The following is a 57,671-nucleotide window of genomic DNA, read 5'->3' as shown; positions in this document are numbered from 1 at the left end:
AATAGGCTGGTACGGTAATCACTGCTTGGGTAACTGCTTCGCCTAAAAAACTTTCCGCATCCTGTTTGAGTTTTTGCAGGATCATGGCGGATATTTCTTGGGGTGTAAAGTTTTTACCGCGAATCTGCACATCAACGGTATCGTCGCGACCTTTGACACAGTTATAGGGAACACGGCTACGTTCTATTTCAGTATCTTCCCATCTACGACCAATAAAGCGTTTAATACTGTAAACTGTGTTTTCTGCATTAGTAACCGCTTGTCGTTTGGCTAGTTGACCAACTAGGCGCTCACCGCTTTTGCCAAATCCGACAATACTGGGAGTGGTACGTCCTCCTTCAGAATTGGCAATCACTATTGGTTGACCAGCTTCTAAAACTGCGACACAACTGTTAGTGGTGCCTAAGTCGATCCCGATAACTTTTCCCATAACTTCAATGTCTTAAATATTGAGTGCTTTTACCGTGATGTTTCGCAGAATATCTTTTCTTTATGTTCGTCTAGAAGCGGAATATAAGTATTGTATCAATCATAGCGTTTCATAGCAGTGAAAATATACTGTCTTTAGCATAATTGTTACCTTAAATTTGTAAATTTATGATGTTATGCTTTTGGCTTCTACTACCGAAGGGGGGCTGCTAAACTTTAGCAAACCGTCAACAGCCCTATCCTTGAGATATGCGTGCGATTTTCCCTGGAACTAGAGTAGGACTCAGCCTATGCTGTTCAAAAGTCGATCACAGTTTAACTGTTGTCCTGACTCAACTCTTGGTCTGAGGTGGGAGGTGTGTCTTCTTTGGGTGCTGCTACCTTGACCATGGCATGACGCAGTACGCGATCGCCTAAATAATAGCCACGGACTAATTCTTCTAGCACCGTTCCCTCTGGATGTTCGTCTGTGGGTTCCCGTAAAACAGCTTCATGGAGGTTGGGGTCAAATTCCTGACCTTCAGGACGCATGGGGGAAACACCTAATCTTTTTAAACTATCTACTAATTGTTTATAAACCCCTTGATAGCTTTTGTGAATTGTCATCTCACTATCGGTTTGGGGCTTGAGATGGGCGCGCGCACGCTCGAAATTATCTACTACAGGTAATAACTCATTGATTGTGTTGCGTTTTACCTGTTGTTCAGTTTCTTCTTTTTCTTTTTGTGTGCGTTTACGGTAGTTCTCGAAATCTGCGGCAATTCGCATATACAGAGAGTTACGCTCATCTAGTTGTGCTCTGAGCGACTCAACCTGTTGAGTTAATTCTGCTATAGCCGCCGTATCTACTTCGTTTGTTTCGACCGCAGCGACTTCGCTTTCTGGTGTGAGTGTAGTTTCTCCCACTACATTGGTTGGATCTGACACTGGCTCAGTCACCTCGCTGCCAAATTCGTTAGAGTTTATTTCGGCTGGGGAGTCGCTATTCATTGCTTGCTGTACCTCTATTGGTTCACCCAATTGTTGGCTTGTATTGTTTACCTGTTTATTTTCATCCATGATTATCTACTCATTCCAGGTGCTGTTGATGGCAGAGTGTCACCACATCTGGCAACCGTTACTGGTTACGTTTTGTAGAGGCAACTCGAAGGAATGCCGATATTTTCCTGGAAGTAATATCACCGTTTTCCTATTTTGACAAATGGTGAACATATTAGCGCCAAATATCTCAGGGCGGTAAACCGAACGATAATCAACATTTCCAGGAACTTGCGCTCATGGACAAATGGCTGAAGGATTAATCAAGCGATCGGGTATCTAACGCCTACCGTATATTCCCCATCCGCTTTTCCAACTGGGACAAAAATTATTTTGTCAGCAGTTGGAGAGCCATCGTCCTAAATGATAAGTCAGTTTTTTAACTAATGACTACTGAAAGTTACCAATTTTAGCCTTTGTATCGGTAAGGAGTCACAAGGCACAGGGTCTGGGGAAATTTACTGGCCACTTTTACGGTATGAAGGAGTAGAAAGTCTAATCTGGGGACTTTTTTGTTCCTGGAGATAAAAATTTTTACATCAGATACTTTTTAACTTTAATTTTATACAGTATCAATGAGTAATATATACCCCAGTTTGGGAATACTGTAACAAGAGGTTTCCCTACCCATTGCTTATGACTTACTCGTCACAACCAAGGCGCAGCACCGCTCTAACCACACGAACAGAGTTTTCTCCCTTCGGTAATAAGCTAGTTCAATCTGGCTATGTCAATAACGAACAGATGCGGCAAGCACTGATAGAAAGCCGTAAATCTGGTAGGCCGTTGACAGATGTATTAGAGTCTATTACTGGCAGACAACTCTCACCAGAGTTTCTGAGGGAATACAAAAAACAGCATTTATTTGAACTCAAAATCCTCTACGGGGTTGAGTCCCTTGACCCAGAAGTCAATCAAGTCGGCACGGCAATGGTGATGACTTTGATTGAAACCCTCATTCCTGTGGATATCTGTCGTCGTCATCGCTTGGTGCCATTATCCAAGCATGAAGACCAAAACCCACCTTCTGTGTTGGTGGCGATGGTTGATCCAGATAACTTGGAAGCCTCTGATGATTTGAATCGGATTTTGCGTCCTCAAGGCCTAGCTTTGCAAAGGATGGTCATCACCCAGGAGGATTACCAAAAACTAATTAATCAATATCTAGATGAGTTAGCAGTCCGCCAAAAACAACTAGAGCAGGAAAAGTTCACAGACATTCAACAAGATTTAGAGAATCTGGAAAGTCTGGACATGGACGATAGTGGGGAGGATATGGATGTTGATCTGACCGCAGCGATGAAGGATGCAGAAGATGCACCCATCATCAGTCTGGTCAATCGCATCTTAGCTAAAGCCCTGCAAGATAAGGTGTCAGATATTCATATCGAACCACAAGAAGAAAACTTACGTATTCGCTTTCGCAAAGATGGGGTATTGCGTGAAGCTTTTCCCCCTGTACCCAAAAAGGTTATTCCCGCAGTTACAGCCCGATTTAAAATTATTTCTAACCTAGACATTGCAGAACGACGTTTACCTCAGGATGGACGTATTCGCCGTCTGTATGAAGGCAGAAAGGTAGACTTTCGGGTCAATACCTTACCCAGTCGCTACGGGGAAAAGGTATGTTTGCGGATTTTGGATAATTCCTCTACTCAATTAGGGTTGAATAAGTTAATTACTGATCCAGAAACTTTGCAAATAGTCAAAGATATGGTTAGTAAACCATTCGGGTTGATTCTCGTCACAGGCCCTACTGGTTCTGGTAAAACCACTTCTTTGTATTCTGCATTGGCAGAAAAGAACGACCCAGGCATTAACATCAGTACGGTAGAAGACCCAATTGAGTATAGTTTGCCGGGGATTACTCAAGTACAAGTAATTCGGGAAAAAGGGTTGGATTTTGCAACAGCATTAAGGGCATTCTTACGACAAGATCCAGATGTGCTACTGGTGGGTGAAACACGGGATAAGGAAACCGCCAAAACTGCGATTGAAGCTGCGCTTACAGGACACTTAGTATTAACAACTTTACACACTAATGATGCTCCAGGCGCGATCGCTCGCTTGGGAGAAATGGGAATTGAGCCTTTCATGGTTTCCAGTTCTCTGATTGGTGTATTAGCACAACGTCTGGTGCGTCGTGTATGTTCTGATTGTCGTATCCCCTATACTCCCACTACAGAAGAACTAGCTCGCTACGGTCTCACTGCTGCCCAAGAAACAAGTGTTACTTTTTACAAAGCTAATGTTGTGCCACCAGAGTCCTTAGCAGAAGCTAAATCCAGAAATCAAGTTTGTCAAACTTGCGGAGGAGTTGGTTATAAGGGACGTTGCGGTGTGTATGAAGTAATGCGGATCACCGAAAACCTCCAAACCTTGATTAACCAAGAAGCACCCACAGAACGCATCAAGGAAGTAGCCGTTGAAGAAGGGATGAAAACCTTGTTGGCTTACAGTCTGGATTTAGTTCGTCAAGGTTCTACCACCTTAGAAGAAGTAGAACGGGTAACATTCACTGATACCGGTTTGGAAGCTGAATTAAAAGCCAGACGTAAAAGCGGCTTGACATGTCGGACTTGTAGTGCCGAATTAAAACCAGAGTGGTTAGATTGTCCCTACTGTCTGACACCTCGATTTACAGACTAATCATCCTATTTCGGATAGTAGATTTTAAATTCTCAATTCACTTAACCAGGAGCCACACTATGGAATTGATGATTGAAGATTTGATGGAGCAGTTGATTGAAATGGGTGGTTCTGACTTACATCTATCCGCAGGATTGCCCCCCTATTTTCGGATTAGTGGTAAATTAACTCCCATTGGTGATCAACCCCTCACTGCTGATCAATGCCAAAGACTGATTTTTAGTATGCTCAACAACACCCAGCGTAAAACCTTAGAACAAACCTGGGAATTAGATTGTTCCTATGGTGTGAAAGGATTAGCTCGCTTTCGGGTGAACGTCTATAAAGAACGTGGCACATATGCAGCTTGTTTACGAGCATTAAGTTCTAAAATTCCTAACTTTGAAAAACTAGGTCTACCGGATGTAGTACGGGAAATGTCGGAAAAGCCTAGAGGCTTAATTCTCGTCACTGGCCCCACAGGCTCAGGAAAAACCACTACCTTGGCGGCCATGATTGATTTAATTAACCGCACAAGAGCCGAACATATTCTCACGGTAGAAGACCCAATTGAATTTGTTTACGAACCCATTAAAAGCCTAGTTCACCAACGTCAACTGGGTGAAGATACTAAGAGTTTTGCTAATGCTTTAAAAGCGGCTTTACGGGAAGACCCAGATATTATTCTGGTAGGGGAAATGCGGGATTTAGAAACAATTTCCTTGGCTATTTCTGCGGCAGAAACAGGTCACTTAGTATTTGGTACATTACACACTAGTTCGGCAGCCCAAACTGTTGACCGGATTATTGACGTTTTCCCCCATGAAAAACAAACCCAAGTTAGGGTGCAGTTGTCTAACTCCCTTGTGGCAGTATTCAGCCAAACCCTAGTACCGAAGAAAAACCCCAAACCAGGGGAATATGGTCGAGTCATGGCTCAAGAAATCATGGTAATCACTCCTGCTATTTCTAACCTGATTCGTGAAGGTAAAACATCACAAATTTACTCAGCTATCCAAACTGGAGCTAAATTAGGGATGCAAACTTTGGAGAAAGTGTTAGCAGATTTGTATAAAAATGGCTCTATATCTTTTGAAGCAGCAATGTCTAAGACTTCTAAACCTGATGAAGTCCAACGCTTAATTGGTTCTGCGGCTCCTCCGGCAGCAGCAAAATCTGGTGCAGCATCCAGAGCACATTAAATTTTTAAATTTAGGTGAATAGGGATTGGGATTTGGCAAAAATTTTGCCAATTGCCCATTACCAATCACCCATTAAATAATTGTGAAATTGTGAATTTTGAATTTATTAATCTATGCCAACCTACGTTGCTCGTGTCCGGGACTCACAAGGAAAATCTCGCAGAGAAACATTGACAGCTGATTCCCTTGTCCAAGCTCGTACTAATCTCAGAGATCAAGGTCTTGTTGTCCAAGAACTGAAAGAAGCCCAGAGTTTTGCCTCGAAGTTTGATTTTCAAAAATTTCAAACTTCTTTAGTTAAGGTTTCTGTTAAAGACAAAGCGGTTTTTTCTCGTCAATTTGCTGCCTTGGTCAATGCAGGTGTAGCGATTGTGAGAAGTTTAGGTGTACTGGGTGAACAATGCAGTAATCCTAAACTGAAGCAAGCTTTAATTGAAATCGGTGTTGATGTTCAGAATGGGATTAACCTATCGGATGCTATGCGGAAGCATCCCGACTGTTTTGATGGCTTGTATGTAAGTATGGTACAAGCTGGAGAAATCGGTGGGGTTTTAGATGAAGTTTTGAATCGTCTAGCGAAGTTGTTGGAAGACGTTGCCAGGTTACAGAACCAAATTAAATCGGCTTTGTCTTATCCCATGGTTGTAGGTTTTTTAGCAACTGCAATTTTTGTGGGGATGACAGTTTTTCTTATTCCCATTTTTGCGAAAATATTCACAGAATTGGGAACAGAATTACCAGCACTAACACAATTTTTGATGACCTGTAGTCAAATATTACGCAGTTGGTGGTCTTTAGTAATTATTGCTGGCATTATGGTATTTATTTTTGCTTACAAACAATATTACAAAACTCCAGTTGGTAAGCAAACAATTGACCGTCTATCTCTGAAAATGCCTTTGTTTGGTGACTTGATTCAAAAATCTGCGGTTGCTCGGTTTAGTCGGACTTTTGGTGCACTTTCCCGTTCTGGAGTACCAATTTTAACTTCGTTAGAAATTGTCCGAGATACATCTGGTAACCAAGTGGTTGCTAATGCCATTGATGCGGCGAAAATGGAAGTGCAGCAAGGTGGCGTAATAAGTTTGGCATTGCAGAAAGAGCAAGTTTTTCCACCGATGGCAATTCAGATGATTAGCATCGGTGAGGAAACTGGAGAGTTAGATGCGATGTTGATGAAAGTAGCTGATTTCTATGAAGATGAAGTAGAACAGGCGGTGAAATCTCTCACTAGTGTGTTAGAACCACTGATGATTGTGGTGCTAGGGGGTATGGTAGGAACCATTCTACTAGCGATGTACTTGCCCATGTTTAAAGTATTTGAAAAGTTGGGCTAAAAATAAAGTTATTAGTTATCAGCGACTGATTGATAACTAATAACTTAGATATGAATCATATTTTGAAAAATCAAGAATTATGCCTGTACAAAAATCCTTTTATGAAGCGTGCTTGGCTGAGTATAGCAATAATATGGCAGCGATCGCACTCCTCAAGCAACACCGCCCCTACCTAGAGATGATTCCTAGTCTCCGTCGTCCCTATGAAAGCGTCATTACTATCCCTCTACCCATTATCCGCTTACGGGATTTGGAAACCAAAACCATCCACAGTCACCGCTTACCCTGTGATATCGCCATTTTAATGTGTGACCCTGAATGGAAAATCAAAACAGGGGTGGAAATTCTCCTGTTTATTCACCGTCCCCATGAAGACTTTTCCGATTTGTTAGGGCGTTGGCGAGAAACCCAAGTGTGTTTAGATAAAGATTATGAATGGCTCATGCACCCCCGTCACAGTCATATTTTTAGCGAAGGTGCAGAAACTATTTACCCCCTATTTATCATTTTCCCAGAAACCTCCGAACGAATTCAAAGAGGTTTGAGTGGTGCAGATTTGCCTTTTGTGATGCAAACACCTATGGTTTTGTCAGAGGATAGTTCTATCGATTCCTACTCTTCAGAAACTCCTCCAGCTTAGGCAGCATAACAACAGCAGGGGAGCAGGAGAACAGAGAAGCTAAAAGATATATCCATCCTGTCACCTGTCACCTGTCATCTGTCACCTAGCGGACAAATTTCGGCATAATTTCCGCCGCAGTGAATAAGCCACGAATACCCCGTTGATGCAATTCTTGACCAGCTTTGAGATAACCAAAGGCAGGACCGCAGACATTAGCTGCCATACTGGTTTCATCTCCTAAAGTAAAGGTGTGGGTAGAAATTTTGCCTTCAAAAGTGCGTCCAGTCACCTTCACATTGGTACTCAAGGGCTTTTTGGGGTTGCGGGTATCAACTACACCACCAACAGTCACTCTGTCCCGTCCAACAATTCCTGCTATTTCTAGCATCACATCATCAGCGTGTTCCATATTTTCCAGGGTCAGCACACCATTAGTTTTATCTAGTAATGCTTCTACCTCTGCATCGGTCATAGCTCTAGCAGCTTCTACAGTATAGCCAGGCATATGTCCAATATCTTCCCGCACAGTAGCCCGGTAAGCTTCCCAGTTAGCAATACCCACACCAAAGGTAATTTCCACTTTGTGAATTTCGGCATAGCTTTGGGCAGCTAAAGCCGCAGCCGCAGTTAACAGTCCAGGAGTAGCACCACAGCCTGTCATATATGTAATTCCCGCTGCTTGCAGTTCATCTTTCATGGCTAAAAGTTGTTCCACTGCACTGGTGCGTTTAATGGCATCCACCAGCACACCCTTCCAACCAGCTTGGATGAATTGTTTAGCGACATTGGGGATAAAGTCGTTGGGGAGGTTGGGTAAAGCCAGGAAATAGCCATCTACAGCGTCACCAGTGGCTTGAATTAAGTCTTGAATGCTGTTGTTGCTTAATGTGCCGACTGGTTCTAGATAGCCAAGGGAACCTTGTTTTTGGTAAGTGGTGATGCAAGCATCTGTATTTAAACCTTCTGTGGAGTATGCGTAGCCTTTTTGGTCTGCGGCTGCAACTAATATCATTTCTCTTTTACTGGAGAGAAGTTTAGCAGCTGCTTGGCCGAGTCCACCAAAACCCAATACTCCGACGCGGATAGGTTGGTTCTTGGTTTGTGTGTTCATAGTGTATTTACTGTGTTGGCTGATGGTTATAAAGGTTAATTATGCTTTATTTTTCTGGGTGATGAGATGAAAGGATGAGGTTTTTATCCACGCAGTCTTGGTTAATAATTTATGAATCAGTATTAATACAGTTGCAACGCTCTTATAAATATAACTACTGTATACATATATTACTTAAAATTAATTTGATTACACACTTTTGAATATAACAATAAGGCACTAAATTATACCGTAATAGGGCATCAATGTTGAAAATTATCGCGTTGATTAATTATTGAGGATAACTTATGGCATCAAAAGACCAACTACAAACTACACTAAAGGAAAAGTATGGCATTAATAAGAATATCAGTCAGGCACTAGATCAAAATGAATGCGAAAGATTGCTGAATCTGCTGGAAATAGAGCCTATAGCAGTCAAATTAGTTGAATCATTCGCTCAAAAGAATTCTCATCTTGGTCAAAATAATGCTTCTTTGGGCAGGTTGCGTAGTCAAGCAGAAAAGAAGCTGTTAAAACTAAAATCTGAATATTTAGACTTAGAAGCAGCCATTAAAAATTTGGAGTTATCCAAAGTTTCAATGGAATCTAGAAAGAAGCAATTAGAAGAAGAAAGGAATACACTTGAGCTAGAAATTAAAAACTTCGCATCAGAAGTAGAAACTTTAAAAACCAAAGTATCTACATTGAATTCTAATAATAAACAATTAAATGATGCTAATCAACAATTGCAAAAAGAGAATAAACTTTTGAAAAATATAGTTGATGAAGTTAGGCTCAAGTTAGCAATTGAGATGAAAGGATTATTGAAATTAGAAGATAGTGAAATTCGTAAGGGTATTATTAAGCTATTTAAAGCAACATTAGGCTAAGTGACTAATTTTATGCATCACCAAAAACAAAAGAAAACATTTCAAGGAATGAGTTATCGACAAATTCAATGTAATAACTCAGAAAAAAAAAATAAATTAAATACCCACGATAAAATCTGGTTAAAAAATAATGGTTATAAAAATATTGGATGGGATAATGTTATAAATCTGTACCAAAAAATCCAAGATTTTTTAGATAAGGGTGAGTTAAAAGAACTTACGCTTGAAGAATTATTTTTAGAAGCTGATCGTATTGGTAATAAATATTTTAGTAATCAAGAGATACAAGATTTTCATAGTAAATTAGCGAAAGAAGTCAATGAAATTGCCGAGGAAATAGATAAACATTTTCCTGATACGGAAATTGAAATAATTGATTTTTCGAGTAATAACCAGCTTAAACGTAAACATAAAACAAAAAATCAAAAAATATATAAAACTAGCAAAATATAAATTGTATGGATTTAGGAAATAAACAACTAGGCGAATTATTTAAACTTATTGATAAAGTAGGAAAAACTCGATATCACAAACTCACCGACAATGATTTTGATAATTATAAAAAATTCGATATCTGGCGATACGTAAATGGTGATGCAGAATGCGGAACAACTGAGGAGAGTAAAGAATGGGTGAGAAAGAATTCAGATTGGTATTGTCCAATTTGTGGATATAAATACTCTGAGAGGGGTGGTAAGACTATTGATCATAAATTACCTCGCTCACAATACCCTTGGCTATCAATGGAATTCAATAACTTGTGGGTAATTTGTCGAGACTGTAACCAGGAAAAGGGTGAAATGCACTGGTACGAATATGAACGTTATATTTTTGTAAATTATCCTCATTTGTATGAATTTATAAAAACTGTTCGTCCTACTACTTTACTTCGGTCTTTGAAGAGTTAGATGAATTCTTATTTGACTGGGCAAAGTAATTATCAAGCAGTTTTTAATGAATAATCTCGTTAAAAATTTAATTGAAGATAGTGTGATTTTTTGATTTAGTTTTGATGCTGAACAGGAGGTAATTGTAAAATGGATTCCTTAACTATTCAATATCGTCAAATTATTAAAAATGTTCTTGTAGAATATGCGGATTTTTTTGGTAATGATGCACAGGTGAAGCTAGAAGTGGTGTTAGATGAAAAAAATGATCATTATTTATTAGTAGAAACTGGTTGGGAAAATGGTTATCGGATTTATGGATGTTTATTACATTTTGATTTAATTGATGGTAAGGTTTGGATTCAACATGATGGAACTGAGGAAGGGGTTGCTAATGATTTGGTTGCTGCGGGAATATCAAAATCACATATTATTTTAGGGTTTAAAGCGCCTGAAGTTAGGAAATATACGGAGTTTGCTGTGAGTTAGATATCTATTCAAATAATATAATAACTGTAAATACGTTATTATTTCACTTATCAAATACGCTGTAATTTACAAAGGTAGAATTATGACTACAGAAAACAAGGGATCTTTCTATTATGCTTTAGATGAAGAAGGTAATAAAATACCACCTACTCCAAAGGTAAAAGCTACCTGTCCTTGCTGTGGAACTGAAGTATATGCTGCTTGTGGCAAGATAATACAACATCATTGGAGGCACAAAAATACCTCTGATTCACATTGTGATGAGTGGTATGAAATGACTCCTTGGCATTTAAAATGGCAAGAGTTATTCCCTCTTGAATGTAGGGAAGTAGTTATGCAAAAAAATAAAGAAATACATCGTGCAGATGTAAAAATTGGAAACTTAATTATTGAATTTCAGCATTCCAATTTAAGCAACGAGAACGTCAGAGAAAGAGAATTGTTTTATAGTAGTGATGCTAATAAAATTATTTGGATTATTGATGCTACCAATAATCGAGTATTTGAACAATGGAAAAAATATTTATGTCCAGAAAATATAAGGACTATTTTTATAGTAGATAAGGAGAGTAATATTTATTTTGAGTTAGAAGGTTATGTTTATATTCCTTTAATTCGTAATATTGGTAAAAAGGGATTACCTATAGGTCTTGTCATTAACCCTGAATATCCTACTTTTATTGATTTAGGTGAATATATTGCTTGTCCTTTGGAAAAAATTACATACGAAATGACTAGAACAATGTACTCTCACAAGTGGGGACATCGCAAGCAACTGTCAAAGAAAGAATTATTAGAATATGAATATTTAGAAGATGACTATAAGCGAGGTTTTATTTATGCTCAAGATTTTATTCTTGTAAAAAAGAATGATTTTGTTAAGATAATCTATGATATTCCGACAGACTTGGATTATTTTACAAGTATCAAAATATGTGATCAAGAGGTGTTGAACAGAAGGAAATATTTCAAGGAAGAAAGAAAAAAATTTCTTACCGAAATGATGAAAAAACACGAAGAGTATGCTAGTCATACAATGGATGAAATGGAAGAAATGTATATGGAACAAATTGTAGTTGTAGAACAACGAGGAAAGAAAAAAATGGAGGAACATTTAAGAAGATTTTTTTTGTATGTTTTGGATGAAGGGTAGATACCTCTTGTAAGATAAAAGAGATACTTTCTTTCCGAGATACTACATATTATCTAATGTAGAGTAAATAGCGATCGCATTTTATAGATATAGAGTAAACAGCAATCGCATTATTGATGTAGAGTTGAGAGCGATCGCCTTATCATTCAAGACTAATAACGACAGCTTGACCTTTCACTACTGTAGATAAAATATCCAAAATCTTTGGAACTAAAGGTTTAAGATCCATTAATCTATTAGACTTTGCTTGCAAAACAACTACAGCGATATTGAACTGAGATAAATTTTGCTGAAAAGATAAATTCCTATCAACAGTAATAAAAATATCAAATTCTTTTTCTATTAAAGCCAGTAATTTACCATTTTTAGTTCCCTCCCATCCCATCTGGGGAACAGTTTTGATTTCATAACCTATAAATTCTTTAGTTAACCTGCGATCAATACATTCATCTAAAATCAATTTCATTTTATGCTACCTTACTAATCATTGCTTTTTCAACTTCCTCCAAAAATGTAATGATTTGATCTTTAGTAACCGTAGGAAAACCATCTAAAAAATCATCTATTGAATCTCCTGCTTTTAAATAATCTAAAAGTGTTTGGATAGGAACTCTTGTTCCGGTAAAAACTGGAGTACCACTCATAACTTCAGGAGAAACGCTAATAATTGAAGTATTGCTAGACATGGTTTTTTATATGTTCAAGTGATATTTTTTATTTTAACATTGATTTAGAATGACAGCGATATCTACGGCTGGATTCATATACGCATCTACAAATATATGGAAGGCTCTAATTCAACAAATATAATCCCAAATGCAGAGAAGGGAGTTATTGACATTCGTAAACTACGTGACTACTCCCTTAATCGAGATCATCCCACAGGAAAGGATAAAGCTCGTCTGTTTTCATCAATTTTAGGCATGACTGCTGAAAATGCTGAAGAATTACGCCAAATTATTTTGGAACAAGTTAAAATTCAAGAAGCTTGCCTGAATAAAAGTGATCAACATGGACAACGTTACTATGTAGATTTTACTTTGAATAGGCAAAATAGAAGTGCAACCATTCGTAGTTGTTGGATTATCGAGCCTGGTGCTGATTTTCCAAAATTAACAAGTTGCTATATTAAATGGTAATATTTGAAGGTTGTAAAAAATGAGTAAAATTGAACCAAAGTTACTAGATGTAGTAGCACTTACAGTTGATTTACCTGAATATAACTTATTACGTGGTCAAGTTGGTACAATAGTTGAATTACTAGCCGATGGTACTGTATTTGAAGTAGAATTTAGTGATAGTAATGGACAAGTATACGAATTTGTTGCTTTAACTTTAGAGCAAATTATGGTTTTGCATTTTGAGCCAACATCTCGTGATTTAGCAAAATCAACAGTAACAGTTTAAATAGTAAATTGAAATGGTTATTGTAGAGTGCATAGCCTGTGTTTAATTTAGCATGAGAGCAATACCTACAGTGCGCCACACTAACGCATTTTTGATAAAATTTTTGACCTACATTATAATAATTTTGATATACAACCAACGTAACCAAAATAATTATGAGTATCGGTCTCACACCTAAGCAAGAACACTTTATTCAAACAAAACTGCAAACTGGGAAATACAACTCTGTAGAAGAAGTTCTAGAAATCGCCCTCCAATTGCTGGATGAGTATGATCGCGCTGAGTCAGAATGGGCTAAGGAAGTGGGCGAAAAAATTGATGCTGCGATCGCAATTTCGGAGCATACAGCACCTATTGATGGTGAAACATTTGTAAATCAAATTTTAGATCGTTTTGAGCAACAGCGACAGGCAGAAAGATGAATCGTTACGTTATTAATATTCTCGCTAGTCGTGACTTAAATGAAATTGCTGAATACTTCTCCCACAACAACCTAGAAGCAGGTGAAAAATTTTTTCAGGAATTTAATCGTAAATGTCAACAATTGGTTTCTTTTCCAAATAGTGGTAAAAGCTATTCAGGAATACGTGCTGATTTGCGAGGTTTACCCCTAGAAGGCTATATAATTTTTTATAGAGTGCTGGATGATGGAATTGAAATTTTACGAGTAGTGAGTGGTCGTCGTAATCTTCCATCTGTTTTTGATGATTATGAATTGTAAATTTATAGAGGGATACCTACTGTGATAAAGTTTAAAAATCTTCATCATCTACAAAAAACTCAGCCTCATCATCAAATCTAGATTTTGACTCACCCAAACCCCAAAGAGGCTGTAAAATCGCTACAGTAAGTACACCCACAGCCACACAAAAAGCTAATATCAAGCCAAAGGGAATTTGAATAGATTGAAAACCCAAAAATCTTAATGATATGGGTGTGGCATTTTGGACGGAGATAATAGCGATCGCTATTACCCATACAGCTATAACTAGAGATATCAATAAATTTGCAAAACTTTTCATAACTTTAAATATAACTTCCTCACCAAGGTAGAGACGTTACCGGAAACGCCTCTACATCATCAAGTGAGAGATTAACCTAACTTAGCAATTTCCGCTTCCATGGTTGCGGCGATCTGACTGAGTTTTTCTGGTGAGTTAGTTTCCATGTACACCCTCACCAATGGTTCTGTCCCAGAAGGACGCAGCAACACCCAGCTACCCTCTTCTAGATACAATTTAATCCCATCCTTCCTGCCGACTTCTTTGACCGCAATTCCAGCCACTGTTGAAGGCGGATTTTGGGTATAAGCATCAATCACTGCATTCTTGTGAGATTCGGTCAGGTGTAAATCTAGGCGGTTGTTATACAAGGGGCCATCTGCTTCGGCGATCGCTTCCTGTACTAACTGACTTAAGGGCTTCCCTTCATAGGCAATGGCTTCAGCTACCAGCATATCAGCCAATACGCCATCTTTTTCTGGAATATGCCCAATCACACTTAAACCACCAGATTCTTCTCCACCAATTAAAACCGCAGTTTCCCGCATTTTTTCACCAATGTATTTAAACCCAACTGGTGTTTCATAAATTGGCAAGCCGTATTTAGCAGCGAAGTTATCCAGTAGGTGAGTGGTCGCTACTGTGCGGACAATTGCCCCGTTTTTACCCTTATTTTTGATTAAATGTCTTGCTAAAACTAACAGCACAGTATTGGGGGTGAGAACATTACCCTGTTCATCCACAATACCAAAGCGATCGCTATCCCCATCCGTCGCTAAACCCAAATCTGCTTTATCGGCTTTTACCGCTTCTACCAACTCAACTAACTGTTCTCCCTTGGGTTCAGGCATTCCACCGCCAAAAAGTACATCCCTCCAAGTGTGGAAACTTTCTAACTGTGTACCGCATTGTTGCAAAACTTCATCCAGATAGCCGCGAGAGGTAGAATAGAGGGCATCGTACTTAACTTTTAAATTCGCGCTTTTAATTTTATCGACATCCAGCAAGGTGTAGATAAAATGCAAATAATCTGGTTTTGGATCAAAGGTAGAAATTGAACCTGATGCTTTGCCACTTGGCAATTCATCAGATGCACTTTCTATATTTGCCACAATAGTATCAGTAATTTCTGGAGTGGCAGGCCCCGCATAGTCGGGGATATATTTAATTCCACAATAAGGTGCAGGATTATGGCTAGCAGTAAACATCAACGCCCCAGCCGAATTCAGGTGACGGGCGTTATAAGCAATTACTGGAGTTGGGCAATCCCGGTCTGTAATTTTCACATTCCACCCTAAATCTGCCAAAACCTCGGCAGATGCACGGGCAAACTGATCAGCTAAAAATCGAGTATCGTAAGCAATAAGAACTGGTCTGTCTTTACTGTAGGCTGTTTCCAAATAACGAGCGATCGCCCTAGTTACTTTCCGCACGTTAGGAAAAGTAAAGTCATCGGCAATGATCCCTCGCCAACCGTCTGTACCAAATTTTATCTTGCTGGAACTGCTACTAGCGCCCATATTTGCCACTTTCTCCCGTGCATCATCATTAACTATTAGGAAGCTTCCCGCAAAGCGTGCGTAGCCGCAAGTATCTTCAAGTATTTTCTCTCACTCCTTCTGAGCGATGTCAACCCCTGATCGACCCTTTGTCAGTTACCACCTTTGGTCTTTAGTTGCCCCCGCTAAAGGACAAGAACATTGGCATTGCCAGATGAGAAGGGGATTTATCAAAGCCAGGCAACATGAACCCCAAGTCAAAGCCTTATTAGCCAAAGTTACCCCACCTCAGCGCATTGGTATCCTAGCTCAAAAAGGTGTATATGAATTTCATCATCACCTGCATTGGTTAACACAATCTGATGGTGTAGAAAAAGTTGCCCATTTATTAGGATTAAGCCATGCCCATGATGTAGTTAAACAAAGAGTCTTGCAAATTTTGCAAAGATATCATCACACACCATTGTTATTAGGTAAACGCATCCTGCAATTGACTTCGGGAGATGAAGGTTATCCCAAGCCAATTGTGATTGAACAGCATAATTATTGCTTTCGGTTGTATGCAGCGATGGATTGTGTATTTATCGAATCTGATAGCACTTTACATATTTTAGATTTTAAAACTGGTAAATCTGCCTTTGACCGCAGACAAGCTTTAGTTTATCTACTAGCTGCCCGTTATCTATATCCTGGTAAAAGAGCAGTTGCTTCTTTTTATAATTTAGAAATCTGCAAAAAATCTGAATTAATTACCATTAACAATCAGGAATTCGTTTCCTTAGAGTATGAGTTAGCGAATATAGCCCATAAACATCAACAAGATTTGCACAAATATCAATCAGAAACGCGCAATTTTAGCCAGATTTTCCCACCCAACCCAGGCAACCACTGTCGATTTTGCCCTTTTAACTCTATCTGCGAGTTTTCAGAATTTAAACCAGGAATTATGCCCAAGGTTGTCCAACAACATACCCCCACCCCAGTTTCTGAATAAAATTAACAGAAGCGTTTAAAGAAGGACAAATCAACATTACCAAAATGAATGCTTAAGGCAATATTTAACTGTTCCAAAGTACCGACTAACCAGCCAATACAATCAGTAGTGGCTGATTCATAATGATTAAATAAAATTGCTACTTTTTTTTCTAAAAATGGTTTGACTTTACGGGATATCAACACTATTTTTAACAGCAAGCCAATGGTAGGTAATGTACCTTGGTTACTAATTAAATCTAAGAAAGTAAAATGCTGTGGTGCTGCTGGACTATTGACTACTAAAAAGTTCAGCAATTGACTACAAGTTCTCACCACCAAAAATTCATCAGGCTTTTGAAAATCAGCTTGAGGTAAGGTGTTTTGCAAATGTGTATATAGTTTTTGATTAAATTGTCGTTTTCCATATTGATGATCAATAGAAGTAATTAAATATTCATATAAATCATCTTTATATTCATGGAAAGTCCGCGCTTGACTACTATACTGGATGAACTTCTGCGCTAATTCATTATAGGTGCAACCTTGTTCAGGTTTGCCTAAAAACTGCTTGAGGGTACTATATAATTCACTATCAGTTAATAAAGTAGGATTATTAACAGGACGCAAGATTCTATTTGCTTCCTCTGGAGAATATTTTCTGAGAACCTGAACCCGACGAAGTTTATAGGTTATATATTGAGATAAATCAATTTCAAATTTCTTTTGTACTCTAGCTTGGAAATGTTTGACTGTTTGCTGCTGTTCAAAGGTAGAGTCTTCGCTAATTAAACAATGCTCGTATAAATACGGATATCTAGGTATTAGATTCATCAGGGGCTGATGCTGTCTGTTGCCCCACGTAGGATGCTGATCAATGACCTGAATAAATCTTCTGAGAATTAAATATTGTTCGCTTTGAGTAAAATGTTTGACTAGTTCCCGCAAGCGTCTAATTTCTCTGGCACGGAAACTGGTGACTCTGGATCTTGTAGATGGGGTCTCGAATAATTCTATTAGATCAGCGATCGCATAATGCAACTGTGGCTGCATATGCCAACGATTAATCAGAATATGACAACACCGATTGAGGAAAAACTGAAACTCGTTGGCTGCTTGCTTAGAAGCAGTAATTTTATCTAATATCAACAGAACCTCATGTTCTGGATAGTCGGCACCATCCACAAACAAAGCGCGACAACGCTCAATCATGTGGTCAGGGGACTCTTTTTGCACTAGATGCAGCAAATGTTGGTATATTTGCTGTTCCTCATGGTAGCAGGAATGAGGATTATGATAGGAGTCGAGACTACCGCCTGGCATTTTGGCGCTGGGCGTTTGTTCGAGAGTTTTATCTGATTCAGAACCAATCCAATGATGCACCTTTCATTACCATTTACAACTGGGTCTACGTTTGTTTTCAAACATAGATTTGGCTATGTCAACAGTGTAACTTCGACCTAAAAAACCGAACTGAGTCCCGTAGTAATCTCTTTCAGAGTATATTCTGAGTTTTATTGTACTAAGCAACTCAGCAATTTACCTAGGCTTAATCATCAAGTAGGAATAAAGCTTTGCCACCAAACTTTAAATTTTCGATTAAGGCCAATAGGTTTGGGGAACACAAGGGTTTAGTTATGAGTCTGTCTGGTGTCAAAACCACTATCTTCGTTGCTACTTTCACCCCATTACTAAACTACTGATTCTCTTGTGCCAATTCCGCAGCTAAAATGACGGTAATTCCTTAAGAATTGTAAACCGAATGTGATTAATGGCCAAGTCACCAATGGATATCTCTTCCTTATTGAGCCGTAATCCATTGCTGGTTAAGGTTTCAAAGGTAATTCCTTTACCAATTTCAATATGATACCAGCATAAACCCATAAAGAAACGGGTAGGATAAGGGCCCACATCACCCACATCATCGGGGTTAGATTCCATGGGCAACCAACCAAAGTTGGGAATATAGAACTCTAACCATACGTGATTAAAGTCTGGTTGGAGGGGTACGCCTTGCTGTTCAGCATAAGGGGGGCATTTATACCGTCCCACAGTGCGACAGGGGATACCGTTTAAGCGACAAAGGGCGAGGAGAACACCGACGTATTCACCGCAAGAACCAACACCTCTTTCTAACACTATGTCTGGCGGGTCAATATATGGCTTAATCCCATAGGATAACTCGTCATACACATAGTTGCGGATGTTGTACATTTTCCGCAATAAATTTGTTTCTGAACCTGCGGCTTCACGGGCAGCACGTCTGACAATGGCTGTATCCATCGCCAAGTCATCATCATCTACTAGGTAACGACTCTGGAATTCTGCTGATAGTTCCGGCAGATCATCAGTATCTTTTGGAGTGATTCGATATTTGATACCCCGCACTTCCAAAAGTGCTTTCCAGCCAAAAATGTGGCGTTCACCGGGGGCAAGACTGTCAAATTTGAAAACTGCTACCCGTTGACCATCAACTATTTCTTCTGTAAATGGCACTCCAATGGGATCAACTTGTTTAACTTTTTGGCGTTCGGTTTCTGAGGGGAGGGCAATACGCCATTCTACATTGGATAAATAGACTTCATCCAAGGGAGAAATTTCCTCAACGTAGGACATTTCTAACAGATAACCGTTAGAAAGGGCATAGCGTTTACTGGGTTCGTAATGATAATACAGAGGATGAATAAAGGTGAGGTCACGGTAAGTTAACTCGTGGTTGGGGTCAGCGTTGGGGTTGTCACGAATATATGGTTCTTCAAAGGCATAGGCAATATAGAGACTATCTTTACCTTGGTCATCTTGGGGGCAGACTGCTATACCTGTGGGAGAAGGAAAAGGTGTGAGGACGCTAAATATCACTTCCCCAGTGGCCCGATCCATAGAGTACACTGTTTGCTCGGTGCGATCGCACACCCACAGAGTATCGTGACTAACAGCTAAATTTTCTATCCCCACACCAGGGACAGGAAACCTGGTTATTTCTTTGCGGCTATCACGGTCAAAAATTAAAATCTGTCCCAGTCTTTGACAACTGACGTAAACTGTAGAATCCCAAACAGCTACACCATTAGCAGCATAAGGTAAGGTGACAAAATGTTCTAAACCTAAGGACGAAAGCTTGCACAAATAAACACTGTTGCCACGAGTTAACCACAAAGTATCACCAGCAATAGCTAAACCAGTGACATCCTGAAATTCTCTGACTTGGTGCGGGTTGAGAATTCTACTGTTATCCGTGAGGGGGTCAATTTCTAGTAAATGTCCCTTAATTGTGTCTATGGCAATGAGTTTGCCGTCGAGGAAGGCAATACCATAAATGGTAGCAGCTGTAAGCGGTCGGATTGTTTTTGGCCCTATCATCTGGCTAGCGGTCAAACTGGGGAGTGCAAAACTCGTATTCAGCATAATTTAGTTCGATGGTTTAGCACACCTAGACTTTATTGTCGCACAACTTCTGTCATCCCATTGGGAGACCAGAAGAGATATATTTGGCATTTTAATGTCATCTAAACGACTCTTTTTTAAGCAAAAACCCATATCCAAAATTGGTGAATAAATTGGCAAATGTCAGTAATTAAACCTAAACTGTTACAACGTGGAATTTTCCACCTGTAACTTGAGTTAATGGTTTTCCTGCCATCACTCAATTATGATCGAATTTTGTAACCTTTTCCTGTAACCTACACGATGTCTGCTCATTCTTTGCCTGAAGGTGCCTCCGCTTGGCATAGTTTAGAAGTTGATAAAGCGCTAGACCTGCTTGATAGCAATGCAGAGAGTGGCTTAACATCCCAAGCGGTTGAACAACGTTTCCAAAAATATGGCCCCAATGAATTGGAAGAACAAGGTGGCCGTAGTGCTTGGGAAATTCTGCTGGATCAATTCAAGAACATCATGCTTTTGATGTTAATTGCTGTAGCACTCATTTCTGGGGGTCTAGATTTGATGGCTTGGCAAGCAGGTAATTTAAAGCCCGGTGAAGTGCCATTTAAAGATACCATCGCGATTATGGCGATTGTGGTTCTGAATGGCATCCTTGGTTATGTCCAAGAAAGCCGTGCGGAAAAAGCCTTAGCAGCCCTGAAAAAACTATCTTCTCCCTTAGTGCGAGTCATCCGCAACGGCAAAATGTTAGATGTCGCAGCCAAGGAACTTGTACCTGGAGACATAATGCTGCTGGAAGCTGGGGTACAAATAGCGGCTGATGGCAGGCTAATAGAACAATCTAATTTACAAGTGCGAGAGTCAGCCCTGACTGGGGAAGCAGAAGCAGTAAATAAGCAGTCAACAATCACATTAGCAGAAGATACGTCCTTAGGCGATCGCCTGAATCTAGTTTTTCAAGGTACAGAAGTCGTCCAAGGACGGGGTAAAGTGATCGTCACCAACACCGGAATGCGGACAGAGTTGGGTAAAATTGCTGCCCTATTGCAGTCGGTGGAAAATGAACCAACTCCCTTACAACAACGCATGACTCAATTGGGGAATGTGCTGGTAAGTGGTTCTTTGGTGTTAGTAGCTATTGTCGTGATTGGTGGCATTATCCAAGCTAGAGGGTTTAGTAATCTACAAGACCTGTTGGAAGTGTCCTTAAGTATGGCGGTGGCGGTAGTTCCTGAAGGTTTACCCGCAGTAATTACCGTGACTCTAGCCTTGGGAACCCAGAGGATGGTACGCCACAATGCCTTGATTCGCAAACTGCCAGCGGTGGAAACTTTAGGGTCTGTCACTACCATTTGTTCCGATAAAACCGGGACTTTAACCCAGAACAAAATGGTGGTGCAGTCTTTGTATACCAATGATCAAAGCCTGCGGGTCACGGGAGAAGGTTATGCCCCTGTTGGTGAGTTCCAATTAAGTGGAAACAAAGTTGAAGTAGAAGAATATCCTGCCATTCCTTCCTTGTTAGTGGCCTGCGCTGCTTGTAACGATTCCGTATTACAAAAGGAAAAAGGGGAATGGGTGATTTTAGGAGACCCCACAGAAGGTGCTTTAGTTACCCTGGCGGGGAAAGCTGGTATTGAAAAAGACCAATGGAATAGTAAATTACCTCGTGTTTCTGAATATCCCTTTTCTTCAGAACGCAAACGGATGAGTGTGGTATGTCGGGTGGAAGCCATTGCCACTGGTGAACCATCGATGACATCCGTAGACCCAGCGATCGCTAGTTTTGTGGACTCCGAACCCTACTTAATGTTTACCAAGGGTTCACCAGAGTTAATCTTGGCCCGTTGTACTCGCATTCAGTTAAACAATCAAGCTGTCCCTTTGACTGAAGCACAAAGAGGACAAATTCTGGCAGAAAACGACAGTATGGCCAGTAAAGGTTTACGGGTACTTGGCTTTTCCTATAAACCCCTGATGGCAATCCCCCCAGAAGGTGAAGACGAAGCATCAGAAACTGAATTAGTGTGGTTAGGATTGGTGGGAATGCTGGATGCACCAAGGCCAGAAGTCCGGGATGCGGTGCAAGAATGCCGGGAAGCGGGAATTCGTCCAGTCATGATTACAGGAGACCATCAACTAACAGCAAAAGCGATCGCTGTAGACTTAGGCATTGCCCAACCTGACGATAGAGTCCTGAGTGGTCAAGAATTGCAACGGATGAATGACCAGGAACTAGAGGCACAAGTTGATTTAGTCAGTATCTACGCCAGAGTTGCCCCAGAACACAAACTACGCATCGTTCAAGCCCTACAACGTCGCGGTAGATTTGTGGCTATGACCGGCGACGGTGTGAACGACGCACCAGCCCTCAAGCAAGCAGATATTGGTATTGCTATGGGTATTACCGGTACAGATGTGAGCAAGGAAGCTAGCGATATGGTACTGCTAGATGACAACTTTGCCACTATCGTCGCCGCTACCAAGGAAGGTAGGGTTGTTTACACCAATATTCGCCGCTTTATTAAATACATCCTGGGTAGTAACATTGGGGAAGTATTAACCATTGCTGCTGCGCCAATTTTAGGCTTAGGTGGTGTACCTCTGACTCCTTTGCAAATTCTCTGGATGAACTTGGTGACAGATGGTTTACCTGCTTTAGCCTTAGCAGTAGAACCCCCAGAACCGGATGTGATGAAACGTCCCCCCTTCAGCCCCCGTGAGAGTATTTTTGCTAGGGGTTTAGGTTCCTACATGGTTCGCATTGGGATTATTTTCGCTATCATTAGCATTATCCTGATGGAATGGGCATATTTTCATGCCAAAGCGGTAACAGGAGAAGGATTAGATCCAGAGAGATGGAAAACAATGGTGTTTACTTCTCTATGTATTGCCCAAATGGGACATGCTATTGCCATTCGTTCTAATAATCAACTGACAATTGAAATGAATCCTCTTTCTAATCCCTATGTGTTAGGGGCTGTAATTGTCACCACGATTTTGCAATTGATGTTAGTTTATGTTCCACCCCTGCGAGATTTCTTTGGTACTCACTACCTGCCTTTAGATGAGTTGGGTATTTGTATTGGCTTCAGTGCTTTGATGTTTGTGTGGATTGAAGGAGAAAAAATCTTCTTCCGATTAATGGGTAAGAGAAGTGTCTAGAAAGTAAAATTTGCCAATCCCATTTTAACTATCAACCTGCTTACCTCCGGCAGAAAATAAAAGTTAATTTCTGCTTTTTCTTTGTTACTTTCTGAATTGAAAATTGAAAATTAGAATCCAATTTCGGTTTTTAATTTTTAATTTTTAATTTTTAATTGTTGAATATGTACCTCAAAACCCTACACCTCCGACAATTTCGCAATTACCAAGACCAAAAGGTTGAGTTTGCTGCTGCCAAGACAATTTTGGTGGGTAATAATGCTCAAGGTAAATCAAATTTGTTGGAGGCTGTAGAATTATTGGCAACATTGCGATCGCACCGGATGGGACGCGATCGCGATTTAGTCAAAGAAGGGGAGTCTACAGCCCAAATTAACGCCACCCTAGAACGATTTAGTGGTGTAAGCGAGTTAACCCTGACACTACGTCGTCAGTCCCGTCGTAGCGTCGCTATCAATGGAGAAACAGTCCGTCGGCAAATGGACTTTCTCGGTATTCTCAACGCCGTCGAGTTTTCCAGCTTAGATTTAGAATTGGTGCGTGGTGGCCCTGATGGTCGTCGTAATTGGTTAGATACTCTACTGATTCAACTTGAGCCTGTCTATGCTCACCTACTTCACCAATATCATCAAGTTCTGCGTCAACGCAATGCCTTTTTAAAACGCCATCTTGAAGCCCCTGCCAAGTCCTTACAATCAGAATTAGCGATTTGGGATGCTCAGTTAGTCACCGCAGGCACAAGGGTGATTAGAAGACGCGATCGCGCTATTCAAAGACTAGCACCCATTGCCGCCGCTTGGCACGCCAGTATTAGTGGTAGCACAGAAGTATTAGAAATTAAATATGCACCTAATATCTCCGGGGAAGAAAATCAACCAGGAGAGATAGAACAAGCTTTTTTAGGCAAAATTCAACAGCGGTTTATTGCTGAGTTAAATCAAGGAACTACTCTCGTTGGTCCTCATCGAGATGAAATCGAATTAAGCATTAATCAAACACCAGCACGTCAGTATGGTTCCCAAGGTCAGCAAAGGACACTGGTGTTAGCATTGAAATTAGCAGAATTACAATTAATTGAGGAAGTTGTCAAAGAACCACCCTTATTATTATTGGATGATGTATTAGCGGAATTAGACCCCTACCGTCAAAACCAATTGCTAGATACTATTCAAGACCGCTTTCAAACTTTGATTACCACCACTCATTTAGGTTCTTTTGATTCCCAGTGGCTCAAATCTTCGCAAATTCTATTTGTCAAAGCTGGGGAAATTTCTTTTCCAGCCGCTATTAGTTAATTCAACTGATATTTTATTAGTGAATTTACTGATAAAAATCAATCATTAACCATAGCAGACTTACATTTTGTGACTATTTTCGGTAAGATTGCTGGATATAAAATTAGAATTTACGGGCATTATATAAACATGGGAAACTCTATTAAAAGTTGGTCTTCTAGTATAGCAGGTGACGGGTGACAGAGCTAAAAGCCTTTGGGTATCTTAGTTTTAGCTGTAGTTAATGTCCTAACTAACTTGTATACGGCTATATAGAAAATATGCAATTTATCTAGGTTATAGCAGGTGACAGGCTTGGCAGTGAGTTTCAACTATGCTCAACTACCGCTTCAGCTGAAGAAGAACAGGTAACAATGTGAAAAGACTTGTCACGGGCGATTGCTATATGTGATTTATTCAAATTTTATGTAAATTTTATGATTTATATGTTGCCACGTAAACAAATTTTTAATGCTGAAGAGATTGCTTTATTAGGTTCTTCATTAAGAACAATTGAGCCAAAACTGCTCAAACAATCTCAACATGAAGGTATAGAAAGAATTTGGTTACAAGGAGGAGAACCATATTTTGATGTTTTTTTAGAATTACAACATAATGAAATTATCTGGTTTCAATTTACTTTGCGTGGTAAATCTGTTTCTTGGCATAGTCAACAACCAACATTACAAACAGGTGTTACCAATGAATTAAATATAGACGATGTGAGCTTTTACGCAGCCAGTAAAACAGTTGCTAATGATGCTGCTAGTGATTTAGAATTTATTAATTTAGTTAAATCTATTTTGGATACCAGATCAGAAGAAGAAATTTTCGCTAAGGTGTTACGCCTATTTAAATAATGTAGGCGATATTTTTAATCATATAAAATTTGATTACATAAAATTACCATATCAGGACTTACGCAAAATACCTCTCAAACCCTCTTTCCTATCCCTACGGGACGCTACGTGTTATATTAGCGAAACTTTTGCTTTAGCGATACGTGGTTCATTATTCTGTGAATTGTGCGTAACTCCTACATATTTAAGTCATCACCATTTTATGTGAGACTGGACAAAATCTAAAATCTGTGAATTGAAACATCTTTATCTGTGTGTATCTGCGTTTATCTGCGTTCAATTATTCCCTGTAGCTTCACATGCAGATCCACTAACTTAATTTCACCAATTAATCATCAAATCGTTCCAAGCGTTTTAAGAAGTGGAGAACAATCAGCGTCAAACCAGCACCAGCTAGTCCTAAACTCCACAAACCACAACCCGCAGCAATTCCTAAGGCCGCTGTCACCCAAATAGCTGCTGCTGTTGTTAAGCCATGAATTTCTAATGATTGGGATTTCTGTGAGGAAGAACGTAATATTTCTCCGGCACCTAAAAATCCTACTCCCGCAGTAATGCCTTGAATAACGCGACTGAGAGCATCTACATTGACTTGCTCTCCACTAAGTTGGATATTAATCAAGGTAAATACAGCCGATCCCAAACTGACTAACATGTGAGTTCGCAAACCTGCTGGTTTGTGCTTCAGTTGACGTTCTAAACCAATCATTGCACCAATTAATAGAGCAAATAATAGTCGAACACAGATGTTGAGCCAATTATTGTTGGTCAGATAGTCTGAGTTAATCAAGTTATGGTTGGTAAATAAATATTTTGAAAAATCAAGTTAATTGGTAATATAGTTACAAAAAATTATAACTCTTGCATTCGGAAAAATCAAAGAATCATTATATTTTATCGTAATTTGCCAGATTTAATCATAAACTTAATAATTAAGGGAATGCTGCTAAATTTAATTTAAGAGAGTCGTCATGATTAACTGTGATTTTTTTGATAAGGAGGGCTAATGTAAGGGGGGGAATTTTCTCAGCTAGTCAGTGAATTGAAAACTGACAAAGGACAAAGGACAAAAATAAAAGAAAACTAATAACTCACACATTACTAATTGAGTGGAACAACTCTACTGGCTTGACCAAATTAAATTACAAGACCGCTCCCAAGTAGGCGAAAAAGCTTTTCAGTTAAGTAGAATTAGCCACCGAGGCTATCCAGTAGTGCCTGGTTTTGTAGTTTCGGCAGGAGTTTTGCGGCAATTTCTAGAAAACCTCAATAGTTCAGAGTCGTTAGTAGCTGATTTACCTGATTCTTCATTACATTTGGATGTAGCTAACTGGCGACAACTCCAGCAAGTAGCTAGCAAATTACGTCAAGAAATTGTGTCTGCTGCTGTTCCTGAGGAATGGGTGAATAGTATTTTTCAAGCAGCAAGCACATGGCAAAAAAATTGCTTGATTTTTCGACCGACATTGTCCATAGCAACTGGAACTCAGAGTGTGGGAAATATTTCTGGGTTACTGGAATCTGTGTTTTGTCGGTGTTATGAAGAAGCGATCGCTTATGCTCTCAAGCATACCTGGAGTCAGTTATTTCGAGCCAGAAGTCTATTGTATTGGCAAAGTCTAGGCATCAGTCTACATACCATTAATTTAGCGGTATTAGTACAACCAGTAGAAAATGCGATCGCTTCTGGTGTGTTGAATGCTAATTTATCTGAGTGGGAAATTCAAGCCGCTTGGGGATTAGGATTGGCCATTACTAATGGCGACGTTTTGCCAGATATTCACTCCGTTCAACCAGACAACGGACTAGTGAGAGAAAAGAAATTAGGCAACAAAATGCTGGCTTATTGTTTAGATGATGATTCATCTCCATCCCAGTCAGTATTAACAGTAGAAAAAAATTGTTTAGTTACCTATCTCCTAGCAGAATCCCAACAAAAACAGCAGGCGCTATCAACAGAATATTTATCACAGGTAATTGGCTTAGGCCATCGGTTGATGGGTGAATTGGGGACAAATTTCCAAATGAAATGGACAATCACCGCAGCAAATCCAGTCCCTCAACTTTACATTACCCAAGTTAATGCTCCCCAACCTGTTATTCCCAATTTAAAATTTATTAAAGGTATTGGTGCGGCTAGAGGTAGGGTCATATCCACTGCCCATATTATTCTTGACTCCCAACCTAAACCAACTCAAATTCCCAAAGATGTGATTTTGGTGGCACCAACAGTGACTCCTGATTGGTTTCCCTTGCTTCAGAATGTAGGGGGAATTATTACAGAAAAAGGCGGATTAACTAGCCATGGGGCAATTTTGGCCAGGGAATTGGGTATACCTGCTGTGGTCAGTTTGCCAGATGCCACCAAATTATTAGACCCAGGAGAGAAACTGTTAATTGACGGGGAAAGGGGAGAAGTCTATCGGATGGAGGAAGAACCATTAGTAGGAAAGACACAGGAAATAATATCTTCTCCTCCTTCATTTTCCATCTCACCTCAACTCCCAATTATTGCCACTCAACTATTAGTAAATCTCAGTCAACCCAGTTTAGTTGAACAAGCGCAAAAGTTGCCTGTAGATGGAGTGGGATTGTTACGCTCAGAGTTGATGATGTTAAATATTCTGGAGGGTAAACATCCCGTAGATTGGCTATTAGCCGGAAAAAAAGCAGAATTATTAACAGCCTTATCTGAGCAGATTTTACAATTTGTCCGTAGCTTTGCACCTAGACCAGTATTTTATCGTTCCTTAGATTGGCGATCGCCTGAATTGCCATCTTTCCATGATAGTTCTCGACCTGCCACCACCTCAATGCTAGGTGAACGGGGAGTTTTTAGTTATATCCGCAACCCGGAAATTTTTGAATTAGAACTCCAAGCCTTAGCAGATTTGCAAACCTTAGGTTACAGCAACATCAATTTGCTCCTACCCTTTGTCCGCACTGTAGAAGAATTTGAGTTTTGTCGTCAGAAAGTAGAACAAGCTGGACTAACTCAAATACCCCAGTTTCAACTATGGATGATGGCAGAAGTTCCCAGCGTCTTATTTTTATTGCCAGAATATATCAAAGCTGGCGCAGCAGGAATTTCCATTGGCACAAATGACTTGACCCAATTAATTTTAGGCATAGATCGAGAACAAGGCAATTTAGCTAAAAGCTTTGATGAAAGGCATCCAGCGGTGATGAGTGCTATCGCTCAATTAATTAAAATGGCTCAAGCAGGGGGTATTCCCTGTTCTATTTGTGGTCAAGCACCAGCCTTGTATCCAGAAATTATAGATAAATTAGTTGAATGGGGAATCACCTCTATTTCTGTAGAACCAGAAGCAGTAGAGAGAACCTATAGAGTGATCGCTCGCGCTGAACAACGCATCATCCTAGCAGCAGCAAGGCAGCAACTGGAACAGGCTAAAGGGGAATAAAAATAAAAAATGAAGGACTGAAGCTGCAAAATTCTACACTTGACACTTCATCCTTCACAATGGAATTCTGGAAAAACCCAAATTTTATAGCCGTAAACAAAGCAGTCAGGACATTAACTAAAACTTAGACACCCAAAGGTTTTTAGCACTGTCACCTGCTATAATTAGCGAAACATACTACTTACGGAACTGTCTTCGTGAATACGCCAGATAGTTTCCCCTAGAAGATTAGCAACAGAAAGCACTACCAATTGTGGAAAACGCTTGCTTTCAGGAATAGGAATTGTATTAGTGACAATGACTTCTTCAAACACGCCACTGGACAAACGCTCTACTGCTGGTGGCGAAAATACTGCATGGGTAGCACAGGCATAGACTTGACGTGCCCCTTCCTGCCTGAGTAGTCTTGCACCTTCAGCAATTGTGCCACCAGTATCAATCATGTCATCTACCAAAACAGCAGTTTTGCCTCTGACATCACCGATGACGTTTAACACTTCAGCCACATTATGGGCTTGACGACGCTTATCAATAATCGCCAAGGGAGCATCATTGAGCTTTTTGGCAAATGCTCTCGCCCTAGCCACACCACCCACATCAGGAGAGACAACGACTAAATCAGGGAGTTTTTTACTGATGAGATAGTCTAGTAACACTGGTGAGCCGTAAACATGATCAAAGGGTATATCAAAATAACCCTGAATTTGTGCTGAGTGTAAATCCATTGCCAGAACGCGATTAGCACCTGCTTGAGTAATCAAGTTGGCAACTAACTTGGCAGTGATAGATTCTCGTCCTGCCGTTTTTCGGTCTGCACGAGCATAACCATAATAGGGAATTACTGCGGTGATTTGCCGTGCGGAAGCCCGACGACAAGCATCAACCATAATTAATAATTCCATTAAGTGATCGTTCACGGGTTGACAAGATGGTTGGATTAAATAGACATCACAACCCCGAATCGATTCCTGGATTTGAATATAAATTTCTCCATCCGCAAACCTTTTGCGAATCATGGGTCCCAAGTCCATACCCAGGTAACGAGCTACTTCTTGGGAAAGTGGTACGTTGGCAGAGCCAGAAAACAGCCGCAGGCGATTATTTTCAGACATTCCTGTTGCAGCTGGCTGCACCTGTAAAGTTGCAGAACTGAGCACAGCAGATCCTCGAAGTGCGTTCATGGCAATATTATCATCAGGGATTTAGCAGATTTCATTGAGAGAGAGTAAACAAAACATCATGTGATTTTTGTTCAATCTTTCATACAAACTTGAAATATTTCTCCATAGAATTAACATTCATTTACTAATTTCTTCATCTGGGGAAAACATACTACTGAGGTTGTCACTGACGTGGTTTACGTCAAATAGCTTCAGAGTTACAAGTTTGTGCATTGAAGTAACCTGCCCAAATCTCTGAAATTGTAATCTGGTAGGTTACTTACTCTACCCGCTGTTTTTGAACCGAGAGCCATTTATACACACATAAAGTGATATTTCTGGCCAATCTCAGATGAAATAACAACGTTTGATTTAGCACTAAAGGTGCAATTAATCATTTTATGATAATAGGGGCAAATTAATAAACTAGACAATTTTAATACGAGATATTTATGTAGCAAATCAAAAAACCTATGGATTGACCCTATTAAGTAAATCTTAAAAATCCCAGACTATTTTAGCGTTTAGTTCAAGTTTTGGAAATAAAGGTGAGAACTGTTCGGTTATACCTACTGTAAATAGGCGATCGCACTACTTGATCTCAACGCCATAAACTTTACCTTTTTTTTATAAATTTGCTGTTCTCAAAGTGAATTAGTTGGGCAAAATTTCACACCTGTTGGTTAACTATCTGTGAAAAACAACTTTCTTTGTCAGTTGCTGCCGATTATCGTTGAGCTACACTACCCTAGATGATAGCTGACTTGACTTTTAGCAGCTACGGACATCTCAGAGGATGGCATAGCTGAGGGCGGTTTTTTCCAGACATACTTAGTATACACTTCCCTCCCGTAGCATAACTGAGGACAATTACTGAATCCACTAGAAAACACAAAAAATCATGTTGTGGATATTTGCTCCTTTTGCTAACGTCTACCTCAGTTGCTATTAAACACAATCTATCGATTATGCAACCACCGTTTTCAGTTGGTACTATCCTGCAAAATCGTTATCACCTGCTTCAGGTTCTGGGACAGGGAGGATTTGGTAGAACCTATCTTGCAGAAGACCAAAGACGCTTTAATGAACTTTGTGCCATTAAGGAATTAATTCTCACATCAGGAGTAGAGAGTGCCAATAAAGCACAGGAACTGTTTGAGCGAGAAGCAGCGATTTTATATCAAATCGAGCATCCCCAAGTGCCAAAGTTTCGGGAAAAATTTGAACAAGAACGACGTTTGTTTTTAGTCCAAGACTATGTTCCCGGCCAGACTTACCGTACCTTATTAGCTGAACGGCAAGCACTGGGTCAAACTTTCACAGAATCAGAAGTTTTGCAATTTTTACGGTCTTTATTGCCAGTATTGCAATATCTCCATGGTCAAGGGATTATTCATCGCGATATTTCACCGGAAAATGTGATTTTGCGTTCTAGTGACTCCCTACCCGTGTTATTGGACTTTGGAGTAGTGAAGGAATTAGCCACTAAATTACATTCTTCCAGCCCCACACCAGTGACAACGGTAGGTAAATTAGGTTATGCACCCAGTGAACAAATGCAAACTGGTCGAGTTTATCCTAGTAGTGATTTGTATGCACTAGCGGTGACAGCAATTGTTTTGCTGACCGGGAAAGAACCTGCACAATTATTTGATGAAAATAAACTAAGTTGGAATTGGCAAAAATGGGTAAAAGTTGATCCCCGATTTGCTGGCGTTTTGCAAAAGGCCTTAAATTATGTGCCAGGGGAAAGATATCAAACTGCTAGAGAAATGACTGAAGCCTTAAACGCTTTAGGCCAACCTATTGTTAACACCCCAGAAGTTTCCTATATCCCTACTGTTGCAGTTGGTCATCGTCCTGAACCCAAGCCACCAGCAGCTACCCAACCTCCCCCTGTTATTCCACCTAGTCAAAATAACTCGGCTTTAGATAATCCTTTGGTAGTGGGTCTAATTAGTTCTGTGGTGGTCATTTTAGCTGGAGTTGGTTCTTGGTCCTTGGTGAGTTCCCTGCGTAATCCTGGAAGCAAACCTTTAACACAACGCACACCTCAATCTTTTCCATCACCTTTAATTAGTGGTGGAGTTACCATTACTCCCTCACCAGAACTGACACCCACTCCCACACCAACTACAACGGAACCGTTAGTTTACAATAAAGTCCTCAACTTTGATGCTGCCAACACAGCTACAGTTACGGATACTATTAAGTCCAATGAAACAGTTCAATACAGTTTTCGGGGTAAAGCGGGACAACTATTAACTGTATCCATTGACCAATCGAGTGGTATTTTATTGACTGTGTTAGGGCCCAATGGTCAACCCATTGATCGCCAATCTCAACAAGTGACTTCCTATGCAGGAACCTTGTTAAATAGTGGTAAATATTTGATTCAATTAAATCTACCTGCGGATGTACCTGAGGCTAGCTATAGCTTAAATGCGGTGTTAGAAAACCCTGTCAAACCAACACCGACTCCTAGAGAAACTAGTACACCTCAAGAGACTGTGACACCAACTCCGACTCCCACTCCCACACCAACTCCTACACCGACATCAACTCCTACACCCACACCAACTCCTACACCCACACCAACTCCCACTCCCACTGATATCCCAGTTGAAAATAACGACCAATCAACGGATACAGCACCAACACCTCCGGTGAGTGGCGGCAATTAAAGCTAAATTATGGATATGCCCTGGATATGTTGACTAGGGCTATGTCAATTATGTAGTAATTATTGGTAAGTAAGTTGTTAAAGACATTACTGATTGCGGGAACAGATACAGACGCTGGTAAAACTGTTGTGACTACAGTCATTGCAGCCTATTGGCAAAAACATTTTCCGCAACGTAGTTTGGGGATTATGAAACCGATTCAATCGGGGGTAGGCGATCGCGAATGGTATGACAATGTATTTAATCTCGGACTATCATTAGCCGAAATTACACCCTTGTATTTTCAAGCCCCTCTAGCACCTCCCATTGCTGCGGCTAAGGAAAATCGGACTGTGGATTTAGCTGTAGTTTGGCAGGCTTTGTTAAGCTTGCAAAAGCAACGGGATTTTCTGTTGGTGGAATCTTTAGGGGGGTTGGGTTCCCCGGTGACAGATGAATTAACGGTGGCTGATTTAGCCGCGGAATGGCGTTTACCGACTATTTTAGTTGTACCAGTGAGATTGGGGGCGATCGCTCACGCTGTAGCTAATGTAGCATTGGCTAGGCAAGCACGTGTCAATCTGCAAGGAATTGTTCTCAACTGCACCCAACCCCGCACAGAGACAGAAATAGCTGATTTAACCCCACCGGAGTTAATCACCTCATTTACTCACATCCCAGTTTTAGGTTGTTTACCCTATTTAGAAAATCGTACTGATTTAGAAAAACTGGCCCAACTTGCATCTAATTTAGATTGGGAAACATTGTTTTTTCAAAACGAATAACTTCTCATATCCCAATCATCCAGCCTCCAGAAATTCCTGGCAAGGGATCAGGGTATATTCAACAGAAATAGGATAACCTCAAGTTAACTAGCTTAAATAGGTTGTCTTCATCATGGTTTCTACCTTTCCTCATCCCTCATCTGTCAATCTCTCCCATGTGCGATTAGAAATTCGCTCCTTACAACCACAATTGGTAGAATGGCGACGACATATTCATCAACGACCGGAGTTAGGTTTTCAGGAAAAACTGACTGCCCAATTTATCTCCCAAAAGTTGCAAGCATGGGGAATTGAGCATCAAACGGGAATTGCGGAAACGGGAATTGTAGCCATTATTCAAGGGACAAAAGCTGAAAGCAATCAGGTATTAGCTATTCGTGCGGATATGGATGCTTTACCCGTTCAAGAACAGAATGAAGTTCCCTATTGTTCACAGCATGACGGTGTAATGCACGCCTGTGGCCATGATGGACATACAGCGATCGCTCTAGGTACAGCATACTATCTCCAGCACCATCGTCAAGACTTTGCTGGGACTGTGAAAATTATCTTCCAACCCGCAGAAGAAAGTCCCGGTGGTGCTAAACCCATGATTGCAGCTGGTGTCCTGAAAAACCCAGATGTTAATGCCATTATTGGATTACACCTGTGGAATAACCTCCCCTTGGGGACAGTGGGAGTTCGTCCTGGTGCATTGATGGCGGCTGTAGAATTATTCCGTTGTACTATTTTCGGTAAAGGTGGACATGGGGCCATTCCCCATCAAACAATTGACTCTGTAGTGGTGGCAGCACAAATAGTCAATGCCTTACAAACTATTGTGGCTCGTAATGTTAACCCTATTGATTCAGCAGTGGTGACAGTGGGAGAACTTCATGCGGGAACAGCTGTAAATGTCGTTGCTGACACAGCCAAAATGGGCGGAACTGTTAGATATTTCAATCCTGATTTAGCCAATTTTTTTAAACACAGAATTGAGCAAATTATTGCTGGTATCTGTCAAAGTCATGGCGCTGATTATGAACTAGATTATATCAATCTGTATCCACCAGTAATTAATGATCCCACCATGGCAGAATTTGTCCGTTCTGTGGCTGAAGAGGTGATAGAAACACCCATTGGTGTTGTGCCTGAATGTCAAACTATGGGTGGGGAAGATATGTCATTTTTCCTGCAACAAGTACCCGGTTGCTATTTCTTTCTAGGGTCTGCCAACCCAGCTAAAAAATTAGATTATCCCCATCATCATCCCCGATTTGATTTTGATGAAACAGCTTTAGCTATGGGTGTAGAAATATTTGTCAGATGTGTAGAAAAGTTCTTGAGCAGTCATCAGAATGAATGTTCGCACTAACTTAGTGCAAAATATTATATCTATTCCCATACCAGTCATAAGCAGTCATCATTAAACGCAGATGGGCGCAGATAAACGCAGATAATTTTGTATTTCATGAGCCTAAGAAATGCTATATTCCTATGTTTGACATGATTTTAAGTGACGACATCACAACCTATGCTCAATATATAAATTGAATACTTTTTTGACAGTATCTGAGGATAGAAATATTCAACTTGATATTCCAACTGTAGGTTCATTTCATTTTGACCATAAAAAAATATAACTGGAAGAAAGAATTGAGAATTGAGGCTAACAATTATGTCCGAGCAGCAACCTACATCCAATTTAATTGAAGAACTATCTTCAGAAGACCAAGAGCTTTTATCTGGAGGACATTATTATCCTGGTGGTGGCTATGGTTATGGTGGCTATCCACCATATTATGGTGGTTACTATGGTCGTCCTCGTCATCACCACCATCATAGACACCATAGACATCATAGGCCTTATTACTACTAAATCAATGACTGCAAACTAAAACAGCATCGAAAATAAATTTGCAGATTAGCGCACCGGTTAAATTGCATGAATACGGTGCGTTATTCGCATTAAAAATTAACTCTAAAATACAGCATATTTGAGGTAATCGAACTCACGTTCATTTACATCTCCGAAACGGAGAGGGACTTCAATATCTGGAAAAGTCAACAAAAAATTCAGGTCTTTCAGCCTCTCTCCTGGCAAGGGAGAAATTTGGAAAGGAGTTTTTAAAATTTGTTGAAATCACAAAGCCTTATGGTAAGCAAATTTCAAACCTGTTCCCTCCTGTATACAAATTTTTTCATTTTATTGAAAAACTAAACTTTTTCTCTGGTGAACTAAGTTCTTCGCTAAATTAATTGCTGCTTTCATACTTGTTGCATCAGCCATACATTGACCAGCTATATCAAAAGCGGTTCCGTGGTCTGGAGATGTGCGAACAAATGGTAGGCCAATAGTAGTATTTACAGCCCGGTCAAAGGCCATTAATTTAACAGGAATTAAGCCTTGGTCATGATAAAGTGCTAGGTAAGCATCGGCAGGGTTTGGCACTGGAGAATTACCAAACCAAGCTTGTCCTGGTTTAACCCACATGGTGTCTGGTGGTAGAGGCCCCTCTAATTGTAAATGGGGGCGTTTTTTGCGTTCTTGTGCCAACCACGGTATTAACCAATCAATTTCTTCTGTTCCTAATTGTCCCATTTCTCCACTGTGTGGATTTAAACCAGCGATCGCTATTTTGCTATTTTCAATGCCAAAATCTTGTTCTAAGCACTCTACTAATAAATCCAGTTTTTTTGTTAATAATTGTGGCGTTAAGGTGGTCGCAACTTGATTTAAAGGGATATGTGTGGTAGCAAGTAAAGCACGCAGCGTCCAATTGGTAAAAGGCGATCGCGCCACAAACAACATCCCAAAGCGACTAACTCCCGCTTTCTCAGCTAATAATTCTGTTTGTCCAGGATAGTGATAACCCGCTGCCTTCCAAGCTGATTTAGCAATGGGCCCGGTGACAATCCCATCAAATTCACCAGCCAAAGTGCGAGCGATCGCATTTTCCATATAAGCAAAACTGGCCGCACCACTAGCTTGATTTCCCACTCCTGTAATAATTTGCTGATCACTTGGCACATCAATCACATTCAAATCATCAGGATTCGCTACATCTGCTGCATTTTGACCTAAATTCTTGAAAAATTGATAAGTCTGTAATAATAAATCCTGGCTGCCCACAACTACCAAATCACAGTTTTTGCTCACCTCTGGATCTGCCAAAGCTTTTAAAATTACTTCTGGGCCTATACCTGCCGGATCACCCAAAGTTACAGCTAAACGGGGGCGTTTTTCACGTTGAACTGTTTGTAAGTCAATTGGATTTACTTGATACATAAAAATATTGATTTAATGTATTTCCTGACTAAACACAGCCATCTGTTTTGTGATATCTCCTCATACCCAAGTCAAGATTGACCACAAAACTCACAGGAATGATTGTTAAATTAGTTTAGAATTATTTACACAGGTCTCATCCACAAAGGAGTATATTAACGCCTTGATAGACCTAGTTTAGCTGAATTTAGCCTATTCTTGAGACTGAAAAACATCAGATTTGAGCCATCAAATCCGTTTCAGTAATGGAAATGGCAAACATCAACACACCATTCACAAAGGAGAATCACACCAAATGGGCGGCGAAATTTTCAATGCGGCGCTATTGTCTTTCGGTTTAATCTTCGTAGGTTGGGCCTTAGGTGCTTTACTACTGAAAATTCAAGGCGCAGAAGAGTAGTTTTTAACAGGGGGTAGGGGTGTAGAGAGCCAGGGAAACAGGGGGAGATAGGGAGAAAAGATACTCCTGGTAAAGTAGGGTAGCCTAAACCCGATTCCTGAAGTCCTTACCCCCTCCCCCTATTTCCTTAAAAAAAATGTAAACTTTTGTTTGTTTAGATAATTCTGTTAAGATTCTTTTCATAAAACATTAAAATATATAACGACCCTCATGACATTATTAATAGTCGGTGCTACTGGCACCTTAGGAAGACAAGTGGCTCGTCGTGCGATCGATGAGGGGTATAAGGTGCGCTGTTTAGTTCGCAGTACCAAAAAAGCAGCGTTTTTGAAAGAATGGGGTGCCGAACTTGTACGTGGAGACCTCTGCTATCCCCACACCTTAACGGAAGCTTTAACAGGGGTAACGGCTGTTATTGATGCGTCTACATCCCGTGCCACAGATTCCCTGACTATTCAACAAGTGGACTGGGAAGGCAAAGTTGCTTTAATTCAAGCTGCCCAAGCTGCTCAAGTAGAACGTTTTATCTTCTTTTCCATCTTGGATGCAGATAAATATCCAAATGTACCGCTGATGGAAATTAAGCGGTGTACAGAGTTATTTTTGGCTGAATCTGGCTTAAATTATACAATTCTGCGTTTAGCAGGCTTTATGCAAGGTTTGATTGGGCAATATGGGATTCCCATTTTGGAAGCACAACCAGTATGGGTAACTGGTGAATCTTCCCCTATTGCCTATATGGATACTCAAGATATTGCCAAATTTGCCATTAAGGCTTTAAGTGTACCTGCAACAGAAAAACAAGCCTTCCCTGTGGTAGGAACTCGTGCTTGGAGTGCAGAGGAAATTATCAATCTTTGCGAACGTTTATCGAACAAAGATGCAAAAGTAACGCGAATGCCATTAAACTTGCTGCGGACTGTGCAGAAGTTTTTGCGTTTCTTTCAGTGGGGATGGAATGTGGCTGACAGATTAGCTTTTACAGAAGTTTTAGCTAGTGGTAGGCCTTTAAATGCGCCTATGGATGAAGTTTATAAAATTTTTGATTTAGATAAAGAACAAACAACCACTGTCGAAAGCTACTTACAAGAATACTTCAGCAGGATTATGAAGAAGCTGAAGGAATTAGACTACGAAAAAAATAAAGCCAAGAAGCAAAAAAATAAAAAGACTCCTTTTAAACAGTCATCGTCTAGCTAATAGTCAATAAATTTGAGACGAATGACAAGATTAGTCAAAAATGTGTAAACATTACATACAGACAAAGCATCGCCTAAACTTGGATATTTGAGTGTGCCGAAAGCAGGCATTATCTACAACGACGTTAAACCGGTAGCGGGTCGTGTCGCTATCGAAATAAAAGACCAGTTAACCGCAGCTGGTTGGGATGTGTGTATCACAGCTAGTGTCGGTGGTATATTGGGCTATTCTCATCCAGATAGTCCTGTGTGCCACACGCCCATTGAAGGTGTAACGCCTCCAGGCTTTGATTCAGACATGAAATTTGCAGTGGTGTTGGGGGGAGATGGGACTGTTTTAGCCGCATCTCGTCAAACTGCACCTATGGGTATTCCGATGTTGACTGTGAATACAGGTCACATGGGGTTTTTGACGGAGGCTTACTTAAACCAATTGCCCCAAGCCATAGAGCAAGCAATGGCAGGTGAGTATGAAATTGAAGACAGAGCTATGCTCACCGTCAAAGTGTTGCGGGGAGATAGAATATTATGGGAAGCTCTCTGCTTGAATGAAATGGTGCTACATCGGGAACCTTTAACCTGTATGTGCCATTTTGAAATTGCGGTTGGTCGTCATGCACCGGTCGATATTGCGGCGGACGGTATCATTATCTCCACTCCCACTGGTTCTACAGCTTATTCATTAAGCGCCGGTGGTCCAGTTGTGACTCCTGGTGTGCCCGTATTGCAGCTGGTACCGATTTGTCCCCATTCTCTAGCCTCCAGGGCTTTAGTGTTTCCAGATACGGAGTCTGTGAGTATCTATCCCGTGAACATTCCCAGATTGGTCATGGTGGTCGATGGGAATGGAGGCTGTTACGTTTTGCAGGATGATCAAGTATATTTGGAGCGATCGCCCTACAGCGCCCGTTTCATCCGTTTGCAATCACCAGAATTTTTCCGGATTTTACGCGAAAAATTAGGTTGGGGTCTGCCGCATATAGCGAAACCAACTTCTGTAGAATTGCCTTAATGTAAGTTAGTGGTCGTTTGTCAGTGGTGATTATATGGGACTGAATTTAGTTTCAGCTAACTGGAAGAGTTCACCGAGTCCACCAGTGAAGCAAAGCCGAATTATTGCTGCGATTGATATTGGTACTAATTCCCTACACATGGTAATTGTCCGGATTGAACCGACGTTGCCATCTTTTAGTATCATTGCCAGAGAAAAGGAAACTGTTAGATTGGGCGATCGCGATCTAGTGACTGGGGAATTGAAAGCAGAGGTCATGCAAAGAGCGATCGCTTGCTTACGCCGATTTCAAGAATTAGCGAAAACCCAGGATGCAGATAGTATCATTGCCGTTGCCACTAGTGCTGTGCGGGAAGCACCCAATGGTAAAGATTTCTTACACCGGGTAGAAGAAGAAATCGGTTTATGTATTGATTTAATTTCTGGACAAGAAGAAGCGCGACGCATTTACCTTGGTGTCTTGTCTGGGATGGAATTCAATCACCAACCCCACATCATCATTGATATTGGTGGTGGTTCCACAGAAATCATTTTAGGTGACAGTCAAGAACCCCGCAGCCTCACTAGTACCAAAGTCGGTGCAGTCCGACTGACTGGGGAATTAATTAAATCTGACCCCATCACCAGCATCGAGTTGCAATACCTGCAAGCTTATGCACGGGGGATGCTGGAAAGGTCGGTGGAAGAGGTGCTCAATAATGTTCAGTTTGGTGAATCCCCCAAATTGGTGGGCACATCTGGAACGATTGAAACCTTAGCCATGATTCAGGCCAGGGAAACATTAGGTTATATTCCTTCCACCCTCAATGGCTATCAATTCACTTTAAAGGATTTACGGAGTTGGGTGGACCGATTACGACGGATGACCAATGCTGAACGTGCTACCATTCCCGGAATGCCAGAAAAACGCTCAGAGGTGATTCTCGCAGGTGCAGTGATTTTACAGGAAGCAATGACCCTATTAGGGGTGGAATCCTTAACAGTCTGTGAGCGTTCCTTACGGGAAGGAATCATTGTAGACTGGATGCTCACCCATGGCTATATTGACGACAGACTGCGATTTCAAAGTTCAATTCGTCAACGCAGTGTGCTGAAAGTTGCCAAAAAATATGAGATTAACCTAGAGTATAGCGATCGCGTCGCTGCCTTTGCCCTCAGTTTATTTGACCAAACCAAAGGTACTCTCCACTATTGGGGTGAACAGGAACGGGAATTACTCTGGGCTGCTGCCATATTACATAATTGTGGTCACTACGTCAGCCATTCAGCACATCACAAGCATTCCTATTATTTAATTCGTCATAGTGAGTTGCTTGGTTACAACGAAACGGAAATCGAAATCATTGCCAACTTAGCCCGTTATCACCGCAAATCTCCACCCAAGAAAAAGCACGAAAATTACCGCAATTTATTGCACAAGCAGCACCGTCAAATGGTCAGCCAACTCAGCGCCATTCTCAGGTTAGCAGTAGCTTTAGATAGACGGCAAATAGGGGCTGTGTCTCGTGTGCAGTGTGAATTTTTCCCTCATCTTCGGGAATTTAGATTGTTGATTTTCCCCACTCGTGTGGGAGATGAATGTGCTTTAGAACTGTGGAGTTTAGATTTCAAGAAGGGAGAATTTGAGACAGAGTTCGGGTTAAAGTTAGTAACAAGTTTGATGTAAATATTCATGGGGTGCATCTCATAATTTAGTAATTCTAATCTAGTAATTCATCCATTATTTTTTATGGATGTTTTAGTGTAGAGACGCAGGAAAAAAACAGACAAATATAACCGTAGACAAGGTAGTTAGGACATTAACTACAGCTAAAAATAAGATACCCAAAAGCTTTTAGCACTGTTACCTGTCACCTGTTACCTGCGATGCACTGAGCGCAGTCGTATCGCTAAAGCGAAAGCTACGCTAACGCGGAGCGTGGCGTTAGCCATAGTGTCACCTGATATATATGGATTTGTTTTACAAGATGTAAGCAGTAATTCCTATACCAGAAACAGTATATTTAATTTCTTTACATTGATTAATATTTACTAGTTCTTTCACATTTTGACTTAAATATAAATTACCAAATTCACCTTTGTCTTGAGCCATTTTAGAAGCAATGTTGATAGGCATTCCCGCAATTTGTTTACCACCCGTAGGTGAATCACAAATTACAACTAATCCCACATCAATACCAATCCGACATCTATACTCTTTTACTGCTAATTCTTGCCTAAATTTTTTGGCGAAATCGATTGCGAATTGGGCTTGATCAAATACATATATTCCTGATGAACCGACAACATTAATTTCCTGTCCCTGATTTTCAGCTAGAAGATTAATTCCTATTTCTTTGAGTATTAGAGAGCGAGATAAATTCATCAACATAGCAGTTTCATGGATTTCACTATGATGACTTTCCCTCTCAATTAACACTACTGCTTTGTTTTGGGTAAATTTATCTGTCAACTGTCGTTCTAATTGAGGATCATGCCATCTATTACTATATGCTAATAATTCATAGTAAAACTCGTCAGAATAGGGAATAGGGTATTTTCTCTCTTTTGGCAAAATATCAGTTAAAACTGGCCCGTCTAATACTCGAAAAATATGACCTATTGGCGTTTGAGTATGAGTTTTCTGCACAATTTTAAAATCATGATTTCTTGGCAAAAGTTCATATATACTTTGACTAATAACTATTTCGTCACCTTCAGTTTCATTTTCAGTAATATCTTCAATTACATCTGCTTCTAATCCATATAAACCACCATTAATCAGATAAAAATCCCCATAGTGAGCGCCCATTCCTATTTTGATTTGGCAATTTTTATTCATTTCTCGTTGGATTGTCATCATGGCTGATACAAGCCTTTCAGCACTCAGAGAACTGGGATAGAGCATTTGAGTATTATCAGCAGTCCAAACACCAATTCCCTCTCCACCAATGGCAGCACCAAAACTATATACAATTTCCTTACTTTGGTTAATCATTGCCAAAACTTTGATTAAGCCTTGTTGCTGAGTCAGTTTAGTTAGTCCCGCAGAATCTGAGGATACGCTATAACCTGTGAATTTATAATCTTCTAGTAATTCAAAGGCTGTTTGTGGTGTTTTTTTGCTTTCTTCCCATTGTTGAATTAATTTAATTGGTAAACAACCAATAATATCTTGGGCTTGATCAAATAGGGCAGGTGAATAAAGTTGATGATTAAATAATCTGTTCATTTCATCAAGTAAAGGTAATCAAATCAAAATGGTATTAATCTTGTTTTAGTCTGGGGCGGAATTTGCCAACCACAATGTATAAAATGGGGACTACAAACAAACTTAACACAGTAGAGACAATCATTCCTCCAGCGATCGCTGTTCCGAGTGATTCCCGGCTTGCTGCACCTGCACCTTCAGGATTTACTAAGGGCCAAATACCAAAAATAAAGGATAAAGATGTCATGAGAATTGGTCGGAGGCGTTCTTGGGCTGCTTGAATGACAGCTTTCGTCATGGGCAAACCTCTTTCCTGTAGTTGGTTGGCAAACTCTACAATCAAAATCGCGTTTTTACTGGCTAAACCAATCAACATTACTAACCCCACTTGGCAGAATACATCGTTGTTTAAACCCCGTAATGATTGGGCTAAAAGTGCACCTAAAATCGCTAAGGGAACTGAAAACATGATGATTAAGGGGTCAAAGTAGTTTTCATATTGAGCCGCTAATACCAAAAATACAAATAGTAATCCTAATCCGAAAATTAATGGTGCTTGACCACCTGATTGTTTTTCTTCCGCGACAATACCAGCCCATTCATAACCCATACTTTGGGGTAAGATTTCCGCAGCGAGTTTTTCCATAGCACCGCTAGCTTGACCAGAGCTATAACCAGGAGCAGCAGAACCGTTAATTTCAATGGAACGAAATAAGTTGAAATGGTTAATAGTTTGCGCTCCTGTGGTGGAGGTGAGTTTCACTAAACTACTCAAGGGAATCATTTGTTCATTTTCTGACCGCACATATAAACGGTTTATATCTTCTGGGTTGGAGCGAAACTGAGCATCTGCTTGCACATAAACTCGATAAGTCCGCGACATGTAATTAAAGTCATTGACATATCTGGAACCTAAATAACTTTGTAGAGTTTTAAAGATATCGTCAATGGGAACCTGTAATGCTTTGGCTTTATTCCGGTCTACTTCAATTAAGATTTGCGGTGTATTGGCTGTAAAGGTACTAAATACTGCTTGCAGTCCTGGGGTTTGATTTCCCTTCTGCATGAATTGACCAACTATTCCTAGCATGGCATTGAGGCTATCAGTACCTGCACGGTCTTGGAGTTGGAATTGGAAACCGCTAAAGCTGCCCAAGCCCCGAATGGTAGGTGGGTTGACAGGGATGACCCTAGCTTCGGTAATGTTAGAGAAGGTTTGTCTTAATTTACCGATAATGGCAAAAACTGACTGGTCAGGTTCATGTCTTTCTTGCCAAGGTTTAAGGGTGGTAAAGATGACACCATTATTAGCCGTATTGCCGCTAAAACTAAAACCACCAATGGCAAAAGTTCCCACAACTTCCGGCAATTTGAGAATTTCTTTTTCCACCTGACTCATGACTTGGCTGGTGTATTTGATAGAAGACCCCTCTGGCCCTTGAATGATGGTAATAAAATAACCTTGGTCTTCTTCAGGCACAAAGGAGGTAGGAACGTGTAAATACAGCCAACCTGTACCCAATAGGGAAGCCACAAACAGGGTAATAACGAGTATTTTGAGTTTACTTAACCAAAACAGGCTTTGTTCGTAATTTCGACGCAGCCAATCAATACAACGGTTAACTTGGTCAAATACCCAACCTAGCCAACCGTGAGGTCGTTGTCCTTGACGTAGGAGTAAGGCGGAGAGGGAAGGGGTGAGGGTAATGGCTAGGAAGGTGGAAATAGCAATAGAGAAAGCAATGGTGAGGGCGAATTGTTTATAAATTTGTCCTGTGGAACCGGGGAAGAAGGCAACAGGGACAAATACAGCCATTAATACTAGGGATGTGGCTATGACGGCTCCGAATAACTCCTGCATTGATTCAGAGGCAGCTTTGCGGGGTGACATGCCCTCATCTTCAATTAAGCGGGAGATGTTTTCCACCACAATAATTGCGTCATCGACAACTAACCCGGTGGCTAGGGTTAACCCAAACATGGTGAGGGTATTAATGGAGAAGTTGAAAACCTTAACAAAGGCAAAAGTTCCCACCAAGGTGAGGGGAATAACAATGACGGGAATTAAAGTAGTACGCCAATCTTGGAGGAAGATAAAAATAACAATAACAACTAATGCGATCGCTTCTAATAATGTTTTGACGACTTCAAATAAGGATGCCTCCACAAATAGAGTAGTATCAAATGCCACTTGATATTGCATACCGGGAGGAAAGCGTTGAGCTAACTGCGCCATTTCTGCTTTCACTGCTTTGGCAACATCTAACACATTACTTCCTGGTGTCGGAAAGATACCCACACCCACACCTTCTTTGCCTTTGAAACGCAGAAAAGAGTTATAGTTTTGAGCACCTAATTCTGCTCTGCCAACATCTTTTAATTTGATTAAACTACCATCGGCATTGGTCTTGACGACTATATTGTCGAACTCCGTCGGTTCTACAAGCCTACTTATGGCTCTCAGGTCGATTTGATACATCTGACCATCAGTCGCTGGTGGTTGTCCAATTTGTCCAGCACCCACCTGTAAGTTTTGTTCGTTCAGGGCATCAATTACATCATCCGCTGTTAAGTTACGACTAGCCAGTTTATTGGGGTCTAGCCACAGACGCATGGCATAACGACGTTCACCAAAAATCCGCGCTTCACTCACCCCGTTAATGCGTTTGAGGGCATCTAGGATATATAAATCTGCATAGTTACTTAAGAAAACATTATCGAACTCTTGGTTTTCACTATACAAACCCATCGCCAAGAGGATATTATTTGATTGCTTACTAACAGAAACACCCGTTTGTTTAACCGCTTCTGGTAATTGTGGTTCAGCAAGGGCAACACGGTTTTGAACATCAACGGCGGCAATATCTTTATCTCGTGATGAATCAAAAGTAATGGTAATGATACTACTACCATCATTACTACTGCTGGAAGTCATGTATTTCATGCCTTCCACACCGTTAATTTGTCGTTCTAAGACTGTTGTTACTGTACTTTCAACAACTTCTGCACTGGCACCAATGTAGTTAGAATTAACAATAATTTGTGTAGGACTAATTTCTGGATATTGGGCGGTAGGTAGAGTAGGAATACTAATTGCCCCTACCAAGAGAATCAGGATAGCGCAGACACTTGTAAATACAGGTCGCTTAATAAAAAAATCAACAAACATGTGTAAGTTTTTAGGTTTAAGGGAAGGATGTAAGTAAGCCGATGCTAAATATCTAATCTAGGTTGAGAAATGTTCCTGTAGGGCAGGTATGAGAAGGCATCCGCAATCATTGACGGTGCGTTAGCCTTTGGCATAACACACCCTACAAAATAATTGATATTTATTCATATACATTGAATTTTTCTCTATGACTTTCTGAATGAGAACAATGATTTACTAATCTTGTTTATGCTCAAATCTTGATAGTTTGATAGGTTGGCATCAGCTATACTTCAGAATTTTTCATTACTGTGATTCCGCAACTATGGGCAGTCCATCTCGGAGATTGAGAATGCCAGAAACAATCAATTTTTCATCCGGTTGTAAGCCCGTCAAAACTTGATAATTGTTGCCTGAAATTGACCCTAGCTTGACTCTTTTTTGATGTGCTACTAATTGGGAATTGCCTTGGGGAGATTTTTCATTTTTAGCGACAAACACAAAGGTTTCTCCAGCTACTCTGGATACTGCCGTGGTAGGAACTATGACTCCTTGGCGTTGATTCCAAATGATTTTGGCGCGAATTAATTGGTCTGCTCGTAATTGACCAGAGGAGTTGTTATAAATGGCTTTTGTGAGGATAGATTGGGAGTTGTTGGTAATATTTGGAGAAATGAAAAATATACTACTATTGCCCAAGATTTGACCTTGGGCGTTAATGAGTTGTACTGGTAATCCTGTCCTTAATTGGGGGCCTCGTTCCAAGGGAACGGGAATTTTCACATCTAAGGGTCGATTTTGGGTCAGGGTAGCTAATAGGGTTCCATTGTTGACAAAATCCCCAACTTTCACAGGAATATCGCCTACAGTGCCCGTAAAGGGGGCTGTAATTTTGTAATACTGAAGCTGGACTTGTTGCTGCCGAATATTGGCATCTGCTTGTTCTAGGGATTTTTGGTTTTGGGAAATGGTGGCTTGCTGTGCTTGAATTCGCGCATCGATAGCTCTCAGTTCTGCTTTGGCTGTAGCTAGCTTGTTAGCATAGATATCCTTGGTTTGACGGGATACGGCCCCTTCTCCAGCTAAGTTAGTATAGCGATCGTAGTCTTGTTGATTTAACTGTACATCTGCTACTTTGGCTAATCTCTCTGCTTCCAGAGATTTGAGGGTAGCACGGGCATTTTCTAGTTGGGCTTGAGTAGCTTGACCTGCTGCGTATAAACTACTGACGGCTGCTTGCTGCTGTCTGGCATCTATTTGCATAATTGCCGCCCCTGATGCTACTGTGTCTCCTGATCTGACAAAGATTTGCGTGACTTGACCCTGCACTCTGGGTTGAAGATTCACTGATCGTCTAGATTCTAGGGAGGCTATATACTCGGAACTGTCTTCTATGGTGCCTGTCTCTACTGTGGAGAGTTTGACTTTGACTGCTGGTGGTTGAGCATTAGCTGTGCCTGGGTTAGAGGTTTGAGCACTCAATAACTTCCAAATCACAGCCGTTCCACCGCCAATAATCAGTAATACAGCTAAGGATAAACGTAGCCATCGCTTTGACGAAGAAGGGGGCACCAATTCTGGTTGGAGATTCTCTGGTGGTAGATTGTCTTCGTTAAAATCTGTTTGAGGTTCGGGGGATGTCATAGTTTCAAAACAGCAAAAGATGAATATATTAAGTAGAAATTAATTAAAGTATGAGGGTGTCCGATAAAATTTCCTGTTTTAGGATGAGGTAGAAAATAAAATTGTGTGTTACTTGATTCAAATATACAGGTTTTATCTTGTTTGACAATCTATCAAAAGTTAAATTTTGCAATTTGCCAGCATATTTTGCCTAATTATAAGTCTGTGGCAATCTACCAGCCAAAGTCTTGATATTTAGGCTGATATTGTCGGATTAAATATCAATTTTTTTATTCGATTTTTGCGTTCATGTTTTAACTTTGCTGTCAGAATTATGGAAAAACCAAAAGTTATTTTTTTAGATGCGGTAGGTACACTTTTTGGTGTTAAGGGTAGTGTGGGTGAAATTTATAGTCAAATTGCCAAAGAATTTGGTGTTTTGGTAAATGCAGAAATATTAAATCAAAGTTTTAGTCAAAGTTTTAAAGCTGCGCCACCACCCATATTTGATGATGTGGATGATCAGGATATTCGACAGCGTGAGTTTGATTGGTGGCGGATGATTGCTATCAATACTTTTGAGTCTGCTGGTGTATTTCCAGAATTTACTGATTTTTCGGCTTTCTTTAGTCGATTATATAGTTATTTTGAAACAGAAAAACCTTGGATTGTCTATCCTGATGTCTTGCTCGCTTTAATGAATTGGCGACGATTAGGAGTGGAATTAGGGGTTTTATCTAATTTTGATTCTCGTCTTTATTCGGTTTTACAAAAGTTGGGTTTAAGAGAATATTTTCAGTCTATTACTATTTCTACGCAAGTGCGTGCAGCTAAACCAGATCCAGAGATTTTTAAAATTGCCTTGAGTAAACACAATTGCTTACCAGAAGAAGCCTGGCATATTGGCGATAGTATTGAAGATGACTATTTAGGTGCTAAGTCTGTGGGGATGAGAGGGATTTGGATCAATCGTCAATAAAATCCCAAATTTAGCTATTCATACCAATTTTAAAAGATGGCAAAAGTTGGATAGAGAAAAAGTCTATATACATAGGTACTATTAATCCAAAATCCAAAATCTGAGTGCCTATATGTAGATGTTGTGATAGGCTATCTGCGATAGGTGAGTAGAGGTACTGGAGATGACTAAACTGCGGGTGGGTTTGTTATTTGGGGGTCGTTCCGGAGAACATGAAGTTTCTATTAGTTCGGCCAGGGCGATCGCTCGCGCTTTGAGTTGGGAGGAAAATGTTAGTAAGTACGAAATTCTGCCTTTTTACATCCAAAAGGATGGATTTTGGCAAGCAGGTGAGGTAGCGCAGCAAGTTTTAGATACTGGTGTAGCTATTCAAAATCCCGCCCAAACTCCTAATCTGTGGACATTCCCACCGCAAACAGCAGAAGTTGATGTTTGGTTTCCCATTCTCCATGGCCCTAACGGTGAAGATGGTACCATTCAAGGTTTATTAACATTGAACCAAGTTCCCTTTGTAGGTTCTGGGGTACTGGGTTCTGCTGTGGGCATGGATAAAATCGCCATGAAAACAGCTTTTGCTCAAGCTGGACTACCCCAAGTCAAATACAAAGCCATTACCAGGGCGCAGGTATGGTCAAATCCTTGTGTCTTTCCCAAGCTATGTGATGAAATCGAGTCTACCTTGGGCTATCCTTGCTTTGTCAAACCTGCTAATCTAGGTTCATCGGTGGGAATTGCCAAAGTGCGATCGCGTCAAGAATTGGAAGCAGCTTTAGATAGTGCTGCTAGTTACGACAGACGCATCATCGTGGAAGCTGGTGTAGTTGCCAGAGAAGTAGAATGTGCGGTTTTAGGCAATGACCAACCTCAAGCTTCTGTTATTGGTGAAATTACTTTTACCAGTGATTTTTATGATTACGAAACTAAATACACTGAAGGTAAAGCCGACTTATTGATTCCCGCAGCTTTACCAGCAGCTATTGTTAGTCAAATTCAGGAAATGGCAATACAAGCTTTCCTGGCTGTAGATGCAGCTGGTTTATCAAGGGTGGACTTTTTCTATGTAGAAGCCACTGGGGAAATTTTTATTAATGAAATCAATACTTTACCTGGCTTTACCGCTACAAGTATGTATCCTCAATTGTGGGCTGCAACTGGTATTCCTTTTGAGAAATTAGTTGACCAATTGATTCAATTTGCATTAGAAAGAAGCAAATGAAAATGAATGTAGAGATGTTCCACCGGAACATCTCTACACTATTTAGACTTTAATTAACCAATTTTTTTGATACATTAACAACGCTACTCCCCACCAGAGTAAGACCGTAACTAAAGCAAATAGAAAGGAACCGTTCAAGTTACCAGCCCAAGATGCAAAGATATTTTGATAAATCCAATTGTAAAGACTGGGTGCATCTTCCCCACTACCAACGGTAATTCTCACTAAAATTTTAATTAATAAGACTGAAGATACAAATAGTGCGATCGCATTTAATCCCATCACCTCGAAGGGTTTACTCCAGGCTTTTTTAACCCGCACTTCAATCAGTTCATAGCAACCTGCCAGTAACAGCAGGGCCCAACCAGTGGTAAATACTACATACGAACTCGTCCAAATCTTTTTATTAATGGGAAATGCCACATCCCAGACCAAACCAATGACCAAGCAACATAAGCCAAATAAGACTAAATCCATACTAGTTTCTGAATTCACTGGCTTTTTCTGTATCCACTGTCCAGTAAAATAACCAGCGAGAACAGAGACAATTGCGGGAAGAGTGCTAAATAAACCTTCAGGGTCTCCCAAATAATTGAACCCATCACCTTTATACAAATGAGCTTTGGGAATAATCAAGCGATCTATATATGCACCTAAATTTCCTTCCCTAGTTAACACTCCTGCACCATAATCAGGTACAGGAACATACATCATTGTCAACCAATATCCAACCAATATCCCTATGGCTAATATCCACTGACCTTTGCGAGGTAGGTTAAGAACAGCTAAGGATGCAAATAGGTAAGTTAAGCTAATTCTTTGCAATACTCCCATCAAGCGAATACTGCTGAGGTCAAAAGTCCCAAAACCTTTATTCCAAAAACCATTGAGAATCAAACCTAAGATAAATAAAATTGCCGCACGACGCAAGATGCGAAAATAAACAGCTTTTGTAGGTTGATTCTCTGGGGTGTATTTAGAAAGGGAAAAATTCATTGCGACACCCACAATGAATAAGAAAAAGGGAAATACTAAATCAGTTGGTGTGCAACCATTCCAAGCAGCGTGGTCTAAGGGAGGATATTTATCATCTGCTACTCCCGCCATATTGACGAGAATCATCCCTGCAATTGTCAGACCACGGAAGACATCAAGTGAAGTTAGGCGCATATGCAGAATTGAGTCTGAGATGACTATTTACCCTACCCCGCTTGATGCAGAGAAGCAAGAAAAATGTATAGACTTGTTTACAAGGTAAAATTTTGTTAAGGCAAGCCGTTTACACCAAACTGCTTGGTTGCTGTAAATTTTAAGATTTTGAATTTTTACTATGACTATCAAAGTTGGAGATACTGCGCCAAATTTTTCTTTACCCGCTCAAAATGGTTCTACAGTTAGTTTGCAGGACTTTCGGGGTAAAAAGGCTGTTGTCCTTTACTTTTATCCTAAGGACGATACTCCAGGTTGTACGGCGGAATCATGTGCTTTTCGAGATCAATATGAAGTGTTTAAATCAGCAGGTGCTGAAGTGATCGGTGTGAGTGGAGACTCTAAGGATTCTCACCAGCGATTTGCAACCAAGTACAATTTACCTTTTATTCTGTTGAGTGACCAAGGCAACAAAGTCAGAAAAGAATATGGTGCAACCGCGGCTTTTGGTTTATTTCCTGGTCGTGTCACCTATGTGATTGATCAAGAAGGAATTGTCCGTTATGTTTTTGATTCAATGCTCAACTTTCAAGGACATGTAGAAGAAGCATTAAAAACTTTACAACAGCTAGCTGTGAAATAATTTTGGTTCTGGGAAAGGGTCACTGTAATATCTCTGTTCCCTTTCCCCCATAACTTACACCTTCGAGGTTATACTTTCGAGGTTTTTTCCGGCATCACAATATTGTTGGCAGCTTTGCCATTTTTGCCATTAGTGCTACCGTTAGGCTGACGGGGTTGAATTACACCATAACCGCCATGATTACGTTCGTAAATGACGTTAATCTCACCAGTTTCCGCGTTGCGGAACATGTAAAAGTCATGTCCTACCATTTGTAGCTGTTCTAAGGCTTCTTCAATGGTCATAGGTGGCATGGAGAAGTATTTAGTACGCACAACTTCTTCTGGTAGTTCAGGAGTGCGATCGCCTATTAAATCAGTTACTACAGCTGGGGTTGCTAAAGTCTCTGTCAGAGGTTGATTTTGGGTTTTTTGTTCTTGTCGTCTTTCTTTATATTTACGTAACTGCCGAGAAATCTTATCTGCTACTAAATCTATACTTGCATACAAGTTTTCGCTGCTTTCCTCGGCACGGATGACACTACCATTTGCATAAATGGTAACTTCAGCCGCTTGTTTAGTGTTAATTCGGGGATTGCGAGCTACGCTTAAATGAACATCCACTTCGTTTGTGATGTTTTGAAAATGATTAACTGCTTTTTCAATTTTTTGATGCACATATTCCCGAATTGCATCGGTGATTTCAATATTTTTGCCGTGGATGACAAGCTTCATGTAAACTCTCCCGCTCAATATTTAATGTGAATTTTTTTTGTCAGAAAGGAGATGAAGGAGATTGCGGTAAGGTCTATCACTGCCGCCAACACAAATTGTAAACTTTTATTTATACACTGCTGTTGCACCTGTTCTCTGCCGATTTGTTGCCACTCTGGTTTTTCCATCTATTACCTTGATTCACATTTAAGTTTCTGGGATAAGTTCCAATTGACTTTTGCAGCCACCGGACTAAAAGAGGGAAAACCACGGAATGAAAAGAAATTTACTTATTGTCCCGATTTTCTCATTGAGGGCAACCTTTACAAAGGTAGAAGTGGCTACTCTCATTTACTTCGTACAGGCTTGGTTACTATTGAAAGAATACAAACCTTAGCAGGAGTGAAACTTTGATAGACGCAAACAACTTCTTGTGATGTCATCAGCCAGTGCATTTGTTTCTATTGTCTTGGCTTGATGCTGATTGCAGAGAATTCCTCCGAACACCATTGAGTTATATATTCAAAGTAGCACTTTGTCGTTTACAAAGTAGTTCCCCTTGACGTTCCTTTAAAATCCTTTGCATTGCTTGACAATTGGAGAAGGTCAGGAGTATGCCTACGGCACGCTGCGCGAACAGGAGTTGCAGAAGTTACAGAAGTATGGCTAGGCTACGCTACGCTATCAGAAGAAAGAAGAAGATTTGTCAACTATTTTTCCTCTACACCCTAAACCTTACAGTCTTTTCCTGGAATGACAGAGACTCAACCACCAAAATATCCTTGTCTTCTTTACAGCCGAGAGTTGATGCCCTATGCTGAGGCTCATCAATGGCAGCGATCACTTGTTGACCAACGTATCCATAACCCTGATTTAGAAGATGTTCTCATTTTGCTGGAACATCCCCCTGTGTACACTTTAGGACAAGGTTCTAAATCAGAATTTCTGAAATTCGATATTGACAAAAATACATATGATGTGCATCGAATTGAAAGGGGCGGTGAAGTTACTTATCATTGTCCGGGACAACTGGTAGGGTATCCGATTTTAAACCTGCGAAGATATCGTCAAGACCTACATTGGTATTTACGTCAGCTAGAAGAAGTGATAATTTGCGTTTTAGCTGATTATGGTTTGCAAGGAGAACGTATTTCCGGTTTTACAGGTGTATGGTTAGATAACCGCAAAGTTGCTGCTATTGGCATTAAAGTAAGTCGCTGGATTACAATGCACGGCTTTGCTTTAAATGTTTGTCCAGATATGACGGGTTTTGAGAAAATTATACCTTGTGGTATTGCGGATAAGCCTGTAGCTAAATTATCACAATGGATACCACAAATTTCTTGTCAAGAAGTGCGGCATCATATTATCAAAGCGTTTACGTCTGTATTTGGTGTAGAAGTGAAATACATGGATGACAGATATTAAAGATGACAGGTGACAAAAATTGTTTCTCAAACTATTGAAGATTGCTATATTAATGAGTATTCGTAAACAATAGACAAAATTTATATAAAAATTTGAACTATATCGATTCTCACCCTAATTTATCACACTAAAATAAGAACATTACTTGCTAGTCACTTAGATTAATTTTTGTGGAAGTTAACTAGAAAGCGCGTGTGAATTACATTAATAATATCTCAACACCTACCCCAACAATTACTTCCCTGAAAGACCGTGACTGGGAAGCTCTAACTGCACTTTTTGACAGAGATGATGGTGATGAAATTGAAGCAGACATTACCAGCAAGTTATTATTTTTAATCCCCGAACCTTGTTGGGAGGACAATCCTTTTGAATTTCTGCGGGAGTATCTCTAAAAGAGCCTCTATCAGATATATAGTCTTTGACTAAGGTGAGATAAGGTGATCATCCAACTTTGCGTTCATTAATATATTCCAGATTTTCAACTGTCACACCTGATAAATTTAGTACATAGACACTAAATAAACAAAAATAGACATTCATTTCATCAATAATCATAGCTTTAAATCTCACAAGTACCAATTCAATCAACTTTGTTAAGTAAGACTTATCAATAACAAATATATGATTTGTAACTTCCTCCCAAAGTAGTTAATTCTTTTTTATCTATCTTTTGGGGGAATAAATATCAACACAATCAAGACTAAATAATTAAATATTCCGATCACCTGACGAACTTTAACACCAAATCCTCCCGTTATGATCCGACAACGGGAGATTTTTTTTCAATGATACCAAATGGCAAAAATAACTAAAAATATATCTGTCTAAAGGAGGACTTGCCAGAGAGGTTCTAACTATTAAATATTAAATAGCCCGATTACCCTACCGGACTTTAGCTCCAAATCCCCTCTTATAGTCTTATAAACTCATAAGGGGGGTTTTATTTCTAAATTGCTAATGATGAATTCAGGATGATTAAGGATTACAGTATATACATTGGCTGGGATCAGCAAATTCTTGACCATTAGGAAATAATTTCTCTTGTCTAAAACCACAGTTTTGACATTGATAAATCGCTGCTAAGGTCAAGGAGGTTGGCTGGTGACATAAATCACAGGGCAAGCCAGGTTTTCTATCAGTTACCGCAAAACCAGGTGTGGCACATTGGGGACAGCAACTATTGAGTTTTTGAATTAAATCTGCGGTAGCTTTTTCAATGTTTTTCATCCTGGTGGGATTATACATTGCTCGCATATCAGTTTCGATGTTGATTTGATGATTATGGGAGTTATGTAGCGCCCAATTGACAGATTCTATCAATTTTGATTCTGTCGTGATACCTTTAATTAAATGAATATCCGATTGATTTTTTAATTGACAAGAAATTACTAACCCATGGTCAGGAAAACCAGCTTTTGTGGCGAATTCTTTGGCTTCTGCTAAGTTGGAAACTGTTTGATGGTTAAAATTAGTATCTAGGGAAAACACTTCCCCAAAAATTTCTAGTTTATTTTCTTTATCTATAAAAATAATAATTTCTCTATTGGCGTAAATATAGGGAATATGGGGATGGGGTGCAAAACTCCCTTCACTGGCTATACCTATATTTTTTCCCGTTAACTCTAGTGCCTTTAATGCTTTGAGTTTAGCAGCGGCAATTTGTGTACCTGGACGTTTAATTTCTCTCGTGAATGTTCCAAATTGATCTGTATTTAAATTTTCTGGGACAATCACTTGTAGCCCTAATTTTTGCTGCAAAAGTGGTGCAATGACTTTTTCTTTTTGGTGCATTGTCCCTAGCACTGCCACACGATCTTTAAACATGATTCACGCCTGAGATATCACATATGTTTGTGTAATATTCCTTAATGTAAAGTATCCCAGGCGTTCTTGTCTAATTTTGTGTTTGTGGAACTTGAGGCATTTGTGCCATTAACTTTTCTTTGTTGCGTTTGCGAATTTTGGCGTACAGTTGAATAGTGACAGCCATGAAAATAATCAATCCAAAAATTAACCAAGCTGTGAGGTCTGTGGGGAGATTATTTTTAAATACTGCTAACATGACAATCACCACTAACATGAGGGTGGGTGCTTCATTTAAAGCACGTAAATGTTGACTACTCCAGCGACATTCATCTGCGGCTAACTTTTTCATCAACCGACCACAGTAGTGATGATAGGCCAATAACATGGCGACAAATAGTAGCTTAAAGTGTAACCAAGGTTCTTTTAAAATTTCTGGTTCGGTGGAAATGATACCAATGGCCATAGCGACTGTAACTATCATCCCCGGTGTGGTGATGATGTCATATAGGCGCTTTTCCATGATTTGATACTGATTTTTCAAGATAGTCCGTGCGGGTTCCGGTTCTTGATTAGCTTCAACGTGGTAAATAAACAAACGCACTAGGTAAAATAACCCAGCAAACCAAACGACTATGCCAATAATGTGAAATGCTTTGAACCAGGAGTAAGCCATGAATCGTAACCTGCCTTTCTCAAGTTTTTCTCACTCTCATTATTTAGGTTACGGTAAAACTTTGTGCAGCAATTGCTGTTATCGATGGAGATTGGTTAAGAAGTATGTACAAAAGTCAGAAGATGGGGGATTTTTGAGTTGGGATTTTGGAGAGAAAATGGCTGTGTGTTTGGGTTTTATACCATCAAGACAAGAAAAAGGTGCGTTTCACTAGGAATGACGCACCCAGGTTCTAACTGAGAATTGATGTTTGGTTATGGTATTAGACTAGCAGGGTTTGCATGAGTGGTTGATCAGGGGATAATTTACCAGTGCGTAACCACTGTTCTAGTTCCTCTGGTGCTTTGGCTTGGCTTAAATATTCCCGCAGTTTTAAACCTTCTAAAATTTCTGTTTGCAGAAGTCGTTGTGCGATTTCTTCGAGCAAGTCGCGGTTATTTTGGAGAATACTTAAGGCAATGTGGTGAGCATTATCGACAATTTCTTTGACTTCCCGGTCTATTTCTTCTGCAACTTGGGGACTGATAGAACGACGGGGGTTGCCGTAACCTTCTAAAAACTGTTGTTGGACTTTTTCAAAGGCAACTGGCCCCAAGCGATCGCTCATCCCGTACAATGTAACTGCTCTTTCTGCTAGGTCGGTGGCTTTTTGAATATCATCGGCAGCACCAGTAGATACTTTACCGAAGACGATTTCTTCTGCGGAACGGCCACCGAGTAATGTGGCAATGCGTCCACGAATTTCATCTTCAATCATCAAGAAGCGGTCTTCTTCTGGCATTTGGATAGTATAACCTAATGCACCTACACCACGGGGAACAACGGAGATTTTTTCCACTCTACCAGCACCAGGCATTAATGCACCGATGATGGCGTGACCAACTTCATGATAAGCAACTGTCTTTTTCTCGGTTTCATTCAACACACGAGAACGTTTTTCTAAACCAGCTACTACACGCTCAATGGCTTCGTTGAAATCGGCCATAACTACTGCTGGACGATTATTTCTCGCTGCTAGGAGTGCGGCTTCGTTCACTAGGTTAGCTAAATCTGCACCTGCAAAGCCTGGTGTTTTGATGGCAATATTCCCTAAGTCCACATCTTCAGCTAATTTAACGTTGCGGACATGAACTTTGAGAATGGCTTCCCGACCAATTTTATCAGGACGGTCAACGACAATTTGACGGTCAAAGCGACCAGGACGACGTAAAGCAGGGTCAAGGACTTCGGGACGGTTGGTAGCAGCGATGATAATTACTCCGGTGTTGGCATCAAAGCCGTCCATTTCTGTGAGTAATTGGTTGAGGGTTTGTTCCCGTTCATCGTTACCACCGACAAAGCCACCAGCACCACCACGAGATTTACCTAGTGCGTCTAATTCGTCAATGAAGACGATACAAGGTGCTTGTTGTTTAGCTTGTTCAAATAAATCTCGGACTCTAGCAGCACCGACACCAACGAATAATTCGATGAATTCGGAACCGGAGATACTGAAGAAAGGTACACCTGCTTCCCCAGCGATCGCTTTTGCTAGTAAAGTTTTACCAGTACCTGGAGGCCCTACGAGTAACACACCTTTGGGAATTTTCGCGCCTAATTGGGTGTATTTGGTAGCATTTTTGAGAAAATCAACGATTTCTTCTAGTTCGGCTTTCGCTTCATCTACACCAGCTACATCTGGGAATTTTACCCCTGTACTACCTTCGGAATAGATGCGGGCTTTACTTTTGCCCACAGTCAAAGCCGCAGGGCCACCACCTTGACGATTAATTAAAAATGCCCAAATGCCAAAGAAAATTAAGGGAGGTGCTACCCAACTTAATAAAGTACCAATCCAACCGTTTTGATTTGGGGGTGGTGCGGCAAACTCTACGTTATG

Annotated in this window: 52 protein-coding genes (2 of these 52 running past the window's edge); 32 read left to right on the top strand and 20 right to left on the bottom strand. The window is 40.3% G+C overall.

From position 1 onward, the window contains the following. Positions 1–430, bottom strand: partial view of a molecular chaperone DnaK gene (gene dnaK, locus H6G73_RS02610; RefSeq protein ID WP_190601386.1) — the beginning only. Its footprint begins 1,562 nt before the window's first position; 430 of the gene's 1,992 nt are visible here — the first part of the coding sequence; it begins with the start codon at positions 428–430; its stop codon lies off the left edge, out of view. 314 nt (positions 431–744) lie between these two features. Beyond that, positions 745–1,491, bottom strand: a complete 747-nt coding sequence (grpE, locus tag H6G73_RS02605) for a nucleotide exchange factor GrpE (protein WP_190601564.1) — start codon at positions 1,489–1,491, stop codon at positions 745–747. Positions 1,492–2,103: 612 nt separating this feature from the next. Here grpE and H6G73_RS02600 point away from each other — a divergent pair. The 4 genes from H6G73_RS02600 (at position 2,104) to H6G73_RS02585 (ending at position 7,274) form a co-directional block, all read left to right on the top strand. Then, entirely contained in the window at positions 2,104–4,116 is a 2,013-nt protein-coding gene (locus H6G73_RS02600) for a GspE/PulE family protein (protein WP_190601385.1), read from the top strand. Positions 4,117–4,175: 59 nt separating this feature from the next. Beyond that, a complete protein-coding gene (locus H6G73_RS02595; protein ID WP_190601384.1) occupies positions 4,176–5,297 on the top strand; it encodes a type IV pilus twitching motility protein PilT in 1,122 nt (373 codons plus the stop codon). A gap of 113 nt (positions 5,298–5,410) precedes the next feature. Next, complete coding sequence (locus H6G73_RS02590) at positions 5,411–6,634, top strand: type II secretion system F family protein (RefSeq protein ID WP_190601383.1); 1,224 nt, start codon at positions 5,411–5,413, stop codon at positions 6,632–6,634. Between the two features lie 79 nt (positions 6,635–6,713). Next, the gene (locus H6G73_RS02585; RefSeq protein WP_190601382.1) at positions 6,714–7,274 is read left to right on the top strand and encodes a hypothetical protein; all 561 of its coding nucleotides are present in this window, start codon (positions 6,714–6,716) and stop codon (positions 7,272–7,274) included. 85 nt (positions 7,275–7,359) lie between these two features. On the opposite strand, the gene bioU is transcribed toward H6G73_RS02585, so the two are convergent. Then, positions 7,360–8,367, bottom strand: coding sequence for a (S)-8-amino-7-oxononanoate synthase BioU (gene bioU, locus H6G73_RS02580; RefSeq protein WP_190601381.1), 1,008 nt, complete (start codon positions 8,365–8,367; stop codon positions 7,360–7,362). Between the two features lie 287 nt (positions 8,368–8,654). Between bioU and H6G73_RS02575 the strand changes: the two genes are divergently transcribed. The 5 genes from H6G73_RS02575 to H6G73_RS02555 all read left to right on the top strand — a co-directional run bounded on the left by H6G73_RS02575 (position 8,655) and on the right by H6G73_RS02555 (position 11,768). Beyond that, a complete protein-coding gene (locus H6G73_RS02575; protein WP_190601380.1) occupies positions 8,655–9,239 on the top strand; it encodes a hypothetical protein in 585 nt (194 codons plus the stop codon). Continuing rightward, complete coding sequence (locus tag H6G73_RS02570; protein WP_244997441.1) at positions 9,240–9,692, top strand: hypothetical protein; 453 nt, start codon at positions 9,240–9,242, stop codon at positions 9,690–9,692. It begins immediately after the preceding gene. A 5-nt stretch (positions 9,693–9,697) separates the two neighbouring features. Continuing rightward, positions 9,698–10,147 carry an HNH endonuclease gene (locus tag H6G73_RS02565; protein WP_190601379.1) on the top strand — a complete coding sequence of 150 codons (450 nt, stop codon included), beginning with the start codon at positions 9,698–9,700 and terminating at the stop codon, positions 10,145–10,147. A 129-nt stretch (positions 10,148–10,276) separates the two neighbouring features. Next, positions 10,277–10,615, top strand: a complete 339-nt coding sequence (locus tag H6G73_RS02560; RefSeq protein ID WP_190601378.1) for a XisI protein — start codon at positions 10,277–10,279, stop codon at positions 10,613–10,615. 82 nt (positions 10,616–10,697) lie between these two features. Next, on the top strand, positions 10,698–11,768 hold the full coding sequence (locus H6G73_RS02555) for a competence protein CoiA family protein (RefSeq protein ID WP_190601377.1): 1,071 nt from the start codon (positions 10,698–10,700) through the stop codon (positions 11,766–11,768). A gap of 142 nt (positions 11,769–11,910) precedes the next feature. On the opposite strand, the gene H6G73_RS02550 is transcribed toward H6G73_RS02555, so the two are convergent. Then, entirely contained in the window at positions 11,911–12,234 is a 324-nt protein-coding gene (locus H6G73_RS02550) for a DUF5615 family PIN-like protein (RefSeq protein WP_190601376.1), read from the bottom strand. A gap of 1 nt (position 12,235) precedes the next feature. After that, positions 12,236–12,454: a DUF433 domain-containing protein gene (locus H6G73_RS02545; RefSeq protein ID WP_190601375.1), complete on the bottom strand. Its 219-nt coding sequence runs from the start codon at positions 12,452–12,454 to the stop codon at positions 12,236–12,238. A 96-nt stretch (positions 12,455–12,550) separates the two neighbouring features. On the opposite strand from H6G73_RS02545, the gene H6G73_RS02540 reads away from it, so the two are divergent. From H6G73_RS02540 to H6G73_RS02525, 4 genes are all read left to right on the top strand, one after another. Further along, positions 12,551–12,907: a DUF6883 domain-containing protein gene (locus tag H6G73_RS02540; RefSeq protein WP_190601374.1), complete on the top strand. Its 357-nt coding sequence runs from the start codon at positions 12,551–12,553 to the stop codon at positions 12,905–12,907. Between the two features lie 19 nt (positions 12,908–12,926). After that, entirely contained in the window at positions 12,927–13,175 is a 249-nt protein-coding gene (locus H6G73_RS02535) for a DUF4926 domain-containing protein (protein ID WP_190601373.1), read from the top strand. 155 nt (positions 13,176–13,330) lie between these two features. Then, positions 13,331–13,597 carry a ribbon-helix-helix domain-containing protein gene (locus H6G73_RS02530; RefSeq protein ID WP_190601372.1) on the top strand — a complete coding sequence of 89 codons (267 nt, stop codon included), beginning with the start codon at positions 13,331–13,333 and terminating at the stop codon, positions 13,595–13,597. Further along, positions 13,594–13,896 (top strand): type II toxin-antitoxin system RelE/ParE family toxin, encoded by a 303-nt coding sequence (locus tag H6G73_RS02525; RefSeq protein WP_190601371.1) that lies wholly within the window; start codon positions 13,594–13,596, stop codon positions 13,894–13,896. Before H6G73_RS02530 ends, H6G73_RS02525 begins: the two co-directional genes overlap by 4 nt. A 31-nt stretch (positions 13,897–13,927) precedes the next feature. Here H6G73_RS02525 and H6G73_RS02520 read toward each other — a convergent pair whose 3' ends face one another. Both H6G73_RS02520 and H6G73_RS02515 read right to left on the bottom strand, forming a co-directional pair. Next, a complete protein-coding gene (locus H6G73_RS02520; protein ID WP_190601370.1) occupies positions 13,928–14,197 on the bottom strand; it encodes a lipopolysaccharide assembly protein LapA domain-containing protein in 270 nt (89 codons plus the stop codon). A gap of 71 nt (positions 14,198–14,268) precedes the next feature. After that, positions 14,269–15,696, bottom strand: coding sequence for a phosphoglucomutase/phosphomannomutase family protein (locus tag H6G73_RS02515; protein WP_190601369.1), 1,428 nt, complete (start codon positions 15,694–15,696; stop codon positions 14,269–14,271). Between the two features lie 106 nt (positions 15,697–15,802). Between H6G73_RS02515 and H6G73_RS02510 the strand changes: the two genes are divergently transcribed. Then, on the top strand, positions 15,803–16,669 hold the full coding sequence (locus tag H6G73_RS02510) for a PD-(D/E)XK nuclease family protein (RefSeq protein WP_190601368.1): 867 nt from the start codon (positions 15,803–15,805) through the stop codon (positions 16,667–16,669). A gap of 2 nt (positions 16,670–16,671) precedes the next feature. Here H6G73_RS02510 and H6G73_RS02505 read toward each other — a convergent pair whose 3' ends face one another. Together H6G73_RS02505 and H6G73_RS02500 are read right to left on the bottom strand one after the other, a co-directional pair. Next, positions 16,672–18,030 (bottom strand): hypothetical protein, encoded by a 1,359-nt coding sequence (locus H6G73_RS02505; protein ID WP_190601367.1) that lies wholly within the window; start codon positions 18,028–18,030, stop codon positions 16,672–16,674. Between the two features lie 342 nt (positions 18,031–18,372). Next, on the bottom strand, positions 18,373–20,052 hold the full coding sequence (locus H6G73_RS02500; RefSeq protein ID WP_190601366.1) for a transglutaminase domain-containing protein: 1,680 nt from the start codon (positions 20,050–20,052) through the stop codon (positions 18,373–18,375). Positions 20,053–20,334: 282 nt separating this feature from the next. Here H6G73_RS02500 and H6G73_RS02495 point away from each other — a divergent pair, with 282 nt between their 5' ends. From H6G73_RS02495 to H6G73_RS02485, 3 genes are all read left to right on the top strand, one after another. Then, positions 20,335–23,196 (top strand): cation-translocating P-type ATPase, encoded by a 2,862-nt coding sequence (locus H6G73_RS02495; protein WP_190601365.1) that lies wholly within the window; start codon positions 20,335–20,337, stop codon positions 23,194–23,196. Between the two features lie 164 nt (positions 23,197–23,360). Next, positions 23,361–24,491: a DNA replication/repair protein RecF gene (gene recF, locus H6G73_RS02490; RefSeq protein ID WP_190601364.1), complete on the top strand. Its 1,131-nt coding sequence runs from the start codon at positions 23,361–23,363 to the stop codon at positions 24,489–24,491. 425 nt (positions 24,492–24,916) lie between these two features. Then, the gene (locus H6G73_RS02485) at positions 24,917–25,330 is read left to right on the top strand and encodes a hypothetical protein (protein WP_190601562.1); all 414 of its coding nucleotides are present in this window, start codon (positions 24,917–24,919) and stop codon (positions 25,328–25,330) included. 328 nt (positions 25,331–25,658) lie between these two features. Here H6G73_RS02485 and H6G73_RS02480 read toward each other — a convergent pair whose 3' ends face one another. After that, entirely contained in the window at positions 25,659–26,120 is a 462-nt protein-coding gene (locus tag H6G73_RS02480; protein WP_190601363.1) for an MgtC/SapB family protein, read from the bottom strand. A 319-nt stretch (positions 26,121–26,439) separates the two neighbouring features. Between H6G73_RS02480 and H6G73_RS02475 the strand changes: the two genes are divergently transcribed. After that, on the top strand, positions 26,440–28,755 hold the full coding sequence (locus H6G73_RS02475; protein ID WP_190601362.1) for a putative PEP-binding protein: 2,316 nt from the start codon (positions 26,440–26,442) through the stop codon (positions 28,753–28,755). A gap of 164 nt (positions 28,756–28,919) precedes the next feature. Here the strand turns inward: H6G73_RS02475 and H6G73_RS02470 are convergent, their stop codons facing one another. Beyond that, entirely contained in the window at positions 28,920–29,936 is a 1,017-nt protein-coding gene (locus H6G73_RS02470; protein WP_190601361.1) for a ribose-phosphate pyrophosphokinase, read from the bottom strand. A 947-nt stretch (positions 29,937–30,883) separates the two neighbouring features. On the opposite strand from H6G73_RS02470, the gene H6G73_RS02465 reads away from it, so the two are divergent. From H6G73_RS02465 to H6G73_RS02450, 4 genes are all read left to right on the top strand, one after another. Next, positions 30,884–32,599, top strand: coding sequence for a serine/threonine-protein kinase (locus H6G73_RS02465; protein WP_190601360.1), 1,716 nt, complete (start codon positions 30,884–30,886; stop codon positions 32,597–32,599). Between the two features lie 74 nt (positions 32,600–32,673). Beyond that, the gene (gene bioD, locus H6G73_RS02460) at positions 32,674–33,363 is read left to right on the top strand and encodes a dethiobiotin synthase (RefSeq protein WP_190601359.1); all 690 of its coding nucleotides are present in this window, start codon (positions 32,674–32,676) and stop codon (positions 33,361–33,363) included. Positions 33,364–33,475: 112 nt separating this feature from the next. Continuing rightward, positions 33,476–34,717: a M20 metallopeptidase family protein gene (locus H6G73_RS02455; protein WP_190601358.1), complete on the top strand. Its 1,242-nt coding sequence runs from the start codon at positions 33,476–33,478 to the stop codon at positions 34,715–34,717. A 303-nt stretch (positions 34,718–35,020) separates the two neighbouring features. Continuing rightward, on the top strand, positions 35,021–35,221 hold the full coding sequence (locus H6G73_RS02450; RefSeq protein ID WP_190601357.1) for a hypothetical protein: 201 nt from the start codon (positions 35,021–35,023) through the stop codon (positions 35,219–35,221). A 327-nt stretch (positions 35,222–35,548) separates the two neighbouring features. Here H6G73_RS02450 and pdxA read toward each other — a convergent pair whose 3' ends face one another. After that, positions 35,549–36,631, bottom strand: a complete 1,083-nt coding sequence (gene pdxA, locus H6G73_RS02445) for a 4-hydroxythreonine-4-phosphate dehydrogenase PdxA (protein ID WP_190601356.1) — start codon at positions 36,629–36,631, stop codon at positions 35,549–35,551. A 295-nt stretch (positions 36,632–36,926) separates the two neighbouring features. Between pdxA and petM the strand changes: the two genes are divergently transcribed. The 4 genes from petM to H6G73_RS02425 all read left to right on the top strand — a co-directional run bounded on the left by petM (position 36,927) and on the right by H6G73_RS02425 (position 40,908). Beyond that, positions 36,927–37,031 (top strand): cytochrome b6-f complex subunit PetM, encoded by a 105-nt coding sequence (gene petM, locus H6G73_RS02440; protein WP_190601561.1) that lies wholly within the window; start codon positions 36,927–36,929, stop codon positions 37,029–37,031. Positions 37,032–37,241: 210 nt separating this feature from the next. Further along, a complete protein-coding gene (locus tag H6G73_RS02435) occupies positions 37,242–38,231 on the top strand; it encodes an SDR family oxidoreductase (protein WP_190601355.1) in 990 nt (329 codons plus the stop codon). Between the two features lie 93 nt (positions 38,232–38,324). Further along, on the top strand, positions 38,325–39,242 hold the full coding sequence (locus H6G73_RS02430) for an NAD(+) kinase (protein WP_190601354.1): 918 nt from the start codon (positions 38,325–38,327) through the stop codon (positions 39,240–39,242). Positions 39,243–39,276: 34 nt separating this feature from the next. After that, complete coding sequence (locus H6G73_RS02425; protein ID WP_190601353.1) at positions 39,277–40,908, top strand: Ppx/GppA phosphatase family protein; 1,632 nt, start codon at positions 39,277–39,279, stop codon at positions 40,906–40,908. 294 nt (positions 40,909–41,202) lie between these two features. On the opposite strand, the gene H6G73_RS02420 is transcribed toward H6G73_RS02425, so the two are convergent. From H6G73_RS02420 to H6G73_RS02410, 3 genes are all read right to left on the bottom strand, one after another. Next, on the bottom strand, positions 41,203–42,453 hold the full coding sequence (locus tag H6G73_RS02420; protein ID WP_190601352.1) for a family 3 adenylate cyclase: 1,251 nt from the start codon (positions 42,451–42,453) through the stop codon (positions 41,203–41,205). Positions 42,454–42,487: 34 nt separating this feature from the next. After that, complete coding sequence (locus H6G73_RS02415) at positions 42,488–45,601, bottom strand: efflux RND transporter permease subunit (RefSeq protein WP_190601351.1); 3,114 nt, start codon at positions 45,599–45,601, stop codon at positions 42,488–42,490. Between the two features lie 285 nt (positions 45,602–45,886). Further along, on the bottom strand, positions 45,887–47,224 hold the full coding sequence (locus tag H6G73_RS02410) for an efflux RND transporter periplasmic adaptor subunit (RefSeq protein ID WP_190601350.1): 1,338 nt from the start codon (positions 47,222–47,224) through the stop codon (positions 45,887–45,889). A gap of 313 nt (positions 47,225–47,537) precedes the next feature. Here H6G73_RS02410 and H6G73_RS02405 point away from each other — a divergent pair, with 313 nt between their 5' ends. Both H6G73_RS02405 and H6G73_RS02400 read left to right on the top strand, forming a co-directional pair. Next, positions 47,538–48,182 (top strand): HAD-IA family hydrolase, encoded by a 645-nt coding sequence (locus tag H6G73_RS02405; RefSeq protein ID WP_190601349.1) that lies wholly within the window; start codon positions 47,538–47,540, stop codon positions 48,180–48,182. A gap of 163 nt (positions 48,183–48,345) precedes the next feature. Continuing rightward, on the top strand, positions 48,346–49,398 hold the full coding sequence (locus tag H6G73_RS02400; protein ID WP_190601348.1) for a D-alanine--D-alanine ligase family protein: 1,053 nt from the start codon (positions 48,346–48,348) through the stop codon (positions 49,396–49,398). 42 nt (positions 49,399–49,440) lie between these two features. Here the strand turns inward: H6G73_RS02400 and H6G73_RS02395 are convergent, their stop codons facing one another. Continuing rightward, a complete protein-coding gene (locus H6G73_RS02395) occupies positions 49,441–50,568 on the bottom strand; it encodes an acyltransferase family protein (RefSeq protein ID WP_190601347.1) in 1,128 nt (375 codons plus the stop codon). A 160-nt stretch (positions 50,569–50,728) separates the two neighbouring features. Between H6G73_RS02395 and H6G73_RS02390 the strand changes: the two genes are divergently transcribed. Then, positions 50,729–51,190, top strand: coding sequence for a peroxiredoxin (locus H6G73_RS02390; protein WP_190601346.1), 462 nt, complete (start codon positions 50,729–50,731; stop codon positions 51,188–51,190). A gap of 68 nt (positions 51,191–51,258) precedes the next feature. On the opposite strand, the gene hpf is transcribed toward H6G73_RS02390, so the two are convergent. Beyond that, a complete protein-coding gene (gene hpf, locus H6G73_RS02385; RefSeq protein ID WP_190601345.1) occupies positions 51,259–51,903 on the bottom strand; it encodes a ribosome hibernation-promoting factor, HPF/YfiA family in 645 nt (214 codons plus the stop codon). Between the two features lie 732 nt (positions 51,904–52,635). Between hpf and lipB the strand changes: the two genes are divergently transcribed. Both lipB and H6G73_RS02370 read left to right on the top strand, forming a co-directional pair. After that, the gene (gene lipB, locus H6G73_RS02375; RefSeq protein WP_190601343.1) at positions 52,636–53,310 is read left to right on the top strand and encodes a lipoyl(octanoyl) transferase LipB; all 675 of its coding nucleotides are present in this window, start codon (positions 52,636–52,638) and stop codon (positions 53,308–53,310) included. A gap of 194 nt (positions 53,311–53,504) precedes the next feature. Continuing rightward, positions 53,505–53,705 carry a hypothetical protein gene (locus H6G73_RS02370; RefSeq protein WP_190601342.1) on the top strand — a complete coding sequence of 67 codons (201 nt, stop codon included), beginning with the start codon at positions 53,505–53,507 and terminating at the stop codon, positions 53,703–53,705. Between the two features lie 583 nt (positions 53,706–54,288). Here the strand turns inward: H6G73_RS02370 and H6G73_RS02365 are convergent. Both H6G73_RS02365 and hemJ read right to left on the bottom strand, forming a co-directional pair. Next, positions 54,289–55,137 carry a DUF6671 family protein gene (locus tag H6G73_RS02365; RefSeq protein ID WP_190601341.1) on the bottom strand — a complete coding sequence of 283 codons (849 nt, stop codon included), beginning with the start codon at positions 55,135–55,137 and terminating at the stop codon, positions 54,289–54,291. Between the two features lie 70 nt (positions 55,138–55,207). Further along, a complete protein-coding gene (gene hemJ, locus H6G73_RS02360) occupies positions 55,208–55,792 on the bottom strand; it encodes a protoporphyrinogen oxidase HemJ (RefSeq protein WP_190601340.1) in 585 nt (194 codons plus the stop codon). Between hemJ and H6G73_RS02355 the strand changes: the two genes are divergently transcribed. Further along, the gene (locus H6G73_RS02355) at positions 55,791–56,006 is read left to right on the top strand and encodes a hypothetical protein (protein ID WP_190601339.1); all 216 of its coding nucleotides are present in this window, start codon (positions 55,791–55,793) and stop codon (positions 56,004–56,006) included. The two genes, hemJ and H6G73_RS02355, sit on opposite strands and share 2 nt — an antisense overlap. 48 nt (positions 56,007–56,054) lie before the next feature. Here the strand turns inward: H6G73_RS02355 and ftsH are convergent, their stop codons facing one another. Beyond that, positions 56,055–57,671, bottom strand: the 3' portion of a protein-coding gene (gene ftsH, locus H6G73_RS02350) for an ATP-dependent zinc metalloprotease FtsH (RefSeq protein WP_190601338.1). 321 nt of this gene lie beyond the right edge of the window; 1,617 of the gene's 1,938 nt are visible here — the last part of the coding sequence; its start codon lies off the right edge, out of view — the gene reads right to left on this strand; the stop codon is at positions 56,055–56,057.

This window comes from Richelia sinica FACHB-800, assembly GCF_014698825.1.
In the GTDB taxonomy this organism is placed as follows: domain Bacteria; phylum Cyanobacteriota; class Cyanobacteriia; order Cyanobacteriales; family Nostocaceae; genus FACHB-800.
Note: the sequence above shows the minus strand (reverse complement) of the source record. Positions and strands in the feature narration are given on the sequence as shown.

Bases quoted from the DNA above. Each gene is read 5' to 3' on its own strand.
- H6G73_RS02600 (WP_190601385.1), top strand. From the start codon at position 2,104: ATGACTTACTCGTCACAACCAAGGCGCAGCACCGCTCTAACCACACGA.
- H6G73_RS02595 (WP_190601384.1), top strand. From the start codon at position 4,176: ATGGAATTGATGATTGAAGATTTGATGGAGCAGTTGATTGAAATGGGT.
- H6G73_RS02590 (WP_190601383.1), top strand. From the start codon at position 5,411: ATGCCAACCTACGTTGCTCGTGTCCGGGACTCACAAGGAAAATCTCGC.
- H6G73_RS02585 (WP_190601382.1), top strand. From the start codon at position 6,714: ATGCCTGTACAAAAATCCTTTTATGAAGCGTGCTTGGCTGAGTATAGC.
- bioU (WP_190601381.1), bottom strand. From the start codon at position 8,367: ATGAACACACAAACCAAGAACCAACCTATCCGCGTCGGAGTATTGGGT.
- H6G73_RS02575 (WP_190601380.1), top strand. From the start codon at position 8,655: ATGGCATCAAAAGACCAACTACAAACTACACTAAAGGAAAAGTATGGC.
- H6G73_RS02565 (WP_190601379.1), top strand. From the start codon at position 9,698: ATGGATTTAGGAAATAAACAACTAGGCGAATTATTTAAACTTATTGAT.
- H6G73_RS02560 (WP_190601378.1), top strand. From the start codon at position 10,277: ATGGATTCCTTAACTATTCAATATCGTCAAATTATTAAAAATGTTCTT.
- H6G73_RS02555 (WP_190601377.1), top strand. From the start codon at position 10,698: ATGACTACAGAAAACAAGGGATCTTTCTATTATGCTTTAGATGAAGAA.
- H6G73_RS02550 (WP_190601376.1), bottom strand. From the start codon at position 12,234: ATGAAATTGATTTTAGATGAATGTATTGATCGCAGGTTAACTAAAGAA.
- H6G73_RS02545 (WP_190601375.1), bottom strand. From the start codon at position 12,454: ATGTCTAGCAATACTTCAATTATTAGCGTTTCTCCTGAAGTTATGAGT.
- H6G73_RS02540 (WP_190601374.1), top strand. From the start codon at position 12,551: ATGGAAGGCTCTAATTCAACAAATATAATCCCAAATGCAGAGAAGGGA.
- H6G73_RS02535 (WP_190601373.1), top strand. From the start codon at position 12,927: ATGAGTAAAATTGAACCAAAGTTACTAGATGTAGTAGCACTTACAGTT.
- H6G73_RS02530 (WP_190601372.1), top strand. From the start codon at position 13,331: ATGAGTATCGGTCTCACACCTAAGCAAGAACACTTTATTCAAACAAAA.
- H6G73_RS02525 (WP_190601371.1), top strand. From the start codon at position 13,594: ATGAATCGTTACGTTATTAATATTCTCGCTAGTCGTGACTTAAATGAA.
- H6G73_RS02520 (WP_190601370.1), bottom strand. From the start codon at position 14,197: ATGAAAAGTTTTGCAAATTTATTGATATCTCTAGTTATAGCTGTATGG.
- H6G73_RS02515 (WP_190601369.1), bottom strand. From the start codon at position 15,696: ATGGGCGCTAGTAGCAGTTCCAGCAAGATAAAATTTGGTACAGACGGT.
- H6G73_RS02510 (WP_190601368.1), top strand. From the start codon at position 15,803: ATGTCAACCCCTGATCGACCCTTTGTCAGTTACCACCTTTGGTCTTTA.
- H6G73_RS02500 (WP_190601366.1), bottom strand. From the start codon at position 20,052: ATGCTGAATACGAGTTTTGCACTCCCCAGTTTGACCGCTAGCCAGATG.
- H6G73_RS02495 (WP_190601365.1), top strand. From the start codon at position 20,335: ATGTCTGCTCATTCTTTGCCTGAAGGTGCCTCCGCTTGGCATAGTTTA.
- recF (WP_190601364.1), top strand. From the start codon at position 23,361: ATGTACCTCAAAACCCTACACCTCCGACAATTTCGCAATTACCAAGAC.
- H6G73_RS02485 (WP_190601562.1), top strand. From the start codon at position 24,917: ATGTTGCCACGTAAACAAATTTTTAATGCTGAAGAGATTGCTTTATTA.
- H6G73_RS02470 (WP_190601361.1), bottom strand. From the start codon at position 29,936: ATGAACGCACTTCGAGGATCTGCTGTGCTCAGTTCTGCAACTTTACAG.
- H6G73_RS02465 (WP_190601360.1), top strand. From the start codon at position 30,884: ATGCAACCACCGTTTTCAGTTGGTACTATCCTGCAAAATCGTTATCAC.
- H6G73_RS02455 (WP_190601358.1), top strand. From the start codon at position 33,476: ATGGTTTCTACCTTTCCTCATCCCTCATCTGTCAATCTCTCCCATGTG.
- H6G73_RS02450 (WP_190601357.1), top strand. From the start codon at position 35,021: ATGTCCGAGCAGCAACCTACATCCAATTTAATTGAAGAACTATCTTCA.
- pdxA (WP_190601356.1), bottom strand. From the start codon at position 36,631: ATGTATCAAGTAAATCCAATTGACTTACAAACAGTTCAACGTGAAAAA.
- petM (WP_190601561.1), top strand. From the start codon at position 36,927: ATGGGCGGCGAAATTTTCAATGCGGCGCTATTGTCTTTCGGTTTAATC.
- H6G73_RS02435 (WP_190601355.1), top strand. From the start codon at position 37,242: ATGACATTATTAATAGTCGGTGCTACTGGCACCTTAGGAAGACAAGTG.
- H6G73_RS02425 (WP_190601353.1), top strand. From the start codon at position 39,277: ATGGGACTGAATTTAGTTTCAGCTAACTGGAAGAGTTCACCGAGTCCA.
- H6G73_RS02420 (WP_190601352.1), bottom strand. From the start codon at position 42,453: ATGAACAGATTATTTAATCATCAACTTTATTCACCTGCCCTATTTGAT.
- H6G73_RS02415 (WP_190601351.1), bottom strand. From the start codon at position 45,601: ATGTTTGTTGATTTTTTTATTAAGCGACCTGTATTTACAAGTGTCTGC.
- H6G73_RS02410 (WP_190601350.1), bottom strand. From the start codon at position 47,224: ATGACATCCCCCGAACCTCAAACAGATTTTAACGAAGACAATCTACCA.
- H6G73_RS02405 (WP_190601349.1), top strand. From the start codon at position 47,538: ATGGAAAAACCAAAAGTTATTTTTTTAGATGCGGTAGGTACACTTTTT.
- H6G73_RS02400 (WP_190601348.1), top strand. From the start codon at position 48,346: ATGACTAAACTGCGGGTGGGTTTGTTATTTGGGGGTCGTTCCGGAGAA.
- H6G73_RS02395 (WP_190601347.1), bottom strand. From the start codon at position 50,568: ATGCGCCTAACTTCACTTGATGTCTTCCGTGGTCTGACAATTGCAGGG.
- H6G73_RS02390 (WP_190601346.1), top strand. From the start codon at position 50,729: ATGACTATCAAAGTTGGAGATACTGCGCCAAATTTTTCTTTACCCGCT.
- hpf (WP_190601345.1), bottom strand. From the start codon at position 51,903: ATGAAGCTTGTCATCCACGGCAAAAATATTGAAATCACCGATGCAATT.
- lipB (WP_190601343.1), top strand. From the start codon at position 52,636: ATGACAGAGACTCAACCACCAAAATATCCTTGTCTTCTTTACAGCCGA.
- H6G73_RS02365 (WP_190601341.1), bottom strand. From the start codon at position 55,137: ATGTTTAAAGATCGTGTGGCAGTGCTAGGGACAATGCACCAAAAAGAA.
- H6G73_RS02355 (WP_190601339.1), top strand. From the start codon at position 55,791: ATGAATCGTAACCTGCCTTTCTCAAGTTTTTCTCACTCTCATTATTTA.
- hemJ (WP_190601340.1), bottom strand. From the start codon at position 55,792: ATGGCTTACTCCTGGTTCAAAGCATTTCACATTATTGGCATAGTCGTT.